This window comes from Aeromicrobium sp., from assembly GCF_032084975.1.
GTDB lineage: Bacteria > Actinomycetota > Actinomycetes > Propionibacteriales > Nocardioidaceae > Aeromicrobium.
In genome coordinates, this window is record NZ_DAMDLR010000014.1 from 1 (window position 1) to 57,027 (window position 57,027).

The following is a 57,027-nucleotide window of genomic DNA, read 5'->3' on the forward strand; positions in this document are numbered from 1 at the left end:
CCGAAGCCGGCCGACGAGCGTCCTGTCCCGGCGCCGACACCGGTCGCCCTCCCCCTGCTCGGTGAGCCGGTCGCGCCGCGGGCGGACACCAAGCGGAAGGCAGCAGCCGACCCGTCGATCCGTCGCGCACCCGTCGCCCCACCGACGTCGACCAGCCCAGTCCCCACGGACTCGCGCGAGCAGCCCGAGCAGGACGAGGATCCCGGCTCCGCGCCGGTACCCGTGCCCGAGCCGGCTCCGCGGCCCAGCCCCGACCCGCGACCGACGCCAGACCCACGACCCACACCCGAGCCCGAACCGGAGCCCGAGCCCGAACCGGAGCCGGAACCGGAGCCCGAGCCGGAGCCCGCAGGCCCCCGCATCATCGACGTCGTCGAGTCGGACTCGCCCCGGGGTGACGGGTGGCGCCGGCTCACGATCCACCTCGCGGGCACCGTGCCGGGTGATCAGCTGCAGGTCCGGGGCTCCGGAGGCGCGCGTTATTGCGCCATCATCTGCCTGCCGGTGCCCGTGACGGGCACCTGGAGCGCTTCGTGGACCTCGTCGACCCCGCTCGTGCAGCGGGAGCTCGACGTCCTGCCCGACCGGGCGGTCGAGCTCACGATCACCCTGACCACGGTCGCCGAGGATGACGACCCGACGGACAACACGCGGTCGCTGACCCTCGCGCCGTCAGTCCGAGCGAACTGAGTCGCGGGCGCCGACAGCCGGGTCAGTTCACCTTGTCGTACGCGTCGAGGATCTCCTGCTTCACCCGGCCACGCGAGGACACGTCGTAGCCGTTGGAGTTCGCCCAGTCGCGGATGGCCTGGAGCTCCTCGGTGCTGCGGCCCGAGCCACTGCCACCGGTACGACGCGTGCTGCCGCTGGACGTGGTGCGCGATGGCGAGGCCTGCCGGCGCGCGACGTCCGTGTACTTCTTGAACGTCTTGCGGAGCTCGGCGACCTCCTTGGTCGTCAGGTCGATCTCGTACTGCGTCCCGTCGAGCGCGAAGTGGACCGTTCCGCCCTGGCCGTCCTCGATCTCCTCACCGGACAGGTCGGAGGAGAGGATCGTCAAAACTCGCCGTGCCATGTGAACAGCCTTCCGCTCAGAGCGCAGTGGAGAACATCCACCCCATGTAACCACAGGAGAGCGGCGTGATCGGGGACGATGCGCCAAGCGCATCGCTCCCGGAGGGGATGCACGAGTGACGGAAGTGATACACCCTGATGCCATGACTCGAGCAGGACGACGGTGGACCGCCGCCGTGGCCTCGGCGCTGGTGCCCGCACTGCTGGCGCTGCCGAGCCACGCCACGACGACCGACCCGGAGACGACGCCGACACCGGTCGAGACCACTCCCACCGAGACGGCCGAGTCCCCTCCCCCGACGGAGCCCGGGAGCGAGCCGACGACCGCGCCCACCACGCAGGCACCCACCACGCCCCCGAGCGCCGAGGCGCCCGCACCCCGCGTCATGGCCAAGCGGACCGCGCCGCGCGCCACCGCGTCCACCACCCGCAGGAAGGCGTCGTCCACCGGCCGATGGGTCAGCATCCGGCTCAACAGCGGGACCGACACGAAGGTCTACACCCGCGAGAACTTCTGGCTGCGCGGGAAGGTCCTGACGACCTCAGGCAAGCCGCACGCCCGCGCCAAGGTGAGGATCTACCGCGACACCAAGAAGGGGCGCACCCGGGTCGGCACCGTCCGCGCGTCGAAGAACGGGTGGTACAGCTGGTCGCCCGCGGACCAGCGAGGCGGCCGGTACCGCGCCGTCGTCAGCTCGACGCGCCACTCGGCGAAGATCGCGGTCAGGAAGACCTCCGGAACTCGCACCCTCGCCTCCCGCCAGAAGTCGCTGTCCTTCACGCTGGGCGCGCCCCGCTCGGGCATCCGACGCGTGGCGGCCAACCTCACGTGGCGCCAGTACGCCAAGGGGATGCTGGTCCAGCGCGGCAACCGCACGTGGCTCGTGAAGGGCGCGTTCGCCCGCAGGTTCCGGGCGCATGGCGGGCCCGCCGGCGAGCTGGGCGCCCCCACCGGCGACGTCCGCTGCGGCCTGCCCGAGAAGGCCTGCCTGCAGCAGTTCCGCACCGGCGCCGTCTACGTGAACCCGAAGGCGAAGAAGAAGCTGACCTCCGCGGTCGCGCCCAAGCTCGGCGCCGCCGACCTGGTCGCCGTGGCGCGCTCGCAGGTCGGGTACCGCGAGGGCAGCCCGCGCCAGAGCAAGTACAACCGCTGGATCGGTCGCACCGGCCCGCGCGACCCGTGGTGCGGCTTCTTCGTCTCGTGGCTGGCCCACGCCGCCGGCAAGCCTGGCGCGGTCCTGAGGAAGAAGTCGTTCCCGTCACTGCTGGCGGCCGAGCGCAAGCGCGGCCGCACGTCGGACAAGCCTCGGATCGGGCGTCTCGCGTACATCGGCTACTTCAGCAAGGGCACCGCGTCGCACGTCGGCATCGTGTCCAGGATCGAGGGCGACCACATCTGGACGATCGAGGGCAACGTCTCGTCGGGCGGCGGCATGGCCCACCCTCGCGGCGTCCACCTGGTCAAGCGCCACAAGTCGAACGTCGTCCTCTACGCCGACCCGCGGTACTGAGTCAGGCCAGCTCGTCGGCCAGCTCGCGCGCGACTCGCACGAGGGTGGCGTTGTCGGGCGCATCCTCGCCGCCCGGCAGGTGCAGGGTGTCCTCGAGGCCGATCCGGGTCTGCAGGCCCAGCCGCAGCGCGTGACGCAGGGCCGGCCACGCCGACTCGCCCTCGCCGTGCAGCAACAGTGGCATCTCGGGCGCGACCGCGCGCACTCCCCCGATCATCGCGCGGGCCAGCTCGATCATCTCGACCTTGTCGATCCCGTCAGGCAGCTCGACCAGCACCCGGCGCATCTCATCGCGCACGGGTGAGGCGGCCCAGGCCTGGACGTCGTCCATGGACCACAGGCCGGCCTCGACGCCGATCTCGCGCTCCATCAGCGCCTCGACGACCGCCAGGGAGCCGACCTCGTGCCAGTTCACCGATGCGACGTCCGGCAGCACCGACCACGCGTGGACGGCCCGGACGCGTGCGGCCGGATCGGGCAGCGCCCAGGCCCCCGTCGTCACGCTGATCGGCAGGCCGGGCGCGATCACCTTGGCGGCCGTGATGACGGCGTCGTGGGTGTCGGGGTCGAACGTGTCGAGGCCCTCGTCGTCCTTGCAGTGCAGGTGCACCGCGTCGGCGCCCGCCAGCACGACGGCGTGGACGTCGTCGGCGATCTGGGCCGGGGTCACCGGAAGCGCCGGATGGGCGGCCGGGAAGCGCGCGCCGTTGAGGCAGGCCTGGATCAGGATCGGCCCGCCCATGACGTCACAACCCCGGGAACCACAGGCTCATCTCGCGCGCGGCGGACTCCTCGGAGTCCGACGCGTGCACGAGGTTCTCGCGGTTCGACAGCGACAGGTCGCCACGAATCGTGCCGGGCGCGGCCTTGCGGCCGTCGGTGGCGCCGTTGAGCGCACGCACCACGTCGATCGCCTCGTCGCCCTCGAGCACCAGGGCCACCAGCGGACCGGAGGTCGCGAACTCGCGCAGCGGCGGGTACCAGGGCTGCTCGACGTGCTCGGCGTAGTGGGCGTCGGCCATCTCGGCATCGATCGTCCGGTGCTGCATCGCGACGATCCGCAGGCCCTTGGCCTCGTAGCGCGACGTCACCGCCCCCACCAAGCCACGCTTCACGGCATCGGGTTTGATGAGGACAAGCGTGCGCTGCGTCATGAGCACAACCTATCCCGCGCGCTTCTCGAGGAGTTCCGATGGTCGACAGCACTCGCACCCTGCCCGACGCCTGGTGGCGCGACGCCGTCATCTACCAGGTCTACCCACGGTCGTGGGCGGACTCCGACGGCGACGGGATCGGCGACCTGCCGGGCATCACGTCGCGCCTCGAGCACCTGGCTGAGCTGGGCGTCGACGCGGTGTGGATGTCGCCGTTCTACACCAGCCCGCAGAACGATGCCGGCTACGACGTCGCCGACTATCGCGACATCGATCCGCTGTTCGGCACGCTGGCCGACTTCGACGCCCTCGTCGAGCGCGCGCACGCCCTCGAGCTGCGCGTCATCGTCGACCTGGTGCCCAACCACTCCTCCAGCGAGCACGAGTGGTTCAAGGCCGCGCTGGCCGCCGAGCCCGGCAGCCGCGAACGCGCCCGCTACCTCTTCCGTGACGGCCGCGGCGACGGCGGCGAGCTCCCGCCCAACAACTGGCAGAGCAACTTCGGCGGCTCCGCGTGGACCCGCACGCAGAACCCCGACGGCACCCCGGGCCAGTGGTACCTGCACCTGTTCGACCCGACCCAGCCCGACTTCGACTGGAACAACCCCGAGGTGCAGGAGGAGTTCCGCTCCATCCTGCGCTTCTGGCTGGACCGCGGCGTCGACGGCTTCCGCATCGACGTGGCGCACGGCCTGCACAAGGAGCCGGGCCTGCCCGACGCCCCGTCCGACTACGACATCGCGACGCAGGCGACCTCGCTGCAGCCCATGTGGGACAAGCCCGAGGTGCACGAGGTCTACCGCGACTGGCGCCGCCTCGTCGACGAGTACCGCGTCGAGGGCGAGGACGCCGACCGCATCCTCGTGGCCGAGGCCTGGGTCATCCCCGAGGAGTCGCTGGCCAAGTACGTCCGTCCCGACGAGCTGCACCAGTCGTTCAACTTCGGCTACCTGATGACGCCGTGGAAGGCGAAGCACCAGCGCGAGTCGATCACGAACGCTCTCGCGGCGACCGCGGCCGTCGGCGCACCGCAGACGTGGGTGCTGTCCAACCACGACGTGCCGCGCCACGCCTCGCGCCTGGCGATCGACATCGACCAGCCGACCCGTGTGCTGGGCATCGGCCCCGACCACCCGCAGCCCGACAGCGAGCTGGGCCTGCGCCGCGCCCGTGCCGCCACCGCCGTGATGCTGGCCCTCCCCGGCTCGGCGTACCTGTACCAGGGCGAGGAGCTCGGCCTGCCCGAGGCGACGACCCTGCCCGACGAGGTCCGCCAGGACCCCACGTTCGTGCGGACGAACGGCGAGGACGTGGGTCGCGACGGCTGCCGCGTCCCCGTGCCGTGGCACGCCGACCAGCCCGCCTTCGGGTTCAACACCACGGGCGAGAGCTGGCTCCCGCAGCCCGAGGTCTACGGCGACCTGGCGCCCAACCGTCAGGAAGGCGTCGCCGGCAGCACGCTCGAGCTCTACAAGCGGCTCCTGACGGTGCGTCGCAAGCTGGGCCTGGGCCGGGGCGAGCTGCACTGGCAGGAGCTCGGCGAGGACGTGCTGGCGTTCACCAACGTGACCACCGGCGGGCGTCGCCTGCAGGTCATCACGAACTTCGGATCCGACCCGGTCGACCTGCCGCACGGTGAGCTCGTGGCGGTCAGCGGAACCCTTGACGAACACCGCCTGCCCACCGACACCACCGCCTGGATCATCCCCGGCTGAGAGCAAACCCTCACCTGGGACTTGCGGCTTCCGTCCGGCCGCCCTACGTTCATGTGAGCGGCGTCACATTTCCACAAGTCGCACGCCGCTCACTCTCGGGGGAAGGTCGGGTGGTGCACGTGAACTGGCGATCGAAGAAGTCCCGCCGAGGAATCGGCTTGGCCGCAGCCGCGACGCTGGTGGCGTCGCTGGCCGCCTGTGGTGGGGGTGACGAGGGTGGAGTCCCCACCATCAACCTCTTCGGCGGTGCGTCCGCCACCGGCTTCGACAAGCTGATCGAGGGCTGCAACGCCGAGGCTGACGGCGCGTACAAGATCGTGGGCAACCTGGTCCCCAGCGACGCCGACGGCCAGCGCGAGCAGTTCGTTCGCCGCCTCGCCGCCGGCGACGAGGGCATGGACCTGCTGGGCATGGACGTCGTCTGGACCGCCGAGTTCGCCGAGGCGGGCTGGATCATCCCGATGACCGACGAGCAGCGCACCGAGGTCGAGAAGGACACCCTCGCGGTGCCGCTCGAGACGGCGACCTGGAAGGACAAGGTCTACGGCATCCCGAAGCACACCAACGCCCAGCTCCTCTGGTACCGCAAGTCCCTCGTCGACGAGGTCGGCAACGGCAAGCCGCCGGCCACGTGGGACGAGATGTTCGAGATGGCGGAGAAGCTCAAGGCCGCGGGCCAGCCCCACGAGATCGGCTTCACCGGCGCTCGCTACGAGGGCCTGGTCGTCGGCTTCAACACGATCCTGTCGTCGTTCGGCGGCACGATCGTCAACGAGGACAGCACCGAGACCACGATCGACGACAAGACAGTCCAGGCGCTGGAGCTGCTGAACCGGCTCGCGACGTCGGGCCTGGCCAGCGCGTCGCTCTCGAACTCCCAGGAGCCCGAGGTCTTCGCCCAGCTGCAGAACGGCTCGTCCGCCTTCAGCCTCAACTGGCCGTACGTGCTCAGCGCGATGCGCGAGGCCAGCCCCGAGATCGCCGAGGACCTCGCCTTCGCCACCTTCCCGTCCGCGGTCGAGGGCGAGCCGTCCAAGGTCACCGTCGGCGGCATGAACTTCGGCATCAGCAAGTTCAGCCAGCACCCGGAGGAGGCGTTCGACGCCGCGATGTGCCTGCGCTCGGCGGAGAACCAGCTGACGCACGCACTCACCGCCGGTGAGCCGCCGGTCAACGAGACCGTCTTCGACGAGCCGGAGTTCAAGGAGGCCTACCCGCAGGGGCAGGTCCTGCTGGACTCGCTCGAGGCGGCCAGCTCGCGGCCGATCTCGCCGGTCTACCAGAACATCTCGACCATCATCTCGTCCACGCTGTCGCCGCCGTCGGGCATCGACCCCGAGGACACGGCCGAGGAGCTGGACAGCGCGATCAAGGACGCGATCGCCGGGAAGGGGATCCTGCCATGAGCATCGTCGACAAGGTCGAGGACGACAGCGCCGAGATCGCGCGCCAGCGGTTCAGCGAGGGCAAGAAGGCCGAGCGCCGCCTGGGCCTGATGCTCGTCGCCCCGGCCGCGATCCTGATGGTGGCGGTGACGGCGTACCCGATCGGCTACGCGATCTACCTGTCGATGTTCCGCGCGGACCTGCGCACCCCGGACGACAACAAGTTCATCTGGTTCGAGAACTACCAGACCGTGCTGTCCAGCGGCATCTGGTGGCAGGCCTTCGGGTTCACGATGCTGTTGACCGTGGTCAGCGTCATCTTCGAGCTGGTCCTGGGCATGGCGCTCGCGATCGTCATGCACCGCACGATCGTCGGCCGCGGGCTGGTCCGGACCTCGGCACTGGTGCCCTACGCGATCGTCACCGTCGTCGCCGCCTTCAGCTGGCGCTTCGCCTGGAGCCAGGACATCGGCTGGCTGGCCGGCGACAGTGCGCCGCTGACCGGACAGTGGAGCTCGTTCTGGATCATCGTCCTGGCCGAGGTCTGGAAGACGATCCCGTTCATGGCCCTGCTGCTGATGGCCGGCCTGGCACTCGTCCCCGAGGACCTCCTCAAGGCGGCGTCCATGGACGGCGCGAACGCGTGGCAGCGGTTCTGGAAGGTCACGGTGCCGCTGATCAAGCCGTCGATCCTGGTGGCCGTGCTGTTCCGCACCCTCGACGCCTTCCGCGTCTTCGACAACATCTACGTGCTGACCAGCGGCGCCAACGAGACGTCGAGCGTCTCGATCGTGGCGTACAACAACCTGATCAAGGGCCTCAACCTCGGGATCGGGTCCGCCATGTCGGTCCTGATCTTCATCACGATCGCGATCATCGCGGTCATCTTCATCAAGCTGTTCGGGGCCGCGGCTCCGGGCTCGGACGAAGGGAAGCGCTGATGAGCACCGCGATCGAGACGCCGAGGCGCAAGGCAACGTGGTGGATCGTCAACGCGATCGTCCTGGTCTACGCCTTCGTCCCCGTCCTGTGGATCATCTCGCTGTCGGTCAAGCCCGACGGGATCCTCAACGACGGCAGCTTCTTCCCCAGTGCGTTCACCACCGAGCACTTCGAGGCGATCTTCAAGAACGACGACTTCACCCGGGCGCTGATCAACTCGATCGGCATCTGCCTGATCGCCACCTTCATCGCCCTCATCGTCGGGACGATGGCCGCGTATGCCGTGGCTCGTCTGGACTTCCCGGGCAAGAGCCTCGTGGTCGGAGCGTCGCTGCTCATCGCGATGTTCCCGCAGATCGCCCTCGTCACGCCGCTGTTCAAGATCCTGACCAACATCGGCCTGTTCGACACGTGGCTCGGCCTGATCATCCCCTACATCACGTTCGCCCTGCCGTTGGCGATCTATACGCTGAGCGCCTTCTTCCGCGAGATTCCGTGGGAGCTGGAGAAGGCGGCCAAGATGGACGGCGCGACTCCGTTCCAGGCCTTCCGCAAGGTCATCGCACCGTTGGCCATGCCGGGAGTGTTCACGACGGCGATCCTCGTGTTCATCTCGTGCTGGAACGACTTCCTGTTCGCGATCTCGCTCACCTCCAGTGAGCGCTCGCGCACCGTGCCCGCGGCCCTGAGCTACTTCACGGGTGCCACGACGTTCGAGAAGCCCACGCAGTCGATCGCCGCAGCCGCGGTGGTCATCACCATCCCGATCGTCATCTTCGTCCTGTTCTTCCAGCGCCGGATCGTTGCCGGCCTCACCAGCGGCGCCGTCAAGGGCTGAAAGGAAACATCATGGCTGAAATCGTGTTGGACAACGTGGTCAAGCGGTACCCCGACGGAGCCCTTGCGGTGGAGGACTTCAACCTCCACATCGCCGACGGGGAGTTCATCATCCTGGTGGGCCCGTCCGGCTGCGGGAAGTCCACCACCTTGAACATGATCGCGGGCCTCGAGGACATCACCACCGGTGACCTCAAGATCGACGGCACCGTGGTGAACGACAAGGCTCCCAAGGACCGCGACATCGCGATGGTGTTCCAGTCCTACGCGCTGTACCCGCACATGACCGTCTACGAGAACATGGCGTTCCCGCTGACCCTCGCCGGCGTGGACAAGTCCACGATCAAGCAGAAGGTCGACGAAGCGGCGAAGATGCTCGAGCTCGAGGCGCACCTGGACCGCAAGCCCGCCAACCTCTCCGGCGGTCAGCGTCAGCGCGTCGCCATGGGCCGCGCGATCGTGCGAAACCCGAAGGCCTTCCTCATGGACGAGCCGCTGTCGAACCTCGATGCCAAGCTCCGTGTGCAGATGCGCACCCAGGTGGCCCGGATCCAGAAGACCCTCGGCACCACCACGGTCTACGTCACCCACGACCAGACCGAGGCGATGACGCTGGGCGACCGCGTCGTCGTGATGCGCGCCGGCAAGATCCAGCAGGTCGGCTCCCCCACCGAGCTCTACGACACCCCGAAGAACCTCTTCGTGGCCGGCTTCATCGGCAGCCCGTCGATGAACTTCCTGCCCGCGACGATCGACGGGGAGACGCTGAAGACGTCGATCGGCGACCTGCCCGTGCCGGATCGGGCGCGCGAGGCACTGCGCTCGGGCAGTGCCAGCCGCGACGTCATCGTGGGCATCCGTCCCGAGCACTTCGAGGACGCCTCGCTCGTCGCATCGGACGTCACCGGCGCTCGCGTCGACGTGACGGTCGACCTCGTCGAGCAGATGGGCTCGGACGTCTACGCCTACTTCACGGTCGAGGGCGGCGCCGACAACGCCGACCTCGCCGACCTGGCGAAGGACGCGGGCCAGGACATGACCGGTCAGGGCACGCAGGTCAACGCGCGACTCAGCGCCGAGTCCCGGGTGTCCGCGGGCGAGCGCGCCGAGCTGTACATCGACTCGAGCAAGCTGGCGATCTTCGACGCCGCCAGTGGCGAGAGCATCACCGACTGAGATCGAGAACGAGGAAGCGCGTCAGGTCCTGCGCCTGGCGCGCTTCTTCGTCTTCGCCGCGATCTGGCTCATGATCTCGCGGTCCCACAGGTGCTCGCGGATCAAGCGGTAGCGCTCCCCCGCCACCCGCATGTACGCGTCCGCCTCGGTCTCGTCCTCGCCCTTGAGACCGGCGTCGGAGATCAGCTCCATGACCGGCAGGTACTCCTCGTCGATCCAGCGGCGCGCCATCGCCTGCTTGTCCATCAGCTCGGCCTCGGCCATCATCCGGCGCGCGGCCCATGCCTCGACCATCTCGGCCAGCACGCCGTAGGCGTACGGCTCCGAGACCTCGAAGCGATCACGATGCGGCTTCTCGATGGGTACGCGCTGCAGGAACAGCTTGCGCCAGAGCTTCATCTCGAGGTCGGTACGGCGGCCGTAGTCGCGCGGCTCGAGCAGCGTCTGTACCTCGGTCACCTCGGCCTCGATGAGCTTGAGCCGAAGCGCCCGCGCGACCGACACGCGGTGGTGGCCGTCGCGCACGAAGTAGTAGTCGCCCAGCTTGTAGACGTCGATGGGCGGGATCTCCTCGCCCACCCGGCTGGCGCGGGCGATGCGCTCCCAGCGCGCCCGGCTCTTGTCCGACGTCGGCCGGAACCGCCGGTCGAAATCGCGCACCTTGTCGACCGAGCCGATGATCGCGTCGAGCGGGACGAGCTGCAGGCCCAACCGCCGCTCGCCGCGACGGCCGAGCGCCTCGACGACCTCGTCGAACGACAGGGCCCGGGCGGTGTCGTCGTGGTCACCGCGCAGGCGAGCCGCCAGGGCCGAGAGCGTCTGCAGGCGACGCGCCCGCATGAAGTCGCTCTCGGCGTCGATGCGCGGAGACCCGGACTCAGCCATGCTCGCCCACCCGCTCCAGGACCGGCTCGATCTCCATCAACCGGTACGGCACGACGTTGCGGATCGTCGTGTTGCCGACCGTGCGATCGGGCTGCGGCTGGCCGAACGGGTGGATGTGACCGTGCAGGTGCCACGTGGGCCGCAGCTGCTGGATCACGTCGTGCAGCGCCGTGAAGCCGCGATGCGGTCGGTCGTCGCCGTCGCCGAGGTCGCGCGGCGGCGAGTGGGTGAGCAGGACGTCGATGCCGCCCCCGCGCTTGCCCGCCATCTTGAGCAGGCGACGGGCGCGCTTGGTGAACTCGTCGTCGCTGTACTGGTTGGGGCCGTCGTTGTAGCGGATGCTGCCGCCCAGGCCGGCGACCCGCAGGCCGCCGATGTCGACGATCGACTCGTCCACGTTCGTGCAGCCGAGCGGCCGAGGGTCCGCTTCCGGCAGGCCGTGACCGGTGAGCCAGTCCTTGAAGCCCGAGTGCGGCGCCTCGACCTCGGGGTCGTGGTTGCCCGGCACGAACCCGACCGGGACGTCGAGCATGGACGACAGGAACTCGAGGTAGTCCCACGGCAGGTCGCCCGCCGCCAGGACGAGATCGGGCTGCATCCGCCTCACGCCGGCGTCATGGATCACCGGTGAGACCTCGTCAGCCACCACCAGGACGCGGACCATGCGTCCAGCGTACGTCGGTGTGCACGTGGGCTCACCTCGTCGCGACGCCCGGCCCTACTCCCCCGCGGCGGCCCAGCGGGCCTTGTCCGCCTCGATCTTGCGGCCGAGGAAGTACGCCCCGAGCCACAGCGCGAGGAACATCGCGCCGATGAAGAACATGATCGGCACGAGGAAGCCGGTGGCGATCGTGCCGACCTGGATCAGGTGTCCCGCCACGTAGGCCCACGGCTTGCGCAGCATCCCGGCGACCACGATGCAGGCGACGGCCAGACCGCCACCGATGAGCGACGCCACGGGGGCCGAGACGCCCTCGACCGTGATCATCACCGGGATCGACAGGCCCAGGATGATCGCCTGCAACGAGAGCATCGCGGCGCACATGTGCCTCATGCCGGGTCGACCTCGGCTCCGCGCAGCAGGGTGCGGGCCTCACCGACGGTGACGACCGAGCCCGTGACGATCACGCCGCCCGAGCCGATCGCGTCGCGGAACTCCTCGCCCGAGGCGTCCGCGAACGAGATGGCGCGCTCGAGGGCGTCGTCCAGGCGCGGCACGACGGTGACGCGCTCGGGACCGAACAGTCCGGTGGCGATCTCGCCGAGGGCGTCGGCGGCCAGCGAGCGCTCGGTGCTGTTCTGGGTGCAGATCACGTGCGCGACGGTGGGCTCGAGCTCGCGCAGGATCTCCTCGGCGTCCTTGTCGGCCATGATGCCGACCACGCCGATCAGCGGGTTGAACGTGAACTCCTCACCGATCGACTCGACCATGGCGCGCACCCCGTGCGGGTTGTGCGCGGCATCGAGGACGATCGTCGGGCTGCGACGCACGACCTCGAGCCGGCCGGGCGACGTGACGGCACCGAAGCCGGCGCGGATGAGCTCGGGATCGAGCTCAGCCTCGCCGGTGAACACCTCGACCGCCGCCAGCGCCAGCGCGGCGTTGCGCGCCTGGAACTCGCCGTGCAGCGGCAGCAGGATGTCCTCGTACCGGCCCTTGACGCCCTGGATCGTGAACATCTGGCCACCGACGGCCGCGGTGCGCGACTCGACCCGGAAGTCGGCGCCCTCCAGCACGAGCAGCGAGCCGACCTCGTTGGCGCGCCCGAGCATGACCTCGAGGACCTCCTCGGGCTGCGACGCCAGCACGGTGCGGGTGCCCGGCTTGATGATCCCCGACTTCTCGACGGCGATGTCGGCGGGTGTGTCCCCCAGGTAGGACGCGTGGTCGATGTCGATCGGGGTGACGACCGCGACGTTGGCGTCGGCGACGCTGGTGGCGTCCCACGCGCCACCCATCCCGACCTCGACGACCGCGACGTCGACCGGCGCGTCGGCGAACGCGGCGTAGCCCATCGCGACGAGCATCTCGAAGAAGCTCAGCGGGTGCGGCTGGGTCTGGTCGACCAGGTCCGCGTACACCGCGACGTCGGCGTACGCATCGACGAAGAGCTCGTCGGTCAGCGGCTCGCCGTCGACGCAGATCCGCTCGTTGATGCGCTGCAGGTGCGGGCTGGTGAAGCGGCCCGTGCGCAGGTCGAGCGCGCGCAGCAGCGCGTCGATCATCCGGCTGGTGGAGGTCTTGCCGTTCGTGCCCGTCAGCTGGATGACCGGCTGGGAGCGCTGGGGATCACCCATCAGCTCGCAGATGGCGCGGATCCGGTCGAGCGACGGCTCGAGCCGGGTCTCGGGCCAGCGCGACAGCAGGGCGAGCTCGACATCGGGGTAGGTGGGCCTCATCGGCTCCAGTATCCCAGTGCCGGCGTCATCGCATCCCCAAGCGCCGCGCGCCGTCACGCATGGGGACCGAGCGGCTACCGGGACGCATGGGGGAAAATGGTTCGAAACTCAGGGATTTCACCCATGGTCACCCTTGATCGGACGAGCGCAGACTGGACGAATGAATCGTCAGGTCGCCGGGTGGATCACCCATCGCTGGGCCAAGTGGGTCGTGCTGGCCCTCATGCTGGTCGTCCTCGCCGTGCTGGGGTCCTTCGGCTCCAAGCTCACCGAGGTGCAGAACAACGAGATCGCCGCCTGGCTGCCTGACGAGGCGGAGTCGACGCAGGTGATCACGAAGGCGGGAGCGTTCTACGACGAGGACACGGCCCCCGCGATCGTGCTGCTGTCCTCGACCGAGCCGTTGACGCAGGCCGACCTCGCCGCCGCCCAGTCGGCGGCCACGGCACTGGGCGACCTCGACGGGGTGCCGATCGGCGAGGTCGCCGGGCCCATCCCGAGCGAGGACGGGCTCGCGGCACAGCTGATCGTGCCGATGACCCTCGACGAAGAGGGCTGGGAGGACCTGCCCGATTGGATCGACGAGGTCGAGGACGTCTCCAGCGAGGCCGTCGCGGGCACCGACCTGCGCGTCGACGTGGGAGGCCCGGCTGCACTCGGCGCCGACCAGGCCGAGGCGTTCGCCGGCATCGACGGCGTCCTGCTGCTGGCGGCGGTCGGCGTCGTCATCGTGATGCTCCTGCTGACCTACCGCAGCCCGATCCTGTGGCTCATCCCGCTGTTCTGCGGCCTCATGAGCGTCTTCGCCGCCCAGGGGCTCGTGTACCTGCTGGCCAAGTACGCAGGACTGACCGTCAACGGCCAGAGCGCCGGCATCCTCAGCGTGCTCGTCCTGGGCGCCGGCATCGACTACGCCCTGCTCATCGTCGCGCGCTATCGCGAGGAGCTGCGCCGGTACGAGGACCGCCACGAGGCGATGGCCCACGCCCTGCACCGGGCGGCTCCCGCGGTGATCGCCAGCGGCGGCACCGTCGTCATCGGCCTGCTGTGCCTGCTGTTCGCCCAGATGAACTCGACGTCCGGGCTCGGACCTGTCGGTGCGGCCGGGATCACCGTGGCACTGCTGGCGATGCTGATCCTGCTCCCGGCGCTGCTGGTCATCTTCGGCCGCTGGGTGTTCTGGCCGTTCATCCCCCACTTCGGCGACCCCCAGCGCACCGACTCGGGTCTGTGGGCCCGCGTCGGCCGCTGGATCGCGCGCGGACCGCGCGTCGTCTGGGTCGTCACGACACTGGTCCTGGTCGGCCTGTCCTTCGGCATCGTGAAGCTCGACGCGACCGGCCTGACGAACGCCGAGGCGTTCACCACGACGCAGCCGTCCGTGGTCGCCGAGGAACGCATCGCCGAGCACTTCCCGGCCGGAGCGGGCGAGCCGCTGCAGGTCATCAGCAACGCCCCGCAGGCCGCCGAGGTCCGGACGGTCGTCGCCGGGCTCGACGGGATCGACGCGGCGTCCGTGACCCAGCCCCAGGTCGAGGGCGACCTGGCCTACCTCGAGGCGACCCTGGACGTCCCCGGCGACTCGGCCGAGGCGAAGACCGTCGTCGAGACGGCCCGAACGGCCCTCGACGACGTCGCGGGCGCCGACGCGCTGGTCGGCGGCAACACCGCCCTGAACCTCGACGTGCAGGAGGCCTCCTCGGCCGACAACCGGCTGATCATCCCGATCATCCTCGTCGTCGTCCTGCTGGTCCTCATGGTCCTGCTGCGCTCGGTGGCGGCACCGTTGATCCTGCTGGTGACGGTCGTGCTGTCGTTCGCCGCCGCCCTGGGCATCAGCGCGCTGGTCTTCCACTACGTGTTCGGGTTCGAGGGGGCGGACTCGTCGTTCCCGCTGTTCGCCTTCGTCTTCCTGGTGGCGCTGGGGATCGACTACAACATCTTCCTGATGACCCGGGTGCGCGAGGAGGCGCTCGTCCACGGTACGCGCCGCGGTGCGCTGATCGGCCTCGCGGCCACCGGGGGCGTGATCACGTCGGCCGGCCTGGTCCTGGCGGGCACGTTCTCAGCCCTTGCGACGCTGCCGATCGTGTTCCTGGCCGAGCTGGGCTTCGCCGTGGCGATCGGCGTCCTGCTCGACACGATCATCGTGCGGTCGGTGCTGGTGACGGCGCTGAACCTCGACATCGGCCGTCACATCTGGTGGCCCAGCCGGCTGGGACGGACCGACGGCGATCAGCCGCCGGAGCCTCGAGTGGAGGAGAAGTCCCCGGCCACGATCGCGTAGACGCCCGTGTCGGCCCAGGCGCCCTTGAACCACATGTCCTGGCGGAACCGGGCCTCCTCGCGCAGGCCGAGGCGCCGGCACAGCGCGACGGACGCCTCGTTGCGAGGATCGAGCTCGGCGACGACCCGATGCAGGCGCATCCGGTCGAACGCGACCTCGAGCAGCGCCGTGGCGGCCTCCTGCGCGTACCCCTTTCCCTGGTGGTCCGGGTGGAGCCCCCAGCCGATCTCGGCCGTGAGGTGGTCGGTGCTGCGCAGGCTCAGGTAGAGGTGCCCGACCATCGCCCCGTCCTCGCGCCGCTCGATCGGGATCTCCAGGTAGTCTCCGTCCAGCTCGAGTGCCGTGTGCTCGGACCACTCGGCCACCTTGGCGGCCATCTCCTCGCGGCCGCGTGGCTCGAACAGCATGAAGCGGGCGACGTCCTCGCGGGACTGGTACGCGTGGAAGGCGTCCACGTCATCGATGGTGATCGGTCGCAGCCGCAGCCGCTCGGTCTCGATCGGCTCGGTGAACCGGAAGGGACGGAAGCGCGACCGGACCTCGGGCACCTCCAGCATCCGGCGGGCGAGAGGAGCCAGCCGGGTCCCGAGGGCACGCGCCTCGGCACGGGTGAACCATCGAGCCTCGGCGATCTCCGCCGCCGCCGTGACCTCGCCGTCGAGGCGCAGGGCGAAGACGTCGGCCACGAGGTGGTGCCCGGGCTCGTTCGCCGCGTCGGCCTCGAAGCGTCCCCAGGTCACGAGGTCGTCGGGGTCGACGACGACGAGCAGCTCCTCGGCGAGCTCGCGGACGAGCGCCGGCACCGGCTCCTCGCCCGGCTCGGGCTTGCCGCCGGGCTGCATGAAGATCTCGGACCCGTGCTTGCGCACCATCAGGATCCGGTCCTGCGCGTCGGTCGTGAACGCCGCCACGACGTGGATCGTCGGCCGCTCGCTGTCACTCATCTGATCGCCTCCGGTCCTCATCCTGCTCGACCGGCCTTGGCGCGGTGCCGCAGCCCCGAGCGTCCACGTAGAATCGGGCCTCGTGACCACACAGAGCCGCGTTCCCGAAAAGCCCGTCCTCGAAGGCCTCGAGGAGAAGTGGGTGGGCGTATGGGCCGAGCAGGGCACCTACGCGTTCGACCGCAGCAAGACGCGCGACCAGGTCTACTCGATCGACACCCCGCCGCCGACCGTCTCCGGCTCGCTGCACGTGGGTCACGTCTTCAGCTACACCCACACCGACCTGATCGCCCGCTACAAGCGCATGCGCGGCTTCGAGGTCTTCTACCCGATGGGCTGGGACGACAACGGCCTGCCCACCGAGCGCCGCGTCCAGAACTACTACGGCGTGCGGTGCGATCCGTCGCTGCCGTACGACCCCGACTTCACGCCGCCGGCCAAGCCCGACCCGAAGAAGCAGGTCCCGATCAGCCGACGCAACTTCATCGAGCTGTGCAACGAGCTGGTCGTGCGCGACGAGCAGGTCTTCGAGAAGCTGTGGCGCACCCTGGGCCTGTCGGTCGACTGGTCGCAGACCTACACGACGATCGGGCATGACGCCCAGACCACCAGCCAGCGCGCGTTCCTGCGCAACCTGTCCCGCGGCGAGGCGTACAGCCAGGACGCCCCCACGATGTGGGACGTCACCTACCAGACCGCCGTCGCCCAGGCCGAGCTCGAGGCCCGCGACTACCCGGGCCACTACTACCGGGTCGCGTACCACCTGGCCGACGGCGAGAAGGTCTGGATCGAGACCACCCGGCCCGAGCTGACCCCCGCCGCGGTCGCGCTGATCGCGCACCCCGACGACGAGCGCTACCAGCACCTGTTCGGCACGACGGCCCGCTCGCCGATCTTCGGCGTCGAGGTGCCCGTCCTGGCCCACACGCTGGCCGACCCCGAGAAGGGCTCGGGCATCGTCCACTGCTGCACCTTCGGCGACCTGACCGATGTGCAGTGGTGGCGCGAGTTCGACCTGCCGAACCGCACCGTGATCGGCCGCGACGGGCGCATCCTGCGTGAGACCCCCGAGTGGATCGCCGGGGGCAGGGGCGACGACGTCTACACGGCGCTCGCCGGCAAGACCACCTTCAGCGCGCGCGAGGCGATGGCTGCCGCGTTGCTGGCCTCGGGCGACCTCGACGGCGAGCCGCAGGCGACCTCGCGCATGGCGAACTTCTACGAGCGCGGCGACAAGCCGCTCGAGATCGTCTCGACCCGCCAGTGGTACATCAAGAACGGTGGCCGTGACGCCGAGCTGCGCCAGCACCTCGTGGGTCTGGGCGACGACATCGACTGGCACCCCGGCTACATGCAGTCGCGGTACTCGAACTGGATCGAGGGGCTCAACGGCGACTGGCTCGTCAGCCGCCAGCGGTTCTTCGGCATCCCGTTCCCGGTCTGGTACCTGCTCGACGACCAGGGCGAGCCCGACTACGACAACCCGATCCTCGCCCCCGAGTTCGACCTGCCAGTCGACCCTGCGTCGCAGGCGCCGGCCGGCTTCGACGAGTCCCAGCGCGGCAAGCCAGGCGGCTTCATGGCCGACCCCGACGTGCTCGACACGTGGGCCACGTCGTCGTTGACGCCGCAGCTGGTCTGCGGCTGGGAGCGCGACCTGGACCTGTTCGAGCGCACGTTCCCGATGGACCTGCGTCCCCAGGGCCACGACATCATCCGCACCTGGCTGTTCTCGACCGTCGTGCGGTCGAACCAGGAGTTCGGCCAGGTGCCGTGGACGCACACGGCGCTCTCGGGCTTCGTGGTCGACCCCGACCGCAAGAAGATGAGCAAGTCCAAGGGCAATGTCGTCGTCCCCGACGAGATCCTCGACAAGTTCGGCGCCGACGCCGTCCGGTGGCGCGCCGCCGGCGCCCGACCCGGTGCCGACTCGCCGTTCGACGAGACCCAGATGAAGGTCGGCCGCCGCCTCGCGATGAAGGTGCTCAACGCGAGCAAGTTCGTCGTCGCGCCGGTCGACCAGTACGGACTCGGTGCCGATGCGTCGCTGCTCGACCCTTCGTTGGTCACGCAGCCGCTCGACCGCGCCCTGCTGACCGGCCTGCAGGAGGTCGTCGAGACCGCCACGGCCCACTTCGAGGCGTACGACTACACGTCGGCCCTCGAGGTGACCGAGAAGTTCTTCTGGGACTTCTGCGACGACTACCTCGAGCTGGTGAAGGAGCGAGCGCGCCGCGAGGACGAGACGGGACGGTCCGCCCAGGCCGCCTTCGTCCTGGCGCTCTCGGTGCAGCTGCGCCTGCTCGCGCCGTTCCTGCCGTACGTGACCGAGGAGGTCTGGTCGTGGTGGCAGGAGGGCTCGATCCATCGTGCCGCCTGGCCGACCGCCGACGATCTCGCGATCGAGACGTTCGACGCGCGCCTGCTGGCCGTGGCCGGTGAGGCGCTCGCGGGCATCCGCGGCGCCAAGTCGACCGCGAAGGTCAGCCAGCGCACCGAGGTCACGCACGTCGCCGTGACGGGCGACCGCTCGACGCTCGACCTGCTCGACGCCGCCCTGCCGGACGTCCGCGCCGCGGGTCGGATCGTGGGCGACGTCGTGACCGCCGAGGCCGAGGGCGGCCTCGCGGTCGACGCCACGCTCGCCGAGGCCTGAGCCGCGGTTGGGGACCGATCTTGTGCCACCTCGGCCCATATCTGGGCTGAGGGAGCACAAGATCGGTGGGCCGGAGGTCGAAAGATCCGTCCCCCTCCGGCGGACGTCGTAAACTCCCACGGAAAGCGACACGTTTCCACAGAGCCCTCCGGGAGGTCGGGTGTACGCCGCCGAGCGCCAGGTCCTGCTGGCCGAACGCCTCGCCCAGCACGGGCGCGTGTCCGTCAATGACGTGGCGGCCGAGCTGTCGGTCTCGACCGAGACGATCCGCCGCGACCTGGCGGTGCTGGAGCGCGCCGGCACCGCTCGACGGGTGCACGGCGGCGCGGTCCTGTCGACCGCGTACTCGCGCATCGAGGCGACCCTGGCCCAGCGCACCGGTGAGCGCCCCGAGCTCAAGGCCCGCATCGGTCAGGCCGCCCTGCGGTACCTGCCCGAGGCCGGCGGCAGCATCCTGCTCGACGGCGGCAGCACGATCGCGCACGTCGCCGACGTCCTGCCCACGGACCGGCGCCTGACCGTCCTGACGCACAGCGTGGCGATCGCCCACCAGCTGCTCGATCGCGCGGGCATCGCGCTGCACACGATCGGCGGACGAGTCCGCGAGGTCACCGGCGTCGCCGTCGGCCCGGCCACCGTCGAAGCGCTGGGCACCACCCGCGTGGACGTGGCCTTCATCGGCACCAACGGCATCGCCCCGACCCACGGGTTCAGCACCCAGGACGCGGACGAGGCGGCCGTCAAGCGCGCCCTGTTCGCGTCGGCCCGCACGGCCGTCGTCCTGGCCGACTCCACCAAGTTCGGGCCCGAGCAGGTCTTCTCGTTCGCCGACCTCGCCGACGCCGACGCGGTGGTCACCGACGACGGGATCACTCCCGAGGACCGGGCGACCCTCGAGGGAGCCGGCGTCGAGGTCGTCGTCGCCTAGCTCACTTCTCGACGCTGGTCGAGAAGTCGATCCCCGAGTTCTGCAGCCGGTTGATCAGCGCCGAGCCCATGGCGACGGCCGTCGTCGCCTGGCCCGAGACCTCGGGCAGGTCGTCGTACGCCAGGCACATCGCGGACTCGGCCAGCATCTTGGCCGTCTCGGTGTAGCCCGGGTCGCCGCCGCGCACGGTGGTGATGACCTTGGTGCCGCCACCCTCCCCCACGAGCGTCAGGGTGAACCACGAGCCGGCCCGCTGCTCCTCCGACGGACCGTCGCCGGAGGCCTTGACCTTCAGCATCAGCGACTTCAGCGGGGGGATCTGCGAGCCGACGGCCACGGCCGCGAGGACCGGCACCGCCGCGGCCATCATGCGGCGCGTGCGGAAGTGCGCGTAGTGCTCGTACGTGAAGTCGGGGCCGTAGCGCTCGAGGGCCCGCGCGGATCGCAGGACGATCTGCGGGTCGAGGGTGGGCAGGGGCACGCCGTAGCCCTTGACCGGCGGCTCCGCACGTCCCGGTGACCCGCCTCCGCGGATCCGGCGCCCGGTGGGGCGCCCCTCGCGAGCGCGTCGCTTCTTCGCCGTGGACTGCGAGCGGCGGAACTGCGAGATCTGGCCGATCGCCGAGTGGTACGTGCCGGCGGAGAACGTCGCCTTCGCGCGGATGTAGCCCTTGATCGTCAGCGGGACGCCCGCGGGCAGCTGGTCGATCGCGTACAGGACGCCCAAGTCGTAGGGGATGGAGTCGAAGCCGCACGCGTGCACGAGCCGTGCGCCGGTCGACACGGCGGTCTCGTGGTACTTGAGCCACATCTCGTCGACGAACTGCGGCTCGCCCGTCAGGTCGACGTAGTCGATGCCGGCCTCGGCGGCCGCCTTCACCGCGGGCTCGCCGTGCTCGAGGTACGGGCCGACGGTGCTGATGAGGACCCGCGTGTCGGCGGCCATCGCGGCCATCGAGGCGGCGTCGGTGCCGTCGGCGATGACGATCTCGGGGGCCGAGCGACCCGTGGCGCCGATGCGCGCCGCCACCTGCTCGAGCTTGGCGCGAGTGCGGCCGGCGATGGCCCACGTCGCGTCGGCCGGGAGGTGCACGGAGAGGTAGTCCGCGGTGAGGCCGCCGGTGAAGCCGGTGGCGCCGAACAGCGTGATGTCGACCATGGGTCGACGCTACCGTGAGGCGGCGGTGGCGCCACTCCCCCGCCCGGTGCCTAGGCTCAGCTGGCCTTCTTGTCGGCCTCGTCGCGCGTGACCACGCGGGGGCCGCCGTGACCGCGGACGGTGTCGGACGTGACGATCACCTTGGCGACGTCGTCGCGGCTGGGGATCTCGTACATGACGTCCTGCAGCGCATCCTCGACGATCGAGCGCAGGCCGCGCGCGCCGGTGTCGCGCTCGAGGGCCAGGTCGGCCATCGCCTCGCACGCGTCCTCGGTGAACTCCAGCTCGACGTCGTCGATCGCGAACAGGCGGACGTACTGCTTGGTGAGCGCGTTGCGCGGCTCGGTGAGGATCGACATGAGCGCCGGCTTGTCCAGCTTGTTGACCGCGGCGATCACGGGCAGTCGGCCGATGAACTCGGGGATCAGGCCGAACTTCAGCAGGTCCGTCGGCACGACCTTCGAGAGCTTCTCGGCGTCGCCGGCGTCCTTCTCGGCCGCGGCGATGTCGGAGTTGAAGCCGAGGGTCTTCTTGCCACTGCGCTGCTCGATGATCTGGTCGAGTCCGGCGAACGCGCCGCCCACGATGAACAGGACGTTCGTCGTGTCGATCTGGATGAACTCCTGGTGCGGGTGCTTGCGCCCGCCCTGCGGCGGCACCGAGGCGGTGGTGCCCTCGAGGATCTTCAGCAGGGCCTGCTGGACACCCTCGCCCGAGACGTCGCGCGTGATCGACGGGTTCTCGCTCTTGCGGCTGATCTTGTCGATCTCGTCGATGTAGATGATGCCCGTCTCGGCCTTCTTGACGTCGTAGTCGGCGGCCTGGATGAGCTTGAGCAGGATGTTCTCGACGTCCTCGCCGACGTAGCCGGCCTCGGTGAGCGCCGTGGCGTCGGCGATCGCGAACGGCACGTTGAGCATGCGCGCGAGCGTCTGGGCCAGGTAGGTCTTGCCGCAGCCGGTGGGACCGACCATGAGGATGTTGGACTTCGCCAGCTCGACGTTCTCGTCCTTGTTGAGCCGGCCGGAAGCCTGCGCCTGCACGCGCTTGTAGTGGTTGTAGACCGCGACGGCCAGGGACTTCTTGGCGCCGTCCTGGCCCACGACGTAGGTGTTGAGGAACTCGTAGATCTCGGCGGGCTTCGGCAGTTCGCCGAGGCTGACCTCAGCGCCCTCGGCGAGCTCCTCCTCGATGATCTCGTTGCACAGGTCGATGCACTCGTCGCAGATGTAGACGCCGGGGCCGGCGATCAGCTTCTTGACCTGCTTCTGGCTCTTGCCACAGAAGGAGCACTTCAGCAGGTCGGCGGTCTCACCAATGCGGGCCATGCGTAGTTCCTGTCGTTTCCGAACGGTCCCCCCACGATGCCACACGTGGGCGTCGTGGGGGACCCGTCAACGGTTGTTGCGTGTGAACGTGTCGCTCAGACCGGGGTCTTGAGAGTCTCGAGCACCTGGTCGATGATCCCGTACTCGACGGCGGCGGGAGCCGTCAGGATCTTGTCGCGCTCGACGTCGCGGCTGACCTCCTCGGCCGTCTTGTTCGACGCCTCGGCGATCATCTTCTCGAGCAGCTCGCGCATGCGGATGATCTCGTTGGCCTGGATCTCGAGGTCGGAGATCTGGCCGCCCGTGCCCTCGGTGTAGGGCTGGTGGATGAGGATCCGGCTGTTCGGCAGGGCGAAGCGCTTGCCCGGCGTGCCGGCAGCCAGCAGCACCGCGGCGGCCGAGGCGGCCTGGCCCAGGCAGAACGTCTGCACGTCCGGCTTGATGTAGCGCATCGTGTCGTAGATCGCCGTGAGCGCGGTGAACGAGCCACCGGGGCTGTTGATGTAGATGCTGATGTCGCGGTCGGGATCCATCGACTGCAGGCACAGCAGCTGGGCCGTGACCGCGTTGGCGACGTCGTCGCTGATCGGCGTGCCGAGGAAGATGATGCGGTCCTCGAACAGCTTCGCGTAGGGGTCGATCCGGCGGAAGCCGTAGGACGTGCGCTCTTCCCACTGCGGAAGGTAGTAACTCATCGAACGTCTCCTGCCGTCTGGACGATCTCGTCGATCAGTCCGTATTCCTTGGCCTGGACCGGGGTGAACCAGCGATCGCGGTCGGCGTCGGCCTCGATCTGCTCGACGCTCTGGCCGGTGTGCTGGGCCTGCAGCTGGTTCAGCTGGCGCTTGAGCAGGATCGACTGCTCGGCCTGGATCTTGACGTCGGATGCCGAGCCGCCGATGCCGCCCGAGGGCTGGTGCATCATGATGCGCGCGTGCGGCAGCGCGAAGCGCTTGCCGGCGGTGCCGGCCGCGAGCAGGAACTGGCCCATCGAGGCGGCCAGGCCCATGCCGACGGTGACGACGTCGTTCGAGATGTACTGCATCGTGTCGTACATCGCCATGCCCGCGTCGACGGAGCCGCCGGGGCTGTTGATGTAGAAGTAGATGTCGGCCTGGGGGTCCTCGGCGTTGAGCAGCAGCAGCTGCGCGCAGATCGCGTTGGCGTTCTGGTCGCGGACCTCGGAGCCGAGGAAGACGATGCGTTCCTTCAGCAGTCGGTTGTAGATGTGCCCGTCGAGGTCGGAGGGACCCGCCTCGACGGCCATCTGGGGGCTCATGGGTGCGTTCACGTCACCGACCCTAGACCGCGGAACGGACGCAGACACGTGGCCCGGGTGCTTGTTCGCCATCGGCGTACAGCGAGCGTCACGCCCGGGCGTGGACCTCGGCGTCGTGCCCGATCGCCGCGAGCGTGCGCTGCATCCCGGCGAGCAGCTCCTCGTCGTGGCTCTCGACGCCGCCGAGTGCGAGGGTCGCGACGACCCGGCTCACGAGGCTGCGGCGTCCACCGCCGAGGTCGCGGCGCAGGGAAAGGCGGGTGCCCGAGCCCTCCGGCTCGAGCGCGTAGCTCCATCGTGCGGCGGGACCGTAGACCCAGAACGCGAGCCGGTGCGGGCGGGCGACGTCCACGTAACGGCTCACGGTCGGCCACACGAAGCCCTTGCGCCGGTTGAGGTTCACGCTGACCTGCTGGTGCGAGAGCCGGCGCGGGAAGAAGAGCTGGACGAGCGTCTCGGGACTCCAGTGCCGCATGCGGCGCTGGTCCTTGAGCACGTTCCAGACCTGGTCGGGCGTCGCCGAGACTAACGTCGAGGCCAGCAGCGGCGGGACGCCGCTCACGCTTTTCCCGCGGTCGCCCCCTCGGCGGTGGCCTTGATCCGCTCGAGCGTCTGCTTCATGCCCTGCTCGAGCTCGACCTCGAAGTCGTCCGTGCCACCCAGGACGTACTTCGTCAGGAGGTTGGAGACCTTGGAGACGCCGTCGGGGGCGTGCCGGCTCTCGGTGACGCGCGTGCCGGTCGCCGTCGACTCGAGGTCGTACGACCAGACCGTGCCGTTCTCCGCGATCTTGAACGCGAACCGCTTGCCTGGCACGAACTCCTTGACCTTCGAGCGCGTCGGCCACAGCAGCGCGCCGCGCCGGTTGACGTTGAGCGTCGTCGTGCCGACCCCGACCGGTCCCCCGCCGCGGACGATCGACTTGCGGCACTGCGGACTCCACTCGGGCATCCGGGTCGGGTCGCTGATCAGCGCCCAGACCTGCTCGGGGGTCGCGTCGATCTCGATCGACGCCTGGATCTGCTCGCGGTTCGCCACGACGGTCCTCCTTGGTGCGGTCCTGCGGGTGAGCGTACCCATCGTGACAGCGACACTGTCACATCGGGGTGACCCGGGTCACGCGCGAGGAGGCTCCAGGCGACGGGGCTGCGGCCGCGAGTTGACCCAGGTGACCAGCCAGTCCGCCACGCGCGGGTGGTTCAGCAGCGCGAAGTGATGGGTCGAGGGCACGTACTCGAGCTGGGCGTGCTCGACGACGGGACCTCTCCGCCCGATGCCGGACGCCGACGAGAAGTGCACGAGCAGGTCGCCGAGCACGGCACTGAACGGGTGGCGCGGCGTAGCGCCGATGGTCGCGGCGATGAAGTGGTACTCGGCATGCGCGAGCGGCGCGGCGGCGATCCGGTCGAGGCCCCATCGCGCCGTCAGGTCCTGGCCCTCCCACTCGTCGGCCGTGATGTAGCCGTGCCTCAGGTCCACGATGCCGGCCGAGCGCGCGTCCAGGATCGTGCCGAAGGGCGTCGCCTGCGGCCAGATCCGCAGGATCCGCGAGCCCAGGTGGGCCGCCTTCTCGAGGTTGGCCCCGGCATGCGGGGTGCCGAGGCAGACGACGTCGCCGACGCGGTGCGGCCACTGGTGACCCGAGACGGTCGCTCGGTTCGTCGCGGCGCGCACGACCAGTCCGCCCATCGAGTAGCCGACCAGGGTGATCCGGTGCACCGCGACGGGCCACGAGGCGACGACCTGCTCGAGGAGCTCGTCGAGGTGCTGGCCGTTCTCGGAGACGTGCAGGCCGGTGTTGTAGCGCACCAGGACGGGCGTGGCCTCGGTCTCGGCCGCCAGTCGCTCGACGTACGTGGGACGCTCACGGCCCGGGGTGAGCCACGACTCCTCGTTCTCGCACAGGCCGTGGACGAACACCACGAGGTGGCCCGTCGCACCGGGGTAAGCGTGGCGCAGCTGCCACGGGGTGGCGGGGACGTCGACCCCGTCGCGACGCAGTGCCATGGTGATCGCCTGCGGGTCGCCCTGCAGGCGCAGCTCGTCGCCGATCAGCCCGTTGACCGCCGCGCGCACGCCGCGGCCAAGCCGGGTGTCGTCCACCGGCGCGCCGACGCCACGCGCCGCCAGCGAGCGGGCGGCGTTGCCCGAGATCCGCAGCGCCCCCGAGAGACCGCCGTAGACGGTGCCGGCGACGGCATCGTGCACTGACTCGGGAAGCCGGCTGCCGATCAGCCGCGTCGCGCGGAACGCACGGCGGGCGACGGCGCCGTGCACCTCGCGCACGGTGCCCACGATGAGCCGGTCGCCGTACTCGAGGGCGAGCGCTGCGACATCGGTCGTGCGCGCCGTCGAGGACATGGCTCCCATGGTGCACCACGGTCCCGCGCGGACCTGCCGTGATCTCGTCACGTGAACCGGTGGCGCGACAACGCCGAGGGTTCCAGCCATCTGATGACTGGAACCCTCGGCGTTGATGACTCAGGCGGTTCGGACCCGCCCGCAATCACTGCGAGGCGGTCTCGTCCTCGTCCTCGTCCGTGCCGATCGTGCCGTCGGCGCGCAGGTTCGCCAGGTCGATCACGTTGCCGGACTCGTCCTTGACCTTGGCCGACTCGACCAGCGACGCCAGTGCCTTGCCGCGCAGGACCTCGCTGATCATCTCGGGCACGTGGTTGTGCTCCATGATGTGCTGGATGTACGAGTTCGGGTCCTCGCCCGACTGCTGGGCGCGGCGCATGATGTGCTGGCTCAGCTCGTCGTTGTCGAGGTCGTACTCGTTCTCCTCGACCATCTGGTCCAGCACGAACTGGGCCACGATCGAGTTGCGGACGTCGTTCTCGAGCTCGGACTCGAACTCCTCGACCGTCTTGCCGTCCTCCTGGTCGCGCAGGTAGTCCTCGAGCGTCAGGCCGGCCATGGCGAGCTGCTGGTCCATCTGCTGGCGGCGGTTCGTCAGCTCGGTCTCGGCCAGGCCGTCGGGCATCGGCGCATCGACCTTCTCGACGATCTGCTCGAGCACCAGGTCACGGGCCTCGGCGGCCTGCTCCATGCGACGACCGCGGGTCAGGCGCTCGACCAGGTCGGCGCGGAACTCGTCCATCGTGTCGAAGTCGGACGCCATCTGGGCGAACTCGTCGTCGAGCTCGGGGAGATCCGTCTGACGCACGTCTTGGACGGTGACGGTGACGTCGACCTCGTCGCCGGCGAGGTCGCCGCCGAGCAGGGTCGTGGAGAACGTCTTCGACTCGCCCTTGGACAGGCCGGTCACGGCCTCGTCGAGGCCGTCGAGCATCGTGGCCTTGCCGACGACGTACGGCAGGCCGTCGGCCTGGGCGTCGTCGATCAGGGTGCCGTCCTTGTGCGCGGCCGACAGGTCGATCGTGATCGAGTCGCCGTCGGCGGCCGGGCGGTCGACGTCGGTGAACGTCGCGAAGCGCTCACGCAGCTGGTCGAACTGCTCGGAGACGTCCTCGTCGCTGATCTCGATGTCCTTGACCGTGACCTCGATGTCCGAGGCGTCGGGCAGCTCGAGCGCGGGACGGACGTCGACCTCGGCGGTGACCTCGATCGTCTCGCCGTCCTCGAACTTCGTCAGGTCGATCTCGGGCTGGCCGAGCGGCGTCGTCTTGGTCTCCTGCAGCGCCTGCGTGTACCAGCCCTGCAGTGCGGAGTTGAGCGCCTCGTCGAGCACCGCGCCGCGGCCGACACGCTGGTCGATGATGCCCGGGGGCACCTTGCCCTTGCGGAAGCCGGGGATCTGGATCTGCGCACCGATGGTCTTGTAGGCCTTGTCGAGGTTCGGCTTGAACTCCTCGAACGGCACCTCGATGGTCAGCTTGACCCGCGTCGGGCTCAGCGATTCGGTGCTGCTCTTCACGTGTTGACTCCTGCGTCGATGGGCTCGGGACAGCCCACGGAGTCCTCACGCAGGCCAGCGTTCAGTCTACGGGTCCGCCGTGGTGGCAGGTCAAACGGGCCGCCACCGGCGACGGGCGAACGGCCGTACACTGATCCGTGCCCACGGGATGTGGCGCAGCTTGGTAGCGCACCTGCTTTGGGAGCAGGGGGCCGCAGGTTCAAATCCTGTCATCCCGACCAGTGACATCGCGGCCGCCGCCCGTCGGCCACCCGACGCCGTGAGCCCCTTCGACCTAGGCTGTCTGCATGATCACCGATGCTCCGACCGGCCGCGTCGCGCACGCGGTCGTGGTCGACGAGCCGTTGGACGTGATGTCGCACCTCGACGCGGTCCGCGGGGCCGAGCACGGCGCGGTCGACATCTTCGTCGGCACGATCCGCGACCACGACCCCGAGGCGCGTGGCACCGTGGTGCGACTCGAGTACGAGGCCCACCCAGACGCCGAGGGCATGCTGCGCGCGCTCGCCGCCCGGGTCGCCCAGGCGACGGGCACCACGATCGCGGTGTCGCACCGCTATGGGACGCTGGGGATCGGGGACGTCGCCGTGGTCGTCGCGAGCGCCGCGCCCCACCGCGCCGAGGCCCTCGAGGCCACGCGTGCGCTGATCGAGCTGATCAAGACTGAGGTGGCGATCTGGAAGCGTCAGACCGACGCGGACGGCGTCACCGGATGGGTGGGTCTGTGAACGAGCGCCAGCACGTGAACCTCGGGCTCCGGGACACCGGGGCTCTCGTACCGTCCTGCGCTGCGGAGGTGTCGGCATGAGCCTCGTCGACGGCTTCGGCCGCGTCCACCGGGACCTGCGGATCTCCCTCACCGACAAGTGCTCGCTGCGGTGCACCTACTGCATGCCCGCCGAGGGGGTGCCGTGGCTCGAGCGCGACAGCATCCTGACGACCGACGAGATCGAGCGCGTCGCCCGGGTGTGCGTCGAACTGGGCGTCACCGAGATCCGGCTGACCGGCGGCGAGCCACTCGTGCGCAAGGACGCCGTCGAGGTCGTGCGCCGCCTCGCGGCCCTGGGCCCCGAGGTCTCGATGACCACGAACGGACTGCGTCTGGCCGAGCTGGCCGTGCCACTGCGCGAGGCCGGCCTGGCCCGGCTGAACGTCTCGCTGGACACGCTCGATCGCGCGCGCTTCCTCGAGCTGACCCGCCGTGACCGCCTCGACGACGTGCTGGCCGGCATCGACGCGGCCAAGGCGGCCGGCTTCACGCCCCTGAAGATCAACACGGTCGCGATGCGCGGCGTCAACGAGGACGAGATCGTGAGCCTCGTCGAGTACGCCGCAGGCATCGGCGCCGAGCTGCGCTTCATCGAGCAGATGCCCCTGGACGCGGGCCACACGTGGGACCGCGCCCAGATGGTCCCCGGCTCCGAGATCCTCGAGCGCCTGCGAAGCCGGTTCCGGCTCGAGCCCGTGGGCGACCGTGGCTCCTCCCCCGCCGACACGTGGACGCTCGACGGCGGCCCGGCCACGGTCGGTGTGATCGCCTCGGTCACGGCACCGTTCTGCTCGGCGTGCGACCGGATCCGCATCACCGCCGACGGACACGTGCGCAACTGCCTCTTCGCCCGCGAGGAGTCCGACCTGGTCCGCGTCCTGCGCACCGGCGGCAGCGACGCCGACCTCGCGGGAATCGTCACGTCGTCGATCGCCGCCAAGCGGGCGGGGCACGGCATCGACTCGCCGACCTTCATCCAACCCGATCGCCCGATGAGCGCGATCGGCGGCTGACTCAGCCCCCGGCGTAGGGCGGCAGCACGTCGACCGTGCCGCCCGGCTCGATCGCCACGGCGCGGTCGGTCGTGCGGACGCCCTCGAGCAGGATCGAGCACCGTGTCAGCACGGGGCCGAGATCCTCGAACTGCTGGGACAACGCATCGAGCAGCCCGCCGATCGTGGCGGCCTCGACCGTGGTCTCGGAGGTGCCGGCCGCCTCACGGGCGGCGGCGAACAGGCGAACGCGAACCGCTTCCATGCCGGTCAATCTACCCCGGCACGGGGTCGGCATCGAACCGTGAAGCGGGTACCGTCGACCCAATGGACCCCACGCCCGCCGAGTTCCTGGTGCCGCGCGTGCGCGAACGCGCCCCGGCGTGCGGAGCGACCAGGGTCATCGCAATCGACGGGCGCAGCGGCGCCGGCAAGACCGCCCTCGCGCTGGACCTGGCCGATCAGCTCGGTGCACCGATCCTGCACCTCGAGCGTCTCTACCCGGGTTGGCGTGGCCTCGCGCAGACCCCGGCGATGGTGCGCGCCCTGCTGGCGGACCTGGCGATCGGCGAGCGCGGCCGTGCGCGCCAGTGGGACTGGGAGGCCGATCGGCCCGGCCCATGGCTCAGCGTTCGACCCACGTCCGAGCTGATCATCGAGGGCGTCGGGGCCGGCGCGCGCGTCCTGCGACCGTTCCTGAGCCACCTCGTCTGGCTGGAGGCGCCCACCTCGGTGCGACGTGAGCGCGCGCTCGCGCGGGACGGCTCGACGTACGAGCCGTGGTGGGACGTGTGGGCCGACCAGGAGGCGGCGTACCTCGCGGCGGACGCCACCCCTCAGGCCGCCGACCTCGTGATCTCCACCGTGCGCTGAGCCGCGTCCCACCGGACCCACCCGCTGCGAATCCGCCGGCGGCCCTTCTGCTGGAGGGGTCCGGCGCCATAGGCTGCGGCACACGCACGCCGCTCGGGTCGGCTGCGCCGCCTTCCGCCGAGGGGAGCCGCGATGCCGACCCGCGCTCGCAGCGACACGCTCACCTTGGTCCTGCTCGCGCTCGTGGCGGCCGCGTACGTCGCCCTTGCGTCCTGGCACGTCTCGCTCTGGTACGACGAGGCCGCCACGCTGGCCGCCGCCCGGCGGGACCTCGCCGACCTCGCGGCCATGACTCGGAACGTGGACGCGGTCCACGGGGTCTACTACGTCCTGATGCACGCGTGGACCGAGATGGTCGGCGTCTCGCCCTTCGCCGTCCGCCTGCCGAGCGCGATCGCCATCGGGGTCGCCGCTTCCGGGACGTTCGTCCTCACCCGGCGGCTGGCCGACGGGACGACCGCCGTGATCTCCGTGGCGATCCTGCTGCTGCTGCCGCGCGTCACCTGGGCGGGGATCGAGGCCCGCTCCTCCGCGCTCACGATCGCGCTCGCGGTGTGGGCGACCCACCTGTTCGTGCGTGCCCTCGACCGGCCGGATCGATGGCCCCAATGGCTGGCGTACGCGATCCTGCTCGGGCTGGGCGGCTGGCTCAACATCTTCCTGCTCCTGCTGGTGCCCGCGCATGCGGTCTCGGCCCTGATCCTGCGTGCGGATCGCCGCGTGTGGGTCGCGTGGTCGGTGGCCGTCGTGGTCGCGGGCACGGTGACCATGCCGGTCGTGCTGGAGTCCCGTGCCCAGGCGGCGCAGCTCGGTGGGGTGCGACTGCCGGTCACCACGATGGTCCGCAGCGTGGGACTGAACCAGTGGTTCCTGGGGGCGACGCCGACCGAGGGCGCCGACGGCGGCGGCTCATCGTCGGGCCTGTCCGCCGCGGACGTCCTGACCCCCGGCTGGCTGCCGGCCGCGCTGCTGCTGGCGCTCGTCGGCTGGGGGCTCGTCGTCCTGGCGCTGCTGCCGGGCGACTCGTCGCGCCGGTGGCGCGCTGTCGCGGTGACCCTGCCGTGGCTCGTCGTCCCCACGGTCCTCGTGCTGGCGTACAGCGTGGTGGCGACCCCGGTCTACCACCAGCGCTACCTCGCGTACGGCGCTCCCGCACTCGCCGTGCTGATGGCGACGGGCCTGCGGCGCGTGCCCGGCCGGGCGGGCACCGTCGCCGTCGGGGGCGTCCTCGTGGCGACCTCGCTCGTCGTCTTCGTGTCACAGCGCGGCGAGACCGCCAAGAGCGCCTACGCGTGGTCCCGGGTCGCCGACGTCGTCGAGGCCGAGCGCGAGCCCGGTGACGCCATCTACTACGGGCCGCGGACGCCACCCTCGGGCAACGAGGTCCGGAAGTCCGCGCGGCTGCTGGCGGACGCGTACCCGGACTCGTTCCGCGGCCTGCGCGACGTCACCCTCGCGACCGAAGCGGTCGACGGCGGCCTGCTCGTCGGAACCTCGCACCCCCTCGCGGACGTGGTCGAGCGACTCGGTGACGTCGGGACGCTCTGGGTGATCCGGTGGGCCGACTATCCCGCCGAGGCCGTCTCTCGGGAGGACGGACTCCTGCGGGACGCCGGCCTGCAGCAGGACGAGCGATGGGTCGAGTCGACCACGGTCATCACGCGGTTCGTCCGCCCCTGACCGCACGCCGGCGTGACTGTGGCATCATGGACGCGGCGCTGCGGCGCCTCGCGGACGTAGCTCAATTGGCTAGAGTCTCTGCCTTCCAAGCAGAATGTTGCGGGTTCGAGTCCCGTCGTCCGCTCCCCGGATGAAGGTGCTGGACACCACCTGCCATGCTCCAACGAGCAACGCACGACCGACGCGGGTCTTCAGGGGTCAGCGGTGCCGACGAGGAGTTCGAGCGCGGCGAGGGCCTCGGCACGGTTCGTGGCTCCCAGCTTCCTGTAGGACGTGCGCAGGTGCGACTTCACGGTGCTGAGCGACACCGTGAGCTGAGTGGCGATCTGCTGACGGGAGTGACCGGCGGCCAGGTATTCGAGGACCGTCGACTCGGCCGGTGTGAGCGGTTCGCTCGTCACCGGTGCGATCTCCAGCAGGCGCAGATCGTGGAGGCGGATCAGATCGGCGAGCCGAGAGCCCTCGGCAGTGTCGGCCAGCGCCGCGGCCGTCGCCGAGCTGACGTAGCGGACGGTGCTCGGGAGGTCTCGCTCCCACACCTCTGCCAGCGTTCCGAGCAGCGCCGAGCGGGTGGCGTCTGTCGGGTTGATCGTGTGGAACGCCTGCACGCGCAAAATCCTCAGGCCGAGTTCTGCTCTCACGGCGAGCGCCTCGTCCGGAAGGCTGGGCACAGGCGCGACGACGGCCGGCAGCTGACCTTTGACGAACGCGCCGAATCGTTGGGCGAGCACGGCTTCGGTGGTCTGGGGCGCACGGATCGCGAGATCGCCGTGTGGCAGAGCGTGCAGACGACTGTCGCTCAACATGTGCGCGAGCCACCCATCGCTGCGGGGCAGCGGGAGCCCCAACGCCGCGATTGACTCGTGGAGGGACTCGGCCTGTGCGTGACGCGCCGTCAGCGCCAGATGTCGCACGTGAGTGATCAGTGCGATGCCCCAGAACTCCAGGTGATCCAGCGGCGAGGGCCGTGCGAGGCGCATCTCCTCAGCGCGGTGCAGATCGAGGCTGTCGACCGCGAGCACGTAGTCGACCAGCCACAAGGAGTCGTCGATCATCGGCTCGACCCAGGACGCGGTGCGAGGCAGGGCGCGAGCGCGGTCCGCCCAGTCCCGAGCCGCAGTCGACTTTCCGGCGAGCGCATGCGTGAGCGCCAGTTTGGCGGCCGCTTCTCGGCGGACGAAAGGGAAGCGTCTGGGGCGGTGCGATTCGGTCGCGGCGAGCAGGAGCCCCTTCGCTGAGCGCAGGTCGCCAGCCAGCAAGGCCGAGATCGCCACCTGGATCGACCAGAGGGCTGCCTTGCCCTGGGTGGTGTCCACGAGTCGTCCGCGTCGCTGGACGATCTCGCCGTTCATCCGCTCGGCGATCCGTAGCGACGCCAGCGGCTGGCCGTTCAAGCGCAGTTCTGCCATGCGTTGGGCCGCGGTCTCCACTGATGCGTCTGGATCCGCGGACGTGGACACGTACGGATCGTCACCGCGCAGGCCTGCCACGCTCAGCAGGAATCGCCCGTGGGTCAACTGCGCGGCCTCTTCGTCCGGAAGCTGCGTCAACATCACTCGCAGGTCAGACGGATCGACGGCGTACCAGATCTCGGCCCAGTCACGGTCGATGATCTCCACGACCGACGTCCAGTTCGACGCGGCGAGCGCTGGCACCAGCGCCGCCATCGCCGGCGTGTGCTCATACGGTGCGTCGAAGACGACTGCTTGCACTGCTGCTCCTCGTGTGGCCGGTTTCGGCCGCTCGTTCCGCCGAGCGTATCTGGCCTCGACAGCAGCCGAGAAGTGACCCGGATCACCGGGGGCTGCGCGCCAAGGCTGAACCCGGGGTGAGAGAGGGGGTGAAGTCCGCCCGTTCGGCTCAGTGAGGGTCGAAGTCTGGCTGAGCATGGACGGTGGTCAGGTCTCGGGACCGAACGAGGGCTCGGACGACTCCATCTCCAGAAAGCAGGCACCATGGCATCGCCGCGCCCCCAGAAATCGACGCGTGTGAGGCGTGGTCGCAACGTCGCGACACCTCTCATGTCGATCCTCGCGCTTCTCACGCTGGTGGTCTCCACCCTCACGTTGACGCCGGCTTCGGCCGCACCGAACGGCGAGATCCGCGTCGAGGTGACTGAGATCGAGACGGGCAGCGGGCCGGGCGGTCAGTTGGTCGTCGGCGACACGGCGATCGTCAGGGGGACGTGGGATGCCAGTGACGCCGATCCTCAACCCGGAGACGAGTTCACGATCGGGCTGCCGCCGGAGTTCGCGTTCGAGCAGGCGGTGCCGTTTCGATTGACGAGCCTCGACGAGGACGGCAACACGGTCGTGTGGGCCGAGTGCATGACGCAGCCCGCCACAGGTGTCGCGAACTGCGAGTTGACCGATGTGGTGGCCGATTTCCCTGAGGACGTCCGTGGTGTCTGGGAGTTCGAGATCACGGTCGAGGAGGCGACGACGGAGGACTCGGTCGTGTTCGACCTCAACGGCACGGACACGCCCGTCACGCTGCCCGGCGGTGGCGGCATCGATCCGGGTGTCGAACTGCCGGGCGAGGTCAGCAAGTCCGGCGCGATGAACCAGAACAACTGGTCGATGACGTGGAAGGTGGACATTCCCGGCGCCAACCTGGTGCACGCTGGCGGCGATGCCCGCATCACCGACACCTTCGGCAGCAACCACGTGCTGTGCGACCCGACCGGATTCAAGGTCGAGACGGTGCGGGCCGATGGCACGGTCGTCGCCGACGTCACGGACCTGGTGGCGTCCGCGCCCACGGCTGGTGCCGATGGTTTCGACATCGACCTCAGTGAGCCTGCGGCAGGCTTCGACAAGAACCTCATCTACCGCATCACGTACGTCACGTGCACGATCGACGGCGAGATCGACCCGGAAGGCACGACGTACGACAACTCGATGCAGATCCAGGGATGGGGCCAGTCCGGCCACGGGGTCGGCCAGGTCACGAACCGACCGTGGAGTCTCAACCTGTCGAAGTCCGGGACGGTGCTCGGCGGTGGTGAGCGCAACGGCAAGATCCGCTGGACGATCGTCGTCCCCGGCGACGAACTGGTCAACCAGGACAGCTTCACGTTCACCGAGTCCTTCGGGGCGGGCCATGAGTTGGCCCCCGACACGATCAGCAACATCCGGATCATCGAGCGCTACGGACCGAGCAGCGAACGCGACACCGACATCACGGGGCTGCTGACGCCGAACGTCACCTCGCAGTCGAGTACCGGCTTCGACATGACCTTCACGATCGACGACGACGACTTCGACTTCAAGGCATCGGACTGGCGCTACCTCATCACCTACGAGACGTCGGTCACCGAGACCGAGTTGCCCGCCGGCGGCACCCAGTACACGAACGAAGCCTCGATCGACGGCAACGTGACCGGTGGCAGCTCGACGGTCCCCGGGCGCAAGTCCGACAAGACCGGCTCGATCAACACCACGCCGGTGACGATCGACGGAGTCCAGCACTCCCCGCAGACCACGTTGAACTGGGCGATCACGATTCCCGGTCGCCAGCTCGAGGCCCTGAACCTGGCCGGTGCGCTCAACCTGGTCGACACGTTGTCGCCCACGCACCAGGTCTGCGAGGCGGGTGAACCATCCGGTGGACTCGCGTCCCGACTCAATCTCAAGGTCGCGGCACGGGACCAGCTGCAGAACGGTGGACTCACCACGCAGGACCTGACGGGTCAGACGACGGTCACCCGGGACGACCAGGAGGTGACGTTCACGCTGGACCAGACCGACCTTCCCCTCCCCGGCGGCGGAACCAGCGACGGCTTCAGCCGTGAGTACCAGTACGTCTTCACCTACACGACGTGCACGACCAGCGGCGGAATGGATGCGCCCGGCACCCAGTACGGCAACGAGGTCCAGGGACTCGGCAGCTCGTTCCGACCGACCGTGACGCAGAGCAACCGCGGCAGCGGCACTGGTCAGGGCACGTCACGTGGTTCGGTCGCCGTCTCCAAGGACCTCGCCGACACGGCGGGTGCCGCCTACGTGCCCGACGGCACGACCTTCACGGTTCACGTCAAGGAGATCGCGCCGGACGGCGCCACCGCGGTGGAGTACGACCTCGCCGTGCCGCTGGACGGCGATCCGGTCAGCGGCCTCAACTCACGTGGCCGGGGTTGGACCTTCGAGTTGTCCGAACCGACCATGCCGAACGTTCCCGGAGTGGCGTGGGGCTCGCCGGAGTTCACCGCCGGCGACGGGGTGACGGTCAACGCCGACGGCACGGTCGCCACGGCAACCATCACGCCGAGGTCCAACATCTCGGTGTCACTCACGAACACCGCACATCTGGGTTCGGTGGAGTTGGCCAAGGCGGTCGATGGTGGCGCCGCCGGCCAGGTCTCGGCCGATCGCGTCTACCTCGTCACGGCCGAGATCGACACCTCAGCCCTGGGAGCCGGTTTCCCGGCGCAGGCCGACCGCGAGGTCGAACTGGTCGCCGGTGAGCCGGTCGTGCTGCAGAACCTCCCGATCGGATCGACGGTCAAGTTCTCCGAGGTCGTCCCGGCCGATGACGACACCTTCACCTGGGCCGCGCCGGTGATCTCACCGGCGAGCCTCTCCGTGAGGGCCGGTCACGTCACGACACCGGCCGCGGTCACCGTGACGAACTCCGTCGAACGGACCGTCGGGACGTTCTCGCTCGTGAAGAACGTGACCGGAGCACAGGCCGACAACGGTGAGGTCCCCGCGACCGTGACGGTGAAGGCCGAGTGGGACGAGGAGGGGACCTCGGGCTCGAAGACGTTGACGGTACCCACCGATGGCACCGCAGTGGCGCTGGGAGAGGACCTGCTCATCGGCACCGAGGTGACCTTGACCGAGACGCCGCTCATGGATGGATCCAGCATCACCTGGGGCAATCCCGTGTGGTCCGGTCCGGGCGTCAGCCCCGACGGGGAGTCGGCCGTCGTGACGATCGGTCGCGACGCCAACGCCACGATCACCTTGGAGAACCATGCGGCGACCTCGATCGCTGGCATCAGCCTCATCAAGGGCATCGCAGGCGAGGCTGCAGACGAGGTGCCGACCGGTACCGAGTTCCCCGTCACCGCGACCTGGACCGATGCCGACGGCGTCGAGCAGTCCCGCGATCTGCTCATCAATGCCCAGGCCCCCACGAGCTTGGGCCTTGACCTGCCGGCCGGAACTGTCGTGACGATCACCGAGGGCGAACGTCCCGGATTCCCCACGGTCGTGTGGGACTCGATCACCATCGGCGGTGACGGCGTGACCGACACCGGTGACGGCGGTGCTGAGATCATCGTGTCCGACCAGCAGGGCGATGTCACGCTCGTCACCGTCACCAACGAGGCGACGTGGGCGCCCGGCACCTTCTCGGTCAGCAAGGCGTTCGACGGCGTGTCCGCGGAGCATGCGGACGTGCCGGACTCGTTCACCGTCACCGCGACGTGGACGAAGGACGGCGAGCCACACTCCAAGGACCTCGTCCTGCCCGCGGACGGCGAGGCGGTTCCGCTCGGCGAGAATCTGCCGCACGGCACGGCTGTCACGCTCAAGGAGGTCGCACCGGCCGACACCGCGTCCTTCACGTGGAAGACGCCACGGTGGGCGGGCGACCAGGTGACCGTGAACGGTGACGGCACCGCGCTGGTCACGATCGGTGCGGCCGCCACGGCGGCGGTCGAGGTGACCAACGTGGCTGATGACAAGCTCGGGCTGCTGAGGCTGAGCAAGGAGCTCACCGGAGCCGGCGCAGACGATGTTCCCGCTGGTACCGAGTTCGCGGTGACGCTCAACTGGACCGACCTGCTCGGCGAACCGCAGGAACGCGACATCACGGTGAAGGCCGGGCGGAACACCACGGTCCGGGACCTGCCCATCGGTGCCGAGATCGAGATGGTCGAGGACGGCCGCGACGTCGGTGACCTCGCGTGGACGGGCGCCACATGGGCGTCCGACGACGACGGAGTCGAGATCCTCGACGACGGCGCCGGCGGAGCCGTGGTGACCGTGGCGGGCGACCACGGCGCGTCGGTGGCGATCACGCTCGAGAACGGCTTCGACGCCGCCGATCTGTCCGGCGCTGGCGAGAAGGACGATTCGGCTCTGGCCGACACGGGTTCGAGTGTGTCGCCGGGTTGGCTCGCGCTGGGTCTGCTCAGTGCTCTGGCGGGTGCGGCCATCGTCGTCGCAGCTCGTCGCCGACGTGGCACCACGAAGGTCTGATCTGATCTGATCCGATCGCCGGGACGGCGCCCCATCCTCGGATGGGGCGCCGTCCTCGTCACGATGATCGACCCGCTCGCGGGCGAGCGGAGTTGCACGATGATGCACGCCATCCGCGCGTGCACACGGTGCGTGACAGGTCGTCGCGTGACTGCGCGAGCGACCATCGCACGGCAGATGGTGCGGGTTCGGGTCCCGTCGTCCGCTCCGCTCCTCCTCAGCCGCGGCGGTCCCGCACCGCGGCCAGCGCCGTCCTCACGATGACGAACACGCCGAAGGCGACGAAGACCCAGCCGAAGCGTTCGTCCGCGGCCGTGAGGACGAAGACGCCCATCAGGACGATCCCCGCGCACGTCACCAGCAACGGCCACTGGCCGGCGAGACCTCGAGGCTCCTCGTTCATCCCACGAGCCTAGGACAGACGGCCGGCCGGGTCAGTCCGCGAGGCGGTGCAGGATGAGCACGGCGCGGTCGTCCTCGCCGGGCTCGGTCTGGTCCATGATCCGTGCGGGCGCGCCCTCCATGCCCGGGGCGATCGCGAGCTTGGCCGCGCCGCGCAGCCAGTCGATCCCGACCTCGAGGTCGAGCGAACGCGTCTCGACGACGCCGTCGGTGTAGAACATGAGCGCCTCACCCGGACGCAGGACGCCCGAGGCGGGACGGAAGTCGGGCTGGTCGATGATGCCCAGCGCCAGGCCGCGCGCGCCCGAGACGACCCACTCCTGCAGGTCACGGTCCCAGTGCATCGCCGGCGGGTGGCCGGCGTTGAGCACCTCGTAGCCGCCGGTCTCGAGGTTGACCAGCACGTGCACGGCGGTCGCGAAGCCCTCGTCCCAGTGCTGGCGCAGCAGGTAGTCGTTGCCGGCCGAGAACAGGCCCAGCGGCGGCAGCGAGCCGATCAGTCCTCCGAGCGCACCGGCCAGCTGCAGCGACTGGGTGCCGGCCGCGACGCCCTTGCCGCACACGTCGACGAGCACCATCTCGAGGTGCTTCTCGTCCTTGGACAGGTTGGCCACCAGGAAGTCACCGGCGAACTTGGCCGAGCCGGCCGACTCCATGGCCGACTCGCTGAGCCAGCCATCGGGCAGCTTCGGGACGGCGCCCTGCCTCTGCAACCGGTCGCGCAGCTCCATCAGCATCGCCTCACTCAACGCCGCGGGCAGGCCCGAGCGGTAGCGCGAGGCGCTGTAGAGCAGGGCCCCGGTGGCGAGATAGATCGTGACGAGCGTCGCGGGACGCGAGCTGTTGAAGCCGCCGCTGACCGAGTTCACGAGGGCGGTCACCGTGGCGGCGAACAACGCGACCGACGACAGGGCGGCCTGGGGCCACCACTGCAGCAGCACGCTGCCGACGACGACGGGCATGATGAACGTGGCCGCGGGCATCAGGTCGTACCACGTGAGGCTCACGATGAACATCACGACGGTGAGCAGCATGAGTGCCGCGAGGACGGCCATCTGGCCGTCCTTCGAGCCGGACCGCCACTCGCGGGCGTTCGACGACAGATAGCGACCCAACGGATCCCGCTTCGCGCCTCGCGTCGTGCCCACGGGCTGACCTTACCGGCGTCGCTGGCAGCGCGGACACCAGAACAGGTTTCTGCCACCCAGGACCTCGGTGCGGACCCGGGTCCCGCAGACGTGACACGGCTGTCCGTCGCGACGGTACACGTAGACCTCGCCGCCGTGGTCGTCCTCGCGCGGCGGCCGTCCCATGGCCTCCGGCTCGTGCGCGGGGCGCACGGTGTCGATCCGCCCGATCCGCACCCCCTCCCCCATCAGGTCGACCAGGTCCGACCACAGGGTCAGGAACGTGGTCGGCCTCAGGTCGCGACCCGGGGTCTTCGGGTCGATCCGGTGGCGGAAGAGCACCTCGGCGCGGTAGACGTTGCCGACCCCCGAGATGACCCGCTGGTCCATCAGCAGGGTCGCGATCGGCGCGCGGGACAAGGCGACGATGCGTGCCGCGGCCTCGACGTCCGCCTGCGGATCGAGCGGATCCGCACCGAGGCGGGCATGGATCGCGGTCACCTCGTCGGGCGCGAGCAGCTCGCAGGCGGTCGGGCCACGCAGGTCGGCCGTGACGCTGTCGGACGACAGTCGCCAGCGCACCTGCCCCACGACCGGCGGCTCTGCGTCCTCGATGAACGAGAACGAGCCATACAGGCCCAGGTGGACGTGGACCTGCTCCTCGGTCCCGGCAAAGGCCACGAACAGGTGCTTGCCGCGGGCCGTGGCTTCCACCAGCTCGCGGCCGTCGAGGCCGGCGGCCGAGGCGAAGCGGCCCTGGGGGCTCGACGACCGGACCCGCTTGCCGCCGAACGTGCCGGTCAGGTCGAGTGCGAGCCGGTGGAGGGTGTGCCCCTCAGGCACTCTGCCGGTCCATCAGAACCTGCCCGTGTCCTCGTAGGTGGCCAGCAGGTCGATGCGGCGCTGGTGCCGGTCGGCCTGGCTCCACTGCGTCGCCAGGAAGGCCTCGACGATCTGCTCGGCCTCCTCGAGGGAGTGCATGCGCGCACCGATGCCCATGACCTGCGCGTTGTTGTGCTGGCGGGCCAGCTGGGCCGTCTCGACGCTCCACGTCAGGGCGCAGCGGATGCCGGCGACCTTGTTGGCGGCGATCTGCTCGCCGTTGCCCGAGCCGCCGATCACGATGCCGAGCGAGCCCTCGTCGTCGAGGACGGCCTGGGCCGCCGCGACACAGAACGGCGGGTAGTCGTCGTCGGCGTCGTACTCGTGCGCGCCGTGGTCGATGGGCTCGTGGCCGTGCTCGCTGAGCCAGGAGACGAGGTGGTTCTTCAGTTCGTAGCCGGCGTGGTCGGCACCAAGGTGGACGCGCATGGCGTCATCCTCTCAAACGGGCTCAGGCGCGGACCATCGGCGTGTGGGCCATCTCGTGGACCCACGCGGCGAACGCGCGGGCAGAGCCGTCGCCCTCGTACTCGCCGAGGACGTGCACCTTGAGCCGGGCGCGCCGATCGGCCAGCGGGTCGCGGTGCAGCATCTCGTCAAGCACGCCGGGCAGACCCTTGAGGGTGCGGTCGACCATGTAGCCACCGACAGCGACGGGTACTTCGACCGGGAACTCCTCGAGCCGGTGCGCCATGCTGATCATCAGGTAGGGCTTGCCCGAGGCGAGCCAGTCCGACACGACGCTCGACACGTCGGACACGAGTGCGTCGGAGCGGTTCATGCAGTCCGCCACCGACAGGCCGCGGACCGCCTCGTCGCCCCACACGTGCCGCCGCGGCGAGGCCGGATCGACGTGGTCGGCCTGCAGGATCGCATTGAGCTCGAGCAGGCGCCCCGCCCAGAACTCGTCACGCAGGAACACCGGATGCGGCCGGAAGACCACGTTGACGTCGGCGTCGACCAGCGCCCGCAGGATCTCGTCGGCCAGCTTGATCGACGAGAAGTTCGTCATCGCGCCGTTGCCGGTCCACGTCGGGGTGTAGAGCACGGTGGGGCGCGCGACCCGGGTGACCGGCGTCGCCGCGGGGACCACGTCGCCCGACTGCGGCCGGCCCAGCAGCACGAACCTCTCGCGGGGGATCTCGACACCGTGACGCGCATAGCGTTCGATCGCGGCCTCGCCGGAGGCGACCAGGACGTCGTACCTCAGGTGCCGCGTGTGGTGGCTGCCGGCCTTGTCGGAGTCGCCGTGGCCCAGCCACACGTGGCGCACCGACCGGATGCCCATGAGCTTGAGGTGGCCCGGTGCGTTGTGGACGTAGAAGAACGTCGTCATGGTCGGGACCGTCAGCACGCGCATGTCGCCCAGCACGTCCGAGCCCGCCGCGATCCACGGCATCGTCGGCCGGATCCCGGCGCGCAGCTCGGCGCAGTAGTGGGCGCGCAGCCCGACGATCACGCCCCGGTCGCCCGACGCGAGCAGGTGCGGCTCCCACATGCCGACGTGGATGGGGCCGCCGCCGTAGCCGCCGTAGCCCAGCACGAAGCGGGGCTCGTAGGCCTTCAGGGCGCGACGCAGCCGGCGGCGGGCGCGCACGAGTGCGACCTTGTCCGCCAGGACGGGAGCCGCCACCACCGCCAGCACCAGGAGGAAGACGGCAACGGACACGACGTTGCCCGCCGCGACGGCGACCGCGAGCGCGGCACCGAACCAGCGCACGGCCCGTACGAAGACGGTCCGGTCCGGTGGCTCGGGCGTCGGGCAGACCTCGGGCTCGGGCATGCCCGGCAGGCCGTGGACGTGCGGTGGCGTGGCCGGACGCAACATGGCCGCCCGGACGAGCAGTACGCCGCTCACCGCGGCAGCCACGGTGAGCGGATCGAGGTCGCCGACGGCCTCACGGACCAGCAGCGCAGCGATCGCCGTCAGCGCGAGAGCGGCCGTGGACCAGGCGAAGACCCGGGCGCGGGTGCCGAGATCGGTGCGGAAGCGGTGCTGAAGGCCGGTCCTCCAGCGGTCGTAGCGACCGCGCACGCGCTCCAGCAAAGTCGACATCGGACCCCAACCTAGCGGTTGGGGTCCGAAGCACCTCGACGACTCAGTCGAAGATCGGATCGCGCGTGCGCGTGCGCTTGAGCTCGAAGAAGCCGTCGTAGGACGCGAGGGCGCGGGCACCGTCGAACACGACGCCTGCCTGCTCGCCCTTCGGGGCGGGCGACAGCACGGGACCGAAGAAGGCGACGTCGCCGATCGCGATGACCGGCGTGCCGACCTCCTCGCCCACCCGGCCGATGCCGTCGGCGTGCGAGGCACGGACGGCCTCGTCCAGCGAGCTGTCGTCGGCGGCGTCGGCCAGTTCGAGCGGCAGTCCCGCCTCGGCGAGCGCCTCCTCGTAGAGCGCGCGGTCGAACTCGCGGCCATCGTGGTGGTGGCGCGTGCCCAGTGCGGTGTAGAGGTCGCGCAGGACCTCGTTGCCGTGCTGCTGCTCGGCGGCGATGGCGAGCCGGACCGGGCCCCAGCCGCTCTCGATCATGTCGCGGTACTCCTGGGGGACGTCCTTGCCCTCGTTCAGCGCGGACAGGCTCATGACGTGGAAGGAGGTGCGCACGGGGCGCACCTGCTCGACCTCGAGGATCCAGCGCGAGGTCATCCAGGCCCACGGGCACAGCGGGTCGAACCAGAGGTCGACGGTCTCGGTGGTGGTCATGACTGGTGCAACACCGGACGACCCGCGCGCATTTCCTCGACCAGCGCGGCGACCACGGCGTCGACCGCTCCCCCGTTGCGCGAGGCGACGGCGCGCTGGCGCTCGTACGAGGCGCCCTCGTTGATGATGTCGCGCACTCCGGCCAGCTCCTCGACGCAGTCGAGTGCCTCGGCGACGGGCTCCAACTGGACCAGCAGCCGCTCGAGGTCGTCGGTCACCAGCTCCTCACGGGCGTCGCGGTCGAGGATCAGGATCGCGTCCATCCCGTACCGCGCGGCGCGCCACTTGTTCTCCTGCGCGAACCACGCCGGGATGGATGGCAGCTCGCGTCCGGCGTCCAGCTCGCGCGAGTAGTGCTCGACGAGGCAGTGCGTCAGCGCCGCGATGCTGGCCAGCTCGGACATCGACGGGATGCCGTCGCAGATGCGCATCTCGAGGGTGCCGAACTTGGGCGAGGGACGGATGTCCCAGCGGATCTCGTCGAACACGTCGATCACGCCGGTCTCGAGCATGTCGTCGACGTACTGCTCGAGCTCGGACCAGTGGTCGAACTGGAACGGCAGGCCCGCGGTGGGCAGCTGCTGGAACATGAGCGCGCGGTTGGAGGCGTAGCCGGTGTCCTGGCCGCCCCAGAACGGGCTGGAGGCGCTGAGCGCCTGGAAGTGCCCGTAGTGCGTCAGCATCGCGCGGCTGATCGGCAGCACCTTGTCGCGGTCCTCGATGCCGATGTGGACGTGCACGCCGTAGATCAGCATCTGGCGACCCCACCACTGGGTCCGGTCGATGAGCGTCGCGTAGCGTTCCTTGTCGGTGACCTTCTGCTGGGTCCAGCGAGCGAACGGATGCGTGCCCGCGCACATCAGCTCGACCCGCAGCGGGTCGGTGATGGGCCGGATCTCGTCGATGCTGCGCTGCAGGTCGGCGGTCACCTCGCGCACGGTGCGGCACACGCCGCTGACGACCTCGACCGTGTTGAGCAGCAGCTCCTGGCGGATGTGCGGGTGCTCGCCACCGCCCGCGGGCGCGACCGCGTCGAGCACGGTCTGGGCCACCTGGCGCAGGTCGCCGGAGTCCTGGTCGACGAGCGCCAGCTCCCACTCCACGCCGATCGTCGAGCGCTCGGACGAGGCGAAGGGGATCTGCATGACCACCATCCTGCCGGACCTGCACCGATCCGTCCCGCGTGGAGCGGCCCACGTCAGACAGGTCACGCCGGGCTCGCCCTGACGGGGTGGACAGCGGGTGGAAGAGTAGGGGGCATGCCCGGAACCAACCTGACTCGTGAAGAAGCCCGTGAGCGCGCCGGCGTCGTGTCCGACGCCGCCTACGACATCGCCCTGGACCTCACCCTCGAGGGTGAGCGGTTCGGCTCGGTCACCACCCTGCGGTTCGCGGCGACGCCCGGCTCCTCGACCTTCGTCGACCTCGTCGACGCAGAGCTGTCCTCGGTCACCCTGAACGGTCGCGAGCTGGACGTGTCCGCGTACGCCGACAGCCGCATCCCGATCAACGGACTCGAGGCGCAGAACGAGCTCGTCGTCACCGGTACCTGCCTGTACTCGCACTCCGGCGAGGGCCTGCACCGCTTCGTGGACCCCGCCGACGACCGCGTCTACCTGTACACCCAGTTCGAGGTGCCCGACGCCCGGCGCGTGTTCGCGACGTTTGAGCAGCCCGACCTCAAGGCCGAGTTCACGTTCCACGTGACGGCGCCGTCGCACTGGAAGGTCGTGTCGAACTCCCCCACGCCCGAGCCGGAGTCGCTCGACGACCGCCGCTCGGCCTGGCACTTCGCACCGACCAAGAAGATGAGCACGTACATCACCGCGCTCGTCGCAGGCGACTACCACGAGGTCCGCGACACGTACTCCGGCGAGTACGGCGAGATCCCGCTCGGCGTGTTCTGCCGCCAGTCGCTCGTGCCGTACCTCGACGCCGACGACATCGTGCTCATCACCAAGCAGGGCTTCGAGTTCTTCGAGGGCGCCTTCCAGATGGGCTACCCGTTCGGCAAGTACGACCAGCTGTTCGTGCCCGAGTACAACATGGGCGCGATGGAGAACGCGGGCTGCGTGACGTTCCGCGACGAGATGATCTTCCGCAGCCGCCAGACCGTCTCGGCCTACGAGCAGCGCGCCAACACGATCCTGCACGAGATGGCGCACATGTGGTTCGGCGACCTCGTGACGATGAAGTGGTGGGACGACCTGTGGCTCAACGAGTCGTTCGCCGAGTTCGCGGCGCACCACTCGTCGGTCAAGGCCACCCGCTTCACCGACGCGTGGACCGGCTTCACCAACAACCGCAAGAACTGGGCCTACCGCCAGGACCAGCTGCCCACGACGCACCCGATCGCGGCCGACAACTACGACCTGCACGCGGTCGAGGCCAACTTCGACGGCATCACCTACGCGAAGGGCGCCTCGGCGCTCAAGCAGCTGGTGGCGTGGGTCGGCGAGGAGGACTTCTTCGCCGGGCTGCGCAGCTACTTCACGAAGTACGCGTACGGCAACACCGAGCTCGGCGACCTGCTGGCCGAGCTCTCCGCGGCCTCGGGTCGTGAACTGGACAGCTGGGCGGCCGAGTGGCTGCAGACCTCGGGCGTCAACACCCTGCGCGCCGACTTCGACGTCGACGACGCCGGCCGCTTCACGAGGTTCGAGGTCGAGCAGACGGCGACCGACGAGTATCCGACCCTGCGTCGCCACCGCATCGCGATCGGCCTGTACTCCCGCGAGGGCGACCGGCTCGTGCGTCTCGACCGGATCGAGACCGACGTGCGCGGCGAGCGCACCGAGATCTCCGAGCTGGTCGGCCGCGCGCGGCCGGACCTGATCCTGCTCAACGACGACGACCTCACCTACGCCAAGATCCGCCTCGACGACGGGTCGTTCCAGACGCTGCTGAGCAGCATCGGCTCGTTCGCCGATTCGCTGCCGCGGGCCCTGTGCTGGGGCTCGGCGTGGGACATGACGCGCGACGCAGAACTGCCGTCCTCGTCCTTCGTCGACCTCGTGCTGGCGGGCGTCGGCACCGAGACCGACCTCACCGCGGTGTCCTCGCTGCTGCGCCAGGGCAAGACCGCCGTCACCCAGTTCACGTCGGACGAGAAGCGCCCCGAGCTGGCCGAGCGCTGGGAACGCGGCGTCGCCGAGCTGTTGGCGGCCGCCGAGCCGGGCAGCGACCACCAGCTGGCTTTCGCGCGGGCGATGGCGTCCGCGGCCACCTCGCCGGAGCCCCTGCGGGACCTGCTGGGCGGGTCCGTGACCGGCCTCGAGCTCGATGCCGACCTGCGCTGGACGCTCGTCAGCGGGCTGGCGAAGCTGGGCGACGCCGACGAGGCCGAGATCGCCGCCGAGCTTGAGCGTGACGACACGAACCAGGGCCGTGAGAACGCGGCCGGGGCCCGAGCCCTGCGCCCGACCGCCGAGGCGAAGGCCGAGGCCTGGACGCCTCGACGCCGAACGAGACCCGCCGCCAGATCGCGACGGGCTTCCAGGTGGCCGGCCAGGCCGAGGTGCTCGCGCCGTACGTCGAGAAGTACCTCGACATGGCCGAGACCGTCATCGACGAGATGGGCGTGTGGATCGGCCAGAACGCGCTGATCCACCTGTTCCCGCTGCCGAACCCGACGGCCGAGACGCTCGCCCGCGTCGACGCCTGGCTGGAGCGGACGTCGGCACCCGCCGCCGCCAAGCGCTACGTGCTGGAGGGCCGCGACGACCTGCGCCGGGCCCTGGCGGCCCGCGAGATCAACTGATCGACACGCATCGGCGCCCGACCACCGTGGTGGTCGGGCGCCGATGTGCGTTCGTGGCGGCGTCTCGCGGCTAGCGCTCGGTACCGTGCTTGAAGTGGCCGGTCGCGCGGGCCAGCAGGTGCTGGACCTCACGGCGGTCGGCGGCCTCGAGGCGGTCGACCAGCTTCGCGGCCGCCGCGCCCGAGACGGTCGTGACGGTGCGGCCCTGCCAGGAGATCAGCACCTTGCCGTCCTGGGTGACGCGGTGGGCGAAGACGTCCTCAGCGAACCGGTTCCGCGCGTCCTCGACCATGGCGTCAGCCGGATCAGTGCTCGGACTTCTCCGCGGGAGCGGGCAGCGGCATGTGCTCCGTGGCCTCGATGGCCGTGCCCGAGGGCGGCCCGGGGACGACGACATGGTGGTGCACCTTCGCGTTGACCGCCGCGGCGAGTCCGGTGATCACGACGACCAGCAACAGGGTGCCGCCGACGAAGAGCCCGAGCCACTCGAGGGTGGAGAGGCTCTCGCCCTGGGGCCACGTGTCGGGGGCGGTCGTGGCCGAGGCCGGCGACGCTGCGGCGACGACGGCGAGCAGGGTGGCGGTCACGGCGGTGATCACTCGGGCGAGGCTCATGCAGCCATGATATCCACCGCGATCTGGGCGCGACCGGTCACCCGTAGGGTGGAGGGGTGGACCTCCCCTGGACGATGAACGATGCCCTCGCCTGGGTGCTGGACGTGCCCGGCAAGGTCGCGCTCATCGCGATCCTGGCCGTCTTCCTGCGCTGGCTCTCGCACCGCTTCATCAATCGACTCACGGGACGTGCCGCCAAGGGCCCGGTCCACGGCGTCCTGGCCAAGACCAAGGCCGGCGTCTTCCTGTCGGACCTGCGCGCCGGCTCGAGCGAAAGGCGCCGCCAGCGCGCCGAGACCATGGGCTCGCTGCTGCGCAGCATCGCCTCCGGAGCCATCTGGAGCATCGCTTTCGTGATGATCCTCGGCGTCCTCGGACTGCCCATCGCCCCGCTGCTGACGGGCGCCGGCGTGGCCGGCGTGGCACTCGGCTTCGGCGCCCAGACCCTCGTGAAGGACTTCCTGTCGGGGATCTTCATGATCCTCGAGGACCAGTACGGCGTCGGTGACGTCGTCGACGTGGGTGAGGCCTCGGGCACGGTCGAGGCCGTCGGCCTGCGCGTCACCCGGCTGCGCGACGTCGACGGCACCGTCTGGTACGTCCGCAACGGCGAGATCCTGCGCGTGGGCAACATGAGCCAGGAGTGGGCCCGCGCGCTGCTGGACGTGACGGTCGCCTACGACGCCGATCTCGACGAGGTCGAGCGGATCCTGCGCGAGGAGTCCGTCCGGCTTTTCACCGACTCCACGTACTCCGGCGTGATCATCGAGGAGCCGGAGGTGTGGGGCGTCGACAGCTTCGCCAAGGACGGCGCCGTCGTCCGCACCGCGTTGAAGACCGCTCCGATGCACCAGTGGGAGGTGGCCCGCGCCCTGCGCAGTCGAGTGCTCCGCCGGTTCGACGAGGCCGGCATCCGCATCCCCGTCAACATCTTCCCGCCCACCGGAGGCACCGCATGACCGAAGCACAGCCGCAGGAGACGTTCTACGAGGCGATCGGCGGCCGCGCCACGATCGAGCTGATCGTCGACGTCTTCTACCAAGGGGTGGCGCAGGACGAGGTGCTCAAGCCGATGTACCCCGAGGAGGACCTCGGCCCGGCGGCCCAGCGCCTGACGATGTTCCTCGAGCAGTACTGGGGCGGCCCGAACGACTACTCGCAGCAGCGCGGTCACCCGCGCCTGCGCATGCGGCACGCGAACTACGTCGTCAACACTGACTCACGCGACCGCTGGCTCCGGCACTTCCGGGCCGGCCTGGACGCCGCGCAGCTGGAGCCCGAGCTCGACGCGCAGTTCTGGGCCTACGTCCAGCACGCCGCGAACTTCATGATCAACTCGCAGGACTGAGGCGGCCCGGGTCAGGCGAGCTGGGCGCGCAGCGCCGCCAGCTCGTCCTCGCCGAACTTGCGCGAGGTCTGGGTCGCCGCGTCGAAGCCGACCAGGACGGCACTCGACGAGGCGCACACCTCGCTGCCGGACGACAGCTGGGTCTCGGCCGCGAAGGACCCCTGACCCACGCGCGACATCCAGGCACGAGCGACCAGCGGCTCGGTCTGCCACACGATCGGCCGGTGGTACCGGACCTCGAGCTGGGCGACCACGAAGCCGCCGGGCCGCATCCACGGCATGACGGTCGTGAAGTACGGGATGCGCGTCTCCTGGAAGAGTTCGAACGCCTGGGCGGCGCTGACCTCACCGGAGTCGTCGATGTCCGTGTGCCGCAGGCGCAGCTCCGCCCGGTGCACGTCCTGCTGCGGCTCCACCGGCGGCGCGTGGCCGCCGAACCGTGAGGTGATGGTGGCGAACTCGTGCGGCGAGCCCTGCACCGAGATCGACTGCGAGACCCCGTCACCCTCGACCGTCGACGTCACGACGACGGGCTCGGTGCCCAGCAGGATCGGCCGCTTGAACTGGATCTCCATCGAGCTGATCGGGCCCGACGGCAGCCCGTCGATCTCCGCTCGCGCGTCGGCCGCGTACCTCAGGTACACGACGTTGTTGACGTGGTTCAGCGAGTCGAGGTCGGCCCACCGCATGGGGATCTCGTGTCGGAAGTCGGTCACCCGCGCATCCTGTCACGGGGCCGGCGAGCACGATCCGCGGTGTCAGGCCCCGAGGGTGTCGTCGATCTCGACGACGGAGTCGCCCTCCTGGACGATCTGGCCCTCGCTCACCAGGATCCGCGACACGTAGCCGTGCGAGGGAGCGCTGACAGGAATTTCCATCTTCATGGTCTCGAGGATGATCAGCGGGTCGCCGGGTCCGACCTGGTCACCCTCGCGCGCGACGATCTTCCACACGTTGCCGACGATCTCGGCCTTGGCGTCGATCATCGGTGCTCCAGCAGGCGCATCGAGCGGACCAGACGGTCGCGGGTCTCCTCGGGATGGATGACGTCCTCGATGATCCCGCTCTCGGCCGCGATGTGGGGGCGGGCCACGTTCTCGCGGTACTCCGCCGCCAGCTCGTCACGCAGGGCTGCGGGATCCTCCGCGGCCGCCAGCGCACGACGGTGCAGCAGGCCGACGGCGCCGCCGGGTCCCATCACGGCGATCTCGGCGTTCGACCAGGCCCACGCCGCGTCGGCGCCGAGCGAGGTCGAGCCCATCGCGATGTACGCGCCGCCGTAGGCCTTGCGGACGACGACGGTCAGGCGCAGCGACTTCTTCGCGTTCACGTACGACTTGAGCACCTTCGCACCATGCGTGATGATGCCGCGGCCCTCCTCGACGGTGCCGGGCAGGAACCCCGGGACGTCCACGAGGGTGACGATCGGGATGCCGAAGCGGCCGCAGAACTCGACGAACCGCGCAATCTTGACCGAGGTCTTGGAGTCGAGGATGCCGCCGCGGACGGCCGGCTGGTTCGCGACGACGCCGACGGGGCGGCCCTCGATCCGGCCGAAGAGCGTCAGGGCGCTGCCGGCGTGCTCGGGCATGAGCTCGAGGCGGGCGCCGTTGTCCAGCACGCCGTCGACGACCGCATGCATGTCGAACACGACGCTGGCCTTCTCGGGCACGACGCTCGCGAGCGCCTCGGCAGAGTGCTGGTTGACCGGCACGGCGTCGGCCACCGGCAGCGGCGAGTCGACGTTCGTGGGCAGGTAGGAGAGCAGGTGCCGGGCCGACTGCAGCGCGTCCAGCTCGGTCTCGACCTCGAGGTGCGCCACGCCGCTCGTGCGGGTGTGCATGCCCGAGCCGCCGATGTCGTCGGCCGTGGCGTCCTCACCCGTCGCCGCGCGGACGATGTCCGGACCCGTCAGGAACATGTGGCCGTGACCCTTGACCATGATCGTCCAGTCGGTCAGCGCCGGCGAGTACGCGGCGGCGCCGGCGCAAGGGCCGAGGATCACCGAGATCTGCGGGATGCGCTCCTGCGCCTCCACGTTCAGCGCGAAGATCTCGCCACAGCCGTGCAGGGCCAGGATGCCGTCGGGGACGCGCGCTCCGCCGGAGTCGTTCACGTAGACGATCGGGAAGCCCTGGTCGATCGCGAACCGCTGCGCACGGCAGATCGCGTCGGCCATCACCGCACCGATCGCGCCGGAGGCGACGGCGGCGTCGTGGCTGGCGACGACGACCGGGCGCCCGTCGACCAGGCCCCAGCCCGTGACGACGCCACTGCCGGCACCCGGCTGCGCGGCGCGCAGCGGCGTCAGCTCGTGGAACGTCCCCTCGTCGAGGAGGATCTCGGCCCGCTCGCGTGCCGTGTGGACGCGCGCTCCGCGGGGCTCGACGCGGGCGTACCGGTCGCGTCGGCGCTGGTCGAGCGCCGTGCGGGACGGGGAGGCGGTGGTGGCGGCCTGGGTCAGACGGTCGTCAGAAACGTGAGGCATTCCTCAACTATAGAGCAAACATGAGGAATGCCTCATATTCGATCCGCGTGTCCGGGTGTGACCTTCCGCACCGCCCGGGCGTGCGCTACGGTGAACTAAGCAAGCGCTTAGACACCAAGGAGACCGCACGTGTCCGAATCCCGTACCGCCATCATCACCGGAGCCGCCCGTGGCATCGGCGCCGGCATCGCGAAGAAGTTCGCCGCCGACGGCTTCAAGGTCGCCGTCCTCGACCTCGACGAGGCCGCCTGCCAGACCGTCGTCGACGAGATCGTCGCGAACGGTGGCCAGGCGCTCGCCGTCGGCGCCGACGTGGCGAACGCCGAGGCCGTCGAGGCCGCGGTGGCGAAGGTCGCCGACCAGCTCGGCGCCCCGACCGTCCTGGTCAACAACGCCGGCGTGATCCGCGACAACCTGCTGTTCAAGATGACCGCCGACGACTGGGACATGGTCATGAACGTGCACCTCAAGGGCTCGTTCCTGATGACCAAGGCCGTCCAGAAGCACATGACCGAGGCCAAGTACGGCCGTGTCGTGAACCTCTCCAGCACCTCGGCGCTGGGCAACCGCGGCCAGGCCAACTACTCGGCCGCCAAGGCCGGACTGCAGGGCTTCACCAAGACGCTCGCGATCGAGCTGGGCAAGTACGGCGTGACCGCGAACGCGATCGCCCCGGGCTTCATCCAGACCGACATGACGGCCGCGACGGCGGAGCGCATCGGCGTCCCGTTCGACGACTTCATCGAGTACGCCGCCAAGGAGATCCCCGTCCAGCGCGTCGGCCAGCCCGAGGACATCGCCAACACGGCGGCGTTCCTGTGCTCCGAGGGTGCGGGCTTCGTCTCCGGCCAGGTCATCTACGTCGCCGGCGGACCGAAGGACTGACGTGACCTCTTCGGACGAGAGCGTGCAGGGGCTCGACCTCGACGCGCTGCGTGCGTGGCTCGACGCTGAGGTCCCCGGGGAGCTCCCCGGGGACCTCGGCGCGACGCTCATCACGGGCGGCAAGTCGAACCTGACGTACGCGGTCAGCAACGGCGAGCGGGATGTCATCGTCCGCCGTCCCCCGCTGGGCCACGTGCTGGCCACGGCCCACGACATGGGTCGCGAGCACCGGATCATGGCCGCACTGGCCGGCACCGCCGTGCCCGTGCCCCGGATGATCGCGTCGTGCCCCGACGACTCCGTCATCGGCGCGCCGTTCTACGTCATGGAGAAGATGTCGGGCACGGCGTTCCAGCGCGCGGCCGACCTCGAGCCGCTGGGCTCCGAGCGCATCCGCGACATCACGGAGCGCCTCGTGGACACGCTCGCCGAGCTGCACGCGGTCGACTACGAGGCCGTCGGCCTGGGCGACTTCGGTCGCCCGGACGGCTACCTCGAGCGCCAGGTCGCCCGGTGGAAGAAGCAGCTGGAGGCCTCGCACTCCAGGGAGATCGAGGGCATCGACGAGCTGGCCGCGCGCCTGTCGGCGAACGTCCCGGTCTCGAGCGAGGGCACGATCGTGCACGGCGACTACCGCCTCGACAACGTGCTGGTCGACACGCAGGACGGCGACCGCATCACGACGGTCCTGGACTGGGAGATGAGCACGCTGGGCGACCCGCTCACCGACGTGGCGATCATGCTGGCCTACCAGAACCTCGCCCTGGCGGCGGGTCCGTCCGGCAGCGCCCAGGTCACCGACGCACCGCTCGCACCGGGCTACCTCTCCCCCGACGACGTCGTCGAGCGGTACGCCATGCAGTCGGGTCGCGACGTGAGCGAACTGGGCTTCCACCTGGGTCTGGCGTACTTCAAACTCGCCGTGATTCTGGAGGGGATCCACTTCCGGTACACCCAGGGCCAGACCCTCGGAGCCGGCTTCGAAGGCATCGGCGCCATGATCGACCCGCTCGTGCGGGCCGGATTGGACGCTACTTCCAAGTAGCAAGGGGTAGGGTGACGCGCGTGACCGCCCAGATCCTCGAACCGCGCAAGCGGCCGACGCAGGAGCGCAGCAAGGTCAAGTTCGACCACCTGCTGCAGGTCTCGCGCGACGTCCTGCTCGAGCTGGGCTTCGAGTCGTTCACGTGCGAGGAGGTCGCGCGCCGCGCCGGCCTGCCGATCGGCACGCTGTACCAGTTCTTCGCGAACAAGTACGTCATCGTGTGCGAGCTGGACCGCCAGAACGCCGTGGCGATCGCGTCCGAGCTGGACAGCCTCGCCGCCGAGCTGCCCACCCTGGACTGGCTCGTCCTGCTCGACCGTCTGGTGGACCACATGTCGCGGCTGTGGATCAACGATCCCTCGCGCAGCGCCGTCTGGTACGCCGTGCAGTCCACGCCGGTGACCCGGTCGACGGCCGAGGTCACCGAGCGTGAGCTGGCGGCACGAGTCGCCCACGTGCTCGCACCGTTGACCCCGGGCACGCCGCGGGACCGCCGCAAGATCATGGCCGAGGTGCTCGTGCACATGGCCTACTCGATGCTGAACTTCTCGGTCCGCGACCTGCAGGAGCACGACGAGGCGATCGTCGAGCTCAAGCGACTCCTCGGGACATACCTGCTGGCCGCCGAGGCCGGCGCGACCTGACGGTTTCCCCGGTTAAGTAGGTTTCCTGGCACTTCACGAAGGTTACGAACCTCGAGAAGTGACAGGGAACCTCGTTAAGCCGGCTGTCGCGACGACGCAGGCTCTCGCGCCTACGACCCAGAGAGGTCGGCCACCCGCCCCGAGCCTGGAGGCGACTGAACGAGGTTCCCTGTCACTTTTCGAGGGTTACGAACCTCGTCAAGTGAAGGGAAACCTACTTAACCGGGGAAACCGTCACCGGTCGACAGGGTGACCATCGCGATGGCGCTGTCACCGTCGTGGCTGAGGCTGACGTGCACCGTGACGTCCTCGAGGTGCTTCGCAACGTCACCGTGCAGCCGGATGCGGGGCCGTCCCCACGCGTCGCGGACGACCTCGATCAGGGCGTGCACGTGCTCATCGAGCGGTGGCGGACTCCCCCACAGCGACTCGGACCACGCCTTGATGAACGCCTCCTTCGCCGCCCACCGTGCGGCGAGGGAGGCCATCTCCTGATCGGGGGTGCGACGCCCGGAGCCAGAAGGAGAGCTCCGGGCGTCGCTGCGCTCGGCGGCGGTGAAGACGCCGCCAGCGCGGGTACCCGGTCGCTGCAACTCCTGAGCGAAGCCGGGCACGTCCACGAGGTCGATCCCCGTGCCGATCACCGGCACGCGTAGACCCCGTCGTCACCGAGTCGCGCGCTGGCGTCGAGCAGCAGCGCCGCCTCCCGCTCGCGCGTGCCGGTCTCACCCAGGCGACGCCCGGCGGGGCGGCGGTAGAGCGCCTCGCCGCCGTACATCGCGTCGATGAGCCGCGTGCGGCCCTCGATCCGGCGACGCTCCGCCGCCTCGAGGTACGCGTCGCGCTGCTCGGCCGGGAGCGACTCGACGAACGCCTGCGAGTGCACGACCGCGATGAGGCCGGCCACGTGGCCGAAGCCCAGGCTGGTCACGAGACCGGCCTTGAGCGGACCCGTCCGCAGCGGCTCGCGCAGCCACACGAGGTGCTCGTGCTCGGCGAGGTCGTCCATGACGCAGTCCAGGCTGCGGTTCGGCGGCACGACGCCACCCTCGAGCACCTGGCACAGGCCGATCAGCTGGAACGCCGCCGCGCCGCCCTTCGCGTGCCCCGTCAGCGCCTTCTGGCTCATGACGTAGAGCGGGTTGCCCTCGCTGCGGCCCAGGGCCGCCGCGAGCCGCTCGTGCAGCTCGGACTCGTTGCGCTCGTTGACGCCGGTCGACGTGTCGTGCTTCGACAGCACGCCGATGTCGTCGGCACCGACGCCGAGCGCGGACAGCGAGGTCGCCAGCTGCGACTCCCGCCCGCCGCGACCGGCCGCCAGCGCACCCAGGCCGGGGGCCGGGATCGACGTGTGGACGCCATCGGCGAACGACGCCGCGTAGGCGACGACGCCCAGGACCGGCAGGCCCATCCGCGCCGCCAGGTCGCCGCGGGCCAGCAGCAGCGTGCCGCCGCCCTGCGACTCGACGAAGCCGCCGTAGCGACGGTCGTTGGCGCGGCTGAAGTACCGGTCCTCGATGCCCTTCGCGGCCATCGCGCCCGAGTCCGCCGTGGCGGACATGTCGCCGAAGCCCACGATCCCCTCGACCGAGAGGTCGTCGAACCCGCCGGCGACCACGAACTCAGCCTTGCCGAGGCGGATCTTGTCGACGCCCTCCTCGACCGAGACGGCCGTCGTGGCACACGCGGCGACCGGGTGGACCATCGCACCGTAGCTGCCGACGTAGGACTGCACGACGTGCGCCGCGATGACGTTCGGCAGGGCCTCCTGCAGGATGTCGTTCGGCTTGGCCTCGCCCAGCAGCGTGTCGATGTACAGCGAGTGCATCGACGACATGCCGCCCATGCCCGTGCCCTGCGTGTTGGCCACGAGGGTCGGGTGGGTCCAGCGCATCAGCTCGGACGGCGTGAAGCCGGACGACAGGAACGCATCCACGGTGCAGACGAGGTTCCACAGCGCGACCCGGTCGACGGCCTCGACCATCTCGGCGGGGACGCCCCAGGCCGTCGGGTCGAAGCCCGTCGGGATCTGGCCACCCACCGTGCGGGTCAGCTTCATCTTGCGGGGGACGCGGACCTGCGTGCCGGCGCGGCGCGTGACGGTCCACTCGCCCTCGGCGTCCTGCGCGATGACGGTGTGCTCGGGGTCGGCCTCGCGCATCGCTCGCGCCTCCGCCTCGCCCGAGACCGTGAACGTCAGGTCGCGGTCCAGGTACACGGATGCCAGCAGCGGAGCGCTGTTGTCGACCATGGAGCCGTCGTCGGCGTACCGGCGCACGCCGATCCGCTCGCGCACGGCGTCCTCGTACCGGTCGGCGATGTCGGCCTCGTCGACCACCTCGCCGGACTCGGTGTCGAACCAGCCGCGGTTCGTCGCGTCCCAGCTGAGCAGTCCGGTGGACCACGCCAGCTCGAGCACGCCGGCCGCGGAGAGCCGGTCCTCGACCTCCATCTCGAAGCGCGTGCGGGCCGAGCCGTACGGGCCCAGCTCGCCGGCGCCGACGATGACCACGAGGTCCTCGGGGCGGGCCGTGACCTCGGCCCACTCCGGGGTGTCCACCCGGTCGAGGCGCGACGGAGGCGCGGGCAGGGCCGCGATCGCCGTCGAGTCCGACTCGTCGCCACGGTCCCCCGACGCCGCCGCGACCGCGTCGGCGGCGAGCGCCTTCATGTCGAGGTTCGCGTCGCCGAGTCCGCCCGTGAGGTCGAGCGTGAGCGGCGCCTGGGCGGCACGCTCACGTGCCTGCGGCGTGCAGGCCTCGAGCAGCGCGGACGCCATCTCCTCGGGCGACCACGTACGGACGCCGGCGGCCTCGACGGCCTCGACGAGCGGGTCGTTTCCACCCATGAGCCCCGTGCCGCGGACCCAGCCGATGATGGCGTGGGCCAGCGTGACCTTGTCGGCCCAGCGCTTCTCCGAGCCCCACTTCGTGACGAGCGCGTCGAGCGCGGCCTTGGCCTCGCCGTAGGCGCCGTCGCCGCCGAACATGCCGCGGTTGGGCGATCCCGGCAGCACGACGTGCAGGCGGGCGGCCAGGTTCCGGTCCGTCACCGACGACGA

Annotated in this window: 51 protein-coding genes, 2 tRNA genes and 2 pseudogenes (1 of these 55 only partly in view); 23 read left to right on the forward strand and 32 right to left on the reverse strand. The window is 70.0% G+C overall.

All coding sequences use genetic code 11. The annotated features are described in order from the left end of the window. Positions 1-690: pseudogene (locus RT323_RS05405) on the forward strand (hypothetical protein); the annotation flags it as partial. Between the two features lie 22 nt (positions 691-712). Here RT323_RS05405 and RT323_RS05410 read toward each other — a convergent pair. After that, positions 713-1,075, reverse strand: coding sequence for an Lsr2 family protein (locus RT323_RS05410; protein ID WP_313405668.1), 363 nt, complete (start codon positions 1,073-1,075; stop codon positions 713-715). Between the two features lie 142 nt (positions 1,076-1,217). Between RT323_RS05410 and RT323_RS05415 the strand changes: the two genes are divergently transcribed. After that, complete coding sequence (locus tag RT323_RS05415; protein ID WP_313405670.1) at positions 1,218-2,585, forward strand: CHAP domain-containing protein; 1,368 nt, start codon at positions 1,218-1,220, stop codon at positions 2,583-2,585. Position 2,586: 1 nt separating this feature from the next. Here RT323_RS05415 and RT323_RS05420 read toward each other — a convergent pair whose 3' ends face one another. Together RT323_RS05420 and ndk are read right to left on the reverse strand one after the other, a co-directional pair. Continuing rightward, positions 2,587-3,327: a 3-keto-5-aminohexanoate cleavage protein gene (locus RT323_RS05420; RefSeq protein WP_313405671.1), complete on the reverse strand. Its 741-nt coding sequence runs from the start codon at positions 3,325-3,327 to the stop codon at positions 2,587-2,589. 4 nt (positions 3,328-3,331) lie between these two features. Continuing rightward, positions 3,332-3,739: a nucleoside-diphosphate kinase gene (gene ndk / locus RT323_RS05425; protein ID WP_313405672.1), complete on the reverse strand. Its 408-nt coding sequence runs from the start codon at positions 3,737-3,739 to the stop codon at positions 3,332-3,334. A gap of 38 nt (positions 3,740-3,777) precedes the next feature. Here ndk and RT323_RS05430 point away from each other — a divergent pair, with 38 nt between their 5' ends. The 5 genes from RT323_RS05430 to RT323_RS05450 all read left to right on the forward strand — a co-directional run bounded on the left by RT323_RS05430 (position 3,778) and on the right by RT323_RS05450 (position 9,794). After that, entirely contained in the window at positions 3,778-5,454 is a 1,677-nt protein-coding gene (locus RT323_RS05430) for an alpha-amylase family glycosyl hydrolase (RefSeq protein WP_313405674.1), read from the forward strand. A 119-nt stretch (positions 5,455-5,573) separates the two neighbouring features. Continuing rightward, positions 5,574-6,860, forward strand: a complete 1,287-nt coding sequence (locus tag RT323_RS05435; RefSeq protein ID WP_313405675.1) for an ABC transporter substrate-binding protein — start codon at positions 5,574-5,576, stop codon at positions 6,858-6,860. Then, complete coding sequence (locus RT323_RS05440) at positions 6,857-7,780, forward strand: sugar ABC transporter permease (RefSeq protein WP_313405677.1); 924 nt, start codon at positions 6,857-6,859, stop codon at positions 7,778-7,780. Before RT323_RS05435 ends, RT323_RS05440 begins: the two co-directional genes overlap by 4 nt. Further along, positions 7,780-8,619, forward strand: coding sequence for a carbohydrate ABC transporter permease (locus RT323_RS05445; protein ID WP_313405678.1), 840 nt, complete (start codon positions 7,780-7,782; stop codon positions 8,617-8,619). The genes RT323_RS05440 and RT323_RS05445 overlap by 1 nt, the downstream gene beginning before the upstream one ends. An 11-nt stretch (positions 8,620-8,630) precedes the next feature. Further along, a complete protein-coding gene (locus tag RT323_RS05450; protein WP_313405680.1) occupies positions 8,631-9,794 on the forward strand; it encodes a sn-glycerol-3-phosphate ABC transporter ATP-binding protein UgpC in 1,164 nt (387 codons plus the stop codon). 21 nt (positions 9,795-9,815) lie between these two features. Here the strand turns inward: RT323_RS05450 and RT323_RS05455 are convergent, their stop codons facing one another. From RT323_RS05455 to RT323_RS05470, 4 genes are read right to left on the reverse strand one after another with little or no spacing between them, the layout of a single operon-like run. Next, positions 9,816-10,679, reverse strand: coding sequence for a chromosome partitioning protein ParB (locus RT323_RS05455; protein ID WP_313405682.1), 864 nt, complete (start codon positions 10,677-10,679; stop codon positions 9,816-9,818). Next, positions 10,672-11,343 (reverse strand): metallophosphoesterase, encoded by a 672-nt coding sequence (locus RT323_RS05460; RefSeq protein ID WP_313405683.1) that lies wholly within the window; start codon positions 11,341-11,343, stop codon positions 10,672-10,674. Before RT323_RS05460 ends, RT323_RS05455 begins: the two co-directional genes overlap by 8 nt. Before the next feature lie 54 nt (positions 11,344-11,397). Then, positions 11,398-11,733, reverse strand: a complete 336-nt coding sequence (locus RT323_RS05465) for a DUF4233 domain-containing protein (RefSeq protein ID WP_313405684.1) — start codon at positions 11,731-11,733, stop codon at positions 11,398-11,400. Continuing rightward, positions 11,730-13,079, reverse strand: coding sequence for a folylpolyglutamate synthase/dihydrofolate synthase family protein (locus RT323_RS05470; protein ID WP_313405686.1), 1,350 nt, complete (start codon positions 13,077-13,079; stop codon positions 11,730-11,732). Before RT323_RS05470 ends, RT323_RS05465 begins: the two co-directional genes overlap by 4 nt. A gap of 160 nt (positions 13,080-13,239) precedes the next feature. Between RT323_RS05470 and RT323_RS05475 the strand changes: the two genes are divergently transcribed. Then, positions 13,240-15,366, forward strand: coding sequence for an MMPL family transporter (locus RT323_RS05475; protein ID WP_313405688.1), 2,127 nt, complete (start codon positions 13,240-13,242; stop codon positions 15,364-15,366). On the opposite strand, the gene RT323_RS05480 is transcribed toward RT323_RS05475, so the two are convergent. Continuing rightward, a complete protein-coding gene (locus RT323_RS05480) occupies positions 15,315-16,310 on the reverse strand; it encodes a GNAT family N-acetyltransferase (protein WP_313405690.1) in 996 nt (331 codons plus the stop codon). The genes RT323_RS05475 and RT323_RS05480 overlap by 52 nt on opposite strands. A gap of 82 nt (positions 16,311-16,392) precedes the next feature. On the opposite strand from RT323_RS05480, the gene valS reads away from it, so the two are divergent. Then, positions 16,393-18,966 carry a valine--tRNA ligase gene (gene valS, locus RT323_RS05485; RefSeq protein WP_313405692.1) on the forward strand — a complete coding sequence of 858 codons (2,574 nt, stop codon included), beginning with the start codon at positions 16,393-16,395 and terminating at the stop codon, positions 18,964-18,966. Between the two features lie 160 nt (positions 18,967-19,126). Beyond that, positions 19,127-19,894, forward strand: coding sequence for a DeoR/GlpR family DNA-binding transcription regulator (locus tag RT323_RS05490; protein WP_313405693.1), 768 nt, complete (start codon positions 19,127-19,129; stop codon positions 19,892-19,894). Between the two features lies 1 nt (position 19,895). Here RT323_RS05490 and RT323_RS05495 read toward each other — a convergent pair whose 3' ends face one another. From RT323_RS05495 to tig, 8 genes are all read right to left on the reverse strand, one after another. Continuing rightward, on the reverse strand, positions 19,896-21,053 hold the full coding sequence (locus RT323_RS05495; protein ID WP_313405695.1) for a saccharopine dehydrogenase NADP-binding domain-containing protein: 1,158 nt from the start codon (positions 21,051-21,053) through the stop codon (positions 19,896-19,898). Between the two features lie 56 nt (positions 21,054-21,109). Next, positions 21,110-22,381: an ATP-dependent Clp protease ATP-binding subunit ClpX gene (clpX, locus tag RT323_RS05500; protein ID WP_313405697.1), complete on the reverse strand. Its 1,272-nt coding sequence runs from the start codon at positions 22,379-22,381 to the stop codon at positions 21,110-21,112. A 95-nt stretch (positions 22,382-22,476) separates the two neighbouring features. Next, positions 22,477-23,076, reverse strand: coding sequence for an ATP-dependent Clp protease proteolytic subunit (locus RT323_RS05505; RefSeq protein ID WP_313405698.1), 600 nt, complete (start codon positions 23,074-23,076; stop codon positions 22,477-22,479). Continuing rightward, on the reverse strand, positions 23,073-23,648 hold the full coding sequence (locus RT323_RS05510) for an ATP-dependent Clp protease proteolytic subunit (protein WP_313405750.1): 576 nt from the start codon (positions 23,646-23,648) through the stop codon (positions 23,073-23,075). The genes RT323_RS05505 and RT323_RS05510 overlap by 4 nt, the downstream gene beginning before the upstream one ends. A gap of 100 nt (positions 23,649-23,748) precedes the next feature. Continuing rightward, positions 23,749-24,222, reverse strand: coding sequence for an SRPBCC family protein (locus tag RT323_RS05515; RefSeq protein WP_313405700.1), 474 nt, complete (start codon positions 24,220-24,222; stop codon positions 23,749-23,751). Beyond that, positions 24,219-24,698: an SRPBCC family protein gene (locus tag RT323_RS05520; protein ID WP_313405702.1), complete on the reverse strand. Its 480-nt coding sequence runs from the start codon at positions 24,696-24,698 to the stop codon at positions 24,219-24,221. The genes RT323_RS05515 and RT323_RS05520 overlap by 4 nt, the downstream gene beginning before the upstream one ends. Positions 24,699-24,776: 78 nt before the next feature. After that, positions 24,777-26,021, reverse strand: coding sequence for an alpha/beta hydrolase (locus RT323_RS05525; RefSeq protein WP_313405704.1), 1,245 nt, complete (start codon positions 26,019-26,021; stop codon positions 24,777-24,779). A gap of 145 nt (positions 26,022-26,166) precedes the next feature. Further along, positions 26,167-27,540, reverse strand: coding sequence for a trigger factor (tig, locus tag RT323_RS05530; protein ID WP_313405705.1), 1,374 nt, complete (start codon positions 27,538-27,540; stop codon positions 26,167-26,169). 144 nt (positions 27,541-27,684) lie between these two features. On the opposite strand from tig, the gene RT323_RS05535 reads away from it, so the two are divergent. The 3 genes from RT323_RS05535 to moaA all read left to right on the forward strand — a co-directional run bounded on the left by RT323_RS05535 (position 27,685) and on the right by moaA (position 29,322). Then, positions 27,685-27,761 (forward strand) — tRNA-Pro (locus RT323_RS05535). A gap of 66 nt (positions 27,762-27,827) precedes the next feature. Beyond that, the gene (locus RT323_RS05540; protein ID WP_313405707.1) at positions 27,828-28,268 is read left to right on the forward strand and encodes a molybdenum cofactor biosynthesis protein MoaE; all 441 of its coding nucleotides are present in this window, start codon (positions 27,828-27,830) and stop codon (positions 28,266-28,268) included. 76 nt (positions 28,269-28,344) lie between these two features. Then, complete coding sequence (gene moaA, locus RT323_RS05545; RefSeq protein WP_313405708.1) at positions 28,345-29,322, forward strand: GTP 3',8-cyclase MoaA; 978 nt, start codon at positions 28,345-28,347, stop codon at positions 29,320-29,322. A gap of 1 nt (position 29,323) precedes the next feature. Here moaA and RT323_RS05550 read toward each other — a convergent pair whose 3' ends face one another. Further along, a complete protein-coding gene (locus RT323_RS05550) occupies positions 29,324-29,566 on the reverse strand; it encodes a MoaD/ThiS family protein (protein WP_313405710.1) in 243 nt (80 codons plus the stop codon). A 62-nt stretch (positions 29,567-29,628) separates the two neighbouring features. On the opposite strand from RT323_RS05550, the gene RT323_RS05555 reads away from it, so the two are divergent. From RT323_RS05555 to RT323_RS05565, 3 genes are all read left to right on the forward strand, one after another. Further along, on the forward strand, positions 29,629-30,174 hold the full coding sequence (locus RT323_RS05555; RefSeq protein ID WP_313405712.1) for a 4-amino-4-deoxy-L-arabinose transferase: 546 nt from the start codon (positions 29,629-29,631) through the stop codon (positions 30,172-30,174). 132 nt (positions 30,175-30,306) lie between these two features. Continuing rightward, positions 30,307-31,854 carry a glycosyltransferase family 39 protein gene (locus RT323_RS05560; protein ID WP_313405714.1) on the forward strand — a complete coding sequence of 516 codons (1,548 nt, stop codon included), beginning with the start codon at positions 30,307-30,309 and terminating at the stop codon, positions 31,852-31,854. A gap of 50 nt (positions 31,855-31,904) precedes the next feature. Continuing rightward, positions 31,905-31,978 (forward strand) — tRNA-Gly (locus RT323_RS05565). A gap of 67 nt (positions 31,979-32,045) precedes the next feature. Here the strand turns inward: RT323_RS05565 and RT323_RS05570 are convergent. Beyond that, positions 32,046-33,521: a helix-turn-helix transcriptional regulator gene (locus RT323_RS05570; protein ID WP_313405716.1), complete on the reverse strand. Its 1,476-nt coding sequence runs from the start codon at positions 33,519-33,521 to the stop codon at positions 32,046-32,048. Between the two features lie 288 nt (positions 33,522-33,809). On the opposite strand from RT323_RS05570, the gene RT323_RS05575 reads away from it, so the two are divergent. Continuing rightward, on the forward strand, positions 33,810-38,063 hold the full coding sequence (locus RT323_RS05575) for a DUF5979 domain-containing protein (protein WP_313405718.1): 4,254 nt from the start codon (positions 33,810-33,812) through the stop codon (positions 38,061-38,063). A 217-nt stretch (positions 38,064-38,280) separates the two neighbouring features. Here RT323_RS05575 and RT323_RS05580 read toward each other — a convergent pair whose 3' ends face one another. Genes RT323_RS05580 through RT323_RS05610 form a run of 7 tightly spaced genes read right to left on the reverse strand, consistent with a single transcriptional unit; the run spans position 38,281 to position 44,327 of the window. Then, the gene (locus RT323_RS05580) at positions 38,281-38,466 is read right to left on the reverse strand and encodes a hypothetical protein (RefSeq protein ID WP_313405719.1); all 186 of its coding nucleotides are present in this window, start codon (positions 38,464-38,466) and stop codon (positions 38,281-38,283) included. Between the two features lie 31 nt (positions 38,467-38,497). Next, positions 38,498-39,613 carry a PP2C family protein-serine/threonine phosphatase gene (locus RT323_RS05585; RefSeq protein ID WP_313405720.1) on the reverse strand — a complete coding sequence of 372 codons (1,116 nt, stop codon included), beginning with the start codon at positions 39,611-39,613 and terminating at the stop codon, positions 38,498-38,500. 9 nt (positions 39,614-39,622) lie between these two features. Continuing rightward, entirely contained in the window at positions 39,623-40,435 is an 813-nt protein-coding gene (locus RT323_RS05590; protein ID WP_313405721.1) for a DNA-formamidopyrimidine glycosylase family protein, read from the reverse strand. 12 nt (positions 40,436-40,447) lie between these two features. Then, positions 40,448-40,903, reverse strand: a complete 456-nt coding sequence (locus tag RT323_RS05595) for a ribose-5-phosphate isomerase (RefSeq protein ID WP_313405723.1) — start codon at positions 40,901-40,903, stop codon at positions 40,448-40,450. Between the two features lie 22 nt (positions 40,904-40,925). After that, positions 40,926-42,530 carry a CDP-glycerol glycerophosphotransferase family protein gene (locus RT323_RS05600; RefSeq protein ID WP_313405725.1) on the reverse strand — a complete coding sequence of 535 codons (1,605 nt, stop codon included), beginning with the start codon at positions 42,528-42,530 and terminating at the stop codon, positions 40,926-40,928. A gap of 43 nt (positions 42,531-42,573) precedes the next feature. Further along, positions 42,574-43,182 carry a disulfide bond formation protein DsbA gene (locus RT323_RS05605; RefSeq protein ID WP_313405727.1) on the reverse strand — a complete coding sequence of 203 codons (609 nt, stop codon included), beginning with the start codon at positions 43,180-43,182 and terminating at the stop codon, positions 42,574-42,576. Then, complete coding sequence (locus RT323_RS05610) at positions 43,179-44,327, reverse strand: glutamate--cysteine ligase (RefSeq protein ID WP_313405729.1); 1,149 nt, start codon at positions 44,325-44,327, stop codon at positions 43,179-43,181. Before RT323_RS05610 ends, RT323_RS05605 begins: the two co-directional genes overlap by 4 nt. A gap of 114 nt (positions 44,328-44,441) precedes the next feature. On the opposite strand from RT323_RS05610, the pseudogene pepN reads away from it, so the two are divergent. After that, positions 44,442-46,942: pseudogene (pepN, locus tag RT323_RS05615) on the forward strand (aminopeptidase N). A 70-nt stretch (positions 46,943-47,012) separates the two neighbouring features. Here pepN and RT323_RS05620 read toward each other — a convergent pair. After that, the gene (locus RT323_RS05620; protein ID WP_313405731.1) at positions 47,013-47,234 is read right to left on the reverse strand and encodes a hypothetical protein; all 222 of its coding nucleotides are present in this window, start codon (positions 47,232-47,234) and stop codon (positions 47,013-47,015) included. Positions 47,235-47,247: 13 nt separating this feature from the next. Next, positions 47,248-47,556 carry a hypothetical protein gene (locus tag RT323_RS05625; protein WP_313405733.1) on the reverse strand — a complete coding sequence of 103 codons (309 nt, stop codon included), beginning with the start codon at positions 47,554-47,556 and terminating at the stop codon, positions 47,248-47,250. A gap of 56 nt (positions 47,557-47,612) precedes the next feature. On the opposite strand from RT323_RS05625, the gene RT323_RS05630 reads away from it, so the two are divergent. After that, positions 47,613-48,515 carry a mechanosensitive ion channel family protein gene (locus RT323_RS05630; protein ID WP_313405735.1) on the forward strand — a complete coding sequence of 301 codons (903 nt, stop codon included), beginning with the start codon at positions 47,613-47,615 and terminating at the stop codon, positions 48,513-48,515. Further along, the gene (locus RT323_RS05635) at positions 48,512-48,904 is read left to right on the forward strand and encodes a globin (RefSeq protein WP_313405737.1); all 393 of its coding nucleotides are present in this window, start codon (positions 48,512-48,514) and stop codon (positions 48,902-48,904) included. Before RT323_RS05630 ends, RT323_RS05635 begins: the two co-directional genes overlap by 4 nt. Before the next feature lie 11 nt (positions 48,905-48,915). Here the strand turns inward: RT323_RS05635 and RT323_RS05640 are convergent, their stop codons facing one another. The 3 genes from RT323_RS05640 to RT323_RS05650 are packed head-to-tail and all read right to left on the reverse strand — an operon-like array spanning position 48,916 to position 51,392. Continuing rightward, complete coding sequence (locus RT323_RS05640) at positions 48,916-49,620, reverse strand: thioesterase family protein (protein ID WP_313405738.1); 705 nt, start codon at positions 49,618-49,620, stop codon at positions 48,916-48,918. A gap of 42 nt (positions 49,621-49,662) precedes the next feature. Beyond that, positions 49,663-49,890 carry a biotin/lipoyl-binding carrier protein gene (locus RT323_RS05645; protein ID WP_313405739.1) on the reverse strand — a complete coding sequence of 76 codons (228 nt, stop codon included), beginning with the start codon at positions 49,888-49,890 and terminating at the stop codon, positions 49,663-49,665. After that, positions 49,887-51,392 (reverse strand): carboxyl transferase domain-containing protein, encoded by a 1,506-nt coding sequence (locus RT323_RS05650; protein WP_313405741.1) that lies wholly within the window; start codon positions 51,390-51,392, stop codon positions 49,887-49,889. Before RT323_RS05650 ends, RT323_RS05645 begins: the two co-directional genes overlap by 4 nt. A 129-nt stretch (positions 51,393-51,521) precedes the next feature. Here RT323_RS05650 and fabG point away from each other — a divergent pair, with 129 nt between their 5' ends. From fabG to RT323_RS05665, 3 genes are read left to right on the forward strand one after another with little or no spacing between them, the layout of a single operon-like run. After that, positions 51,522-52,277 (forward strand): 3-oxoacyl-ACP reductase FabG, encoded by a 756-nt coding sequence (fabG, locus tag RT323_RS05655; protein WP_313405743.1) that lies wholly within the window; start codon positions 51,522-51,524, stop codon positions 52,275-52,277. Position 52,278: 1 nt separating this feature from the next. Then, positions 52,279-53,322, forward strand: a complete 1,044-nt coding sequence (locus RT323_RS05660; RefSeq protein ID WP_313405745.1) for a phosphotransferase family protein — start codon at positions 52,279-52,281, stop codon at positions 53,320-53,322. A 20-nt stretch (positions 53,323-53,342) separates the two neighbouring features. Next, complete coding sequence (locus RT323_RS05665) at positions 53,343-53,966, forward strand: TetR/AcrR family transcriptional regulator (RefSeq protein ID WP_313405746.1); 624 nt, start codon at positions 53,343-53,345, stop codon at positions 53,964-53,966. 218 nt (positions 53,967-54,184) lie between these two features. Here the strand turns inward: RT323_RS05665 and RT323_RS05670 are convergent, their stop codons facing one another. After that, positions 54,185-54,616, reverse strand: a complete 432-nt coding sequence (locus tag RT323_RS05670) for a holo-ACP synthase (RefSeq protein ID WP_313405747.1) — start codon at positions 54,614-54,616, stop codon at positions 54,185-54,187. Continuing rightward, positions 54,607-57,027 carry part of the coding region annotated (locus RT323_RS05675; RefSeq protein WP_313405748.1) for a beta-ketoacyl synthase N-terminal-like domain-containing protein on the reverse strand (this coding region is incomplete at its 5' end). 1,474 nt of the annotated region lie beyond the right edge of the window, so 2,421 of the 3,895 annotated nt are shown. The genes RT323_RS05675 and RT323_RS05670, both read right to left, overlap by 10 nt.

Bases quoted from the DNA above. Each gene is read 5' to 3' on its own strand.
- RT323_RS05445 (WP_313405678.1), top strand. From the start codon at position 7,780: ATGAGCACCGCGATCGAGACGCCGAGGCGCAAGGCAACGTGGTGGATC.
- RT323_RS05510 (WP_313405750.1), bottom strand. From the start codon at position 23,648: ATGGCCGTCGAGGCGGGTCCCTCCGACCTCGACGGGCACATCTACAAC.
- RT323_RS05635 (WP_313405737.1), top strand. From the start codon at position 48,512: ATGACCGAAGCACAGCCGCAGGAGACGTTCTACGAGGCGATCGGCGGC.
- RT323_RS05625 (WP_313405733.1), bottom strand. From the start codon at position 47,556: ATGAGCCTCGCCCGAGTGATCACCGCCGTGACCGCCACCCTGCTCGCC.
- RT323_RS05650 (WP_313405741.1), bottom strand. From the start codon at position 51,392: ATGCCTCACGTTTCTGACGACCGTCTGACCCAGGCCGCCACCACCGCC.
- RT323_RS05480 (WP_313405690.1), bottom strand. From the start codon at position 16,310: ATGAGTGACAGCGAGCGGCCGACGATCCACGTCGTGGCGGCGTTCACG.
- RT323_RS05610 (WP_313405729.1), bottom strand. From the start codon at position 44,327: ATGCAGATCCCCTTCGCCTCGTCCGAGCGCTCGACGATCGGCGTGGAG.
- RT323_RS05505 (WP_313405698.1), bottom strand. From the start codon at position 23,076: ATGAGTTACTACCTTCCGCAGTGGGAAGAGCGCACGTCCTACGGCTTC.
- RT323_RS05555 (WP_313405712.1), top strand. From the start codon at position 29,629: ATGGACCCCACGCCCGCCGAGTTCCTGGTGCCGCGCGTGCGCGAACGC.
- RT323_RS05440 (WP_313405677.1), top strand. From the start codon at position 6,857: ATGAGCATCGTCGACAAGGTCGAGGACGACAGCGCCGAGATCGCGCGC.
- RT323_RS05470 (WP_313405686.1), bottom strand. From the start codon at position 13,079: ATGAGGCCCACCTACCCCGATGTCGAGCTCGCCCTGCTGTCGCGCTGG.
- RT323_RS05540 (WP_313405707.1), top strand. From the start codon at position 27,828: ATGATCACCGATGCTCCGACCGGCCGCGTCGCGCACGCGGTCGTGGTC.
- RT323_RS05430 (WP_313405674.1), top strand. From the start codon at position 3,778: ATGGTCGACAGCACTCGCACCCTGCCCGACGCCTGGTGGCGCGACGCC.
- moaA (WP_313405708.1), top strand. From the start codon at position 28,345: ATGAGCCTCGTCGACGGCTTCGGCCGCGTCCACCGGGACCTGCGGATC.
- RT323_RS05455 (WP_313405682.1), bottom strand. From the start codon at position 10,679: ATGGCTGAGTCCGGGTCTCCGCGCATCGACGCCGAGAGCGACTTCATG.
- RT323_RS05600 (WP_313405725.1), bottom strand. From the start codon at position 42,530: ATGTCGACTTTGCTGGAGCGCGTGCGCGGTCGCTACGACCGCTGGAGG.
- RT323_RS05580 (WP_313405719.1), bottom strand. From the start codon at position 38,466: ATGAACGAGGAGCCTCGAGGTCTCGCCGGCCAGTGGCCGTTGCTGGTG.
- RT323_RS05645 (WP_313405739.1), bottom strand. From the start codon at position 49,890: ATGATCGACGCCAAGGCCGAGATCGTCGGCAACGTGTGGAAGATCGTC.
- RT323_RS05410 (WP_313405668.1), bottom strand. From the start codon at position 1,075: ATGGCACGGCGAGTTTTGACGATCCTCTCCTCCGACCTGTCCGGTGAG.
- RT323_RS05460 (WP_313405683.1), bottom strand. From the start codon at position 11,343: ATGGTCCGCGTCCTGGTGGTGGCTGACGAGGTCTCACCGGTGATCCAT.
- RT323_RS05605 (WP_313405727.1), bottom strand. From the start codon at position 43,182: ATGACCACCACCGAGACCGTCGACCTCTGGTTCGACCCGCTGTGCCCG.
- ndk (WP_313405672.1), bottom strand. From the start codon at position 3,739: ATGACGCAGCGCACGCTTGTCCTCATCAAACCCGATGCCGTGAAGCGT.
- RT323_RS05420 (WP_313405671.1), bottom strand. From the start codon at position 3,327: ATGGGCGGGCCGATCCTGATCCAGGCCTGCCTCAACGGCGCGCGCTTC.
- RT323_RS05475 (WP_313405688.1), top strand. From the start codon at position 13,240: ATGAATCGTCAGGTCGCCGGGTGGATCACCCATCGCTGGGCCAAGTGG.
- RT323_RS05595 (WP_313405723.1), bottom strand. From the start codon at position 40,903: ATGCGCGTCCACCTTGGTGCCGACCACGCCGGCTACGAACTGAAGAAC.
- RT323_RS05415 (WP_313405670.1), top strand. From the start codon at position 1,218: ATGACTCGAGCAGGACGACGGTGGACCGCCGCCGTGGCCTCGGCGCTG.
- clpX (WP_313405697.1), bottom strand. From the start codon at position 22,381: ATGGCCCGCATTGGTGAGACCGCCGACCTGCTGAAGTGCTCCTTCTGT.
- RT323_RS05570 (WP_313405716.1), bottom strand. From the start codon at position 33,521: ATGGCGGCGCTGGTGCCAGCGCTCGCCGCGTCGAACTGGACGTCGGTC.
- RT323_RS05525 (WP_313405704.1), bottom strand. From the start codon at position 26,021: ATGTCCTCGACGGCGCGCACGACCGATGTCGCAGCGCTCGCCCTCGAG.
- RT323_RS05550 (WP_313405710.1), bottom strand. From the start codon at position 29,566: ATGGAAGCGGTTCGCGTTCGCCTGTTCGCCGCCGCCCGTGAGGCGGCC.
- RT323_RS05450 (WP_313405680.1), top strand. From the start codon at position 8,631: ATGGCTGAAATCGTGTTGGACAACGTGGTCAAGCGGTACCCCGACGGA.
- RT323_RS05560 (WP_313405714.1), top strand. From the start codon at position 30,307: ATGCCGACCCGCGCTCGCAGCGACACGCTCACCTTGGTCCTGCTCGCG.
- RT323_RS05620 (WP_313405731.1), bottom strand. From the start codon at position 47,234: ATGGTCGAGGACGCGCGGAACCGGTTCGCTGAGGACGTCTTCGCCCAC.
- RT323_RS05575 (WP_313405718.1), top strand. From the start codon at position 33,810: ATGGCATCGCCGCGCCCCCAGAAATCGACGCGTGTGAGGCGTGGTCGC.
- RT323_RS05495 (WP_313405695.1), bottom strand. From the start codon at position 21,053: ATGGTCGACATCACGCTGTTCGGCGCCACCGGCTTCACCGGCGGCCTC.
- RT323_RS05465 (WP_313405684.1), bottom strand. From the start codon at position 11,733: ATGAGGCACATGTGCGCCGCGATGCTCTCGTTGCAGGCGATCATCCTG.